Origin of the sequence: Streptomyces sp. NPDC001796 (assembly GCF_042892355.1) — a bacterium.
In the GTDB taxonomy this organism is placed as follows: Bacteria; Actinomycetota; Actinomycetes; order Streptomycetales; family Streptomycetaceae; genus Streptomyces.
In genome coordinates this window covers 1-57,671 of record NZ_JBIAUC010000028.1, presented here as the reverse complement: position 1 = coordinate 57,671, position 57,671 = coordinate 1, and the positions used below count along the sequence as shown (strand labels likewise).

Below are 57,671 nucleotides of genomic sequence, written 5' to 3'. Positions count from 1 at the left end.
AGTTCGTCCGCCGCGGCCTTCTTCCCGGCCGCCGCGTACGCGGGCGAGGCGTCCTTCGGCAGGTCCTTGGGCAGCACGCCGACCATCGGAAGCGCCACCGAGCTGCCGGGTGAGACGCCCGCACTCGTCGCGTACGACCCGTCACGGCCCTGCGTCAGGCCCTGCCCCTCGCGCGCCCGCGCCGTCGGATACGACGACGCGCCCTTGAACGCGTCGTGGATCGAGACCGCGGCCGCGTTCAGTACCCCCTTGTTGGGGTCCTCGTCGTAGGCGAGCCGGAAGATGATGCCGGCGGCGAGGAAGGACACCGCCATCGGCATGAACAGCAGCAGCTTGAACGCCGTCGCCCAGCGGACCTTCTCCACCAGCACGGCAAGGATCAGGCCGAGCCCCGTCAGGAGCGCCGGAGCCACGACCACCCAGATCGTCGTGTTCCGGATGGCCTTCAGCGTCGCCGGGTCGCGGAACATCTCGGCGTAGTTGTCCCCGCCCACGAACCGGGTGCCGGAGGCGTCGAAGAAGCTGCGGCCGATCGAGAACAGCACGGGGTACACGACGAGCGCACCGAGCAGCAGCAGCGCGGGGAACACGAACAGCAGGGCGATGATCCGCCCCCGCCGCCGGGTGCGGCGCCTCACGGCGGCACCGGCGGCGGTCGGCGGGCTCGCCTCATTCACGAGCGTTGCGGTCATGACCCGTCAGCCCTGGTAGGCCTTGGCCGCCGCGTCCTCCAGCTGGGCCGCGGTCGCCTTCGGGTTCGACGGGTCGCGCAGGAAGTCCTGCAGCAGCTTCCACTCGCCCGCGCCCTTGGTGCCGCCGAAGGCCGCCGGCGCCTGGTCGGACATGTCGAAGCGGACCGAGTCGCCCGCCGCGATGAGGGACTTGGCCGTCGCCCGCGTCACGTCGTCGCCGTAGGTGGAGAGGTCCAGCTTCTTGTTCGGGGACAGGAAGCCGCCCGCCTTCGCCCACACGGCCGCGGCCTCGGGGGTCGCCAGGTACTCCAGCAGCTTCATGCCGGCCTTGGCGTTCTTGCCGTCCTTGAGGACGACCGCCGCGTCACCGCCGCTGACGACCGGTGCCGTGCCGCCGTCGACCGAGGGGAACGGGAAGAAGTCCGCGTCCTTGCCGATGGTCTTTCCGAACTGGTCGTGCGCGACCCCGGCCACGAAGTCGCCCTCGTAGACCATGCCCGCCTGCGGCTTGGGTCCGAAGACCTTCTCCACAGAGCCCGGGAAGTCGGTGTTCAGGGCTTCCTTCTGCCCGCCCGCGATCAGCTGCTTGTCCTTGAACAGCTTGCCCAGCGTGGTGAGCGCCTCGACCACGCTCGGGTCGGTCCACTTGAGCTTGTGCGCGGCGAGCGCGTCGTACTTCTCGGGACCGGCCTGGGACAGGTAGATGTTCTCGAACCAGTCGGTGAGGGTCCAGCCGTCCTCCCCCGCGACCGCGAAGGCGGCGAGGCCCGAGTCGGAGACGGTGTGCCCGGCCTTCAGCATCTCGTCGTACGTCTTCGGCGGCTTGACCCCGGCCTGGTTGAGCGCGTCGGGGCTGTACCAGACGGTCGACTTGTGGGCGGCCTTGAAGTACAGGCCGTACAGGGTGCCGTCGACGCTGCCGTACTTCTTCCACACCGGTGCGTAGTTGCTGTCGACCGACTGCTCGGTGGTCGCGGACAGCTTCTGGAGCCAGCCCTTCTTGGCGAACTGCTGGAGCACGCCGACCTGCGGGACCATCACGACGTCCGGCGCGTTGCCGCCCTCGATCTTGCTGCCGACGACGGTGGAGACGTTGTCGCCGGTGGAGATGAACTGCGTCTTGGCGCCGGTCTTCTCGCTGAACGCGTCCAGGACCTTCTGGAAGTTCTTCTGCTCGCTGCCGGTCCAGACACCGGCCACGGTGACCGTCTGGCCGCTGAGCGCCTTGTCACCGCCGCCCGCGGTGACGGGGCCGCCGCCGCAGGCGGTCGCGCCGAGTGCGAGGGCGAGTGCGGTGCAGCCGGTGAGCAGGGTGGTACGTCGTCGCATCATCGTTGATGTCCCTTCGGGGATGGGGGAATGGACGGGGTCAGAGGTCGGTGCCGTCGCTGATCCACCAGGCGGCCGTCGAGCCGGGGAGCACCCCGGGCGGGCAGGGGCCGCTGGCCAGCAGGGGGGTACCGGAGATCGGCGCCGGCGTGGGAGCGGTACCGAAGTTGACGGCGCAGACGAGGTCGTCGCCGCGTACGAAGGCGAGGACGCCGGGCGGGGTGTCCAGCCAGCGCAACGTGCCCTCGCCCAACTGCGGTAGGGAAGAACGCAGTTGGAGGCCGTCGCGGTACAGGTGCCAGAAGGAGCGGGTGTCGGCGAGGGCACGGTCGGTGGCGTGCTCGGCGAACCACTCGGGCTGCGGCAGCCAGGGCCTCGCCCCCTCGGCGCCGGAAGTGAAGCCGAACGGGGAGGCCTGCCCGGACCAGGGCAGCGGCACCCGGCAGCCGTCGCGGATCCGGGCGCGGCTTCCGGTGCGGCGGAAGATCGGGTCGGTGAGCACGTCGTCTGGCAGGTCGACGACCTCGGGCAGGCCCAGCTCCTCGCCCTGGTAGATGTACGCGGCTCCGGGCAGCGCCAGCATCAGCAGCGCGGCGGCGCGGGCACGGGCGGCACCGAGGCCGCTGCCCTGCGGGGTGGGTTCTCCGTAGCGGGTGACGGTGCGGACCTGGTCGTGGTTGTTGAGGACCCAGGTGACCGTGGAGCCGGTGCCCGCGATGTCCTGCATGGCCTCGAAGATCACCTTGCGGAAGGCGTCGGGGTCCCAGGGGGCGCTGAGCAGGTCGAAGAAGAAGGCCTGGTGCAGTTCGTCCGGGCGGACGTACTTCGCGTGCTCGCGGGCGGTCGGCACCGAGACCTCGCCCACCAGGAGGCGCTCACGGCCGTCGCGTGCCGTGTACTCCTCGCACACCGATCGCCAGTGGCGCCAGACGTCGTGCACCTCGGGCTGGTTCCAGGCGAGGGGGTTGACCGAGTCGCGGGTGCGGGCGTCGGCCTCCGGGTCCGGGGAGTCGGGCAGCTCCGGGTGCTTGAACAGGCCGGCGGCGACGTCGATGCGGAAGCCGTCGACGCCCCGGTCCAGCCAGAAGCGCAGCACCCGGTCGAACTCGGCGGGAACCTCTGGGTTGCGCCAGTTCCAGTCGGGCTGCTCTGGCGTGAACATGTGCAGGTACCACTGGCCGGGGCGGCCGTCCGCCTCCGTGACACGGGTCCACGCCGGGCCGCCGAACATGGCGTGCCAGTTGTTGGGCGGCTCGGAGCCGTCGGGCCCGCGGCCGTCGGCGAAGTGGAAGCGGGCGCGGGCCGGGCTGCCGGGCGGCGAGGCCAGGGCTTCGCGGAACCACGGGTGCTCGCTGGAGCAGTGGTTGGGGACGATGTCCAGGAGCACCTTGATGCCGAGCCGCCGGGCGGCGGCCGTGAGCAGGTCGAACTCGGCGAGGTCGCCGAAGAGCGGGTCGACGTCGCAGTAGTCGGAGACGTCGTAGCCGTGGTCGTGCTGCGGGGAGGGGTAGAAGGGGCTCAGCCAGATCCCGTCGACGCCGAGCTTCTTCAGGTACGGCAGGCCGGCCCTGACGCCGGCCAGATCGCCGATGCCGTCGCCGGTGCTGTCCAGGAAGCTACGGACGTACACCTGGTAGATCACTGCGTCGCGCCACCAGCGGCGGGTGTCGATGTGCTTGGGACTCACCCCGTTGACCTGTCTGTGCGTGCTGACGGTTATGCATGCATGTTAAGTAGCGGTTTCACGAGGGTGTCAACGAACAGTACGAAAGCTACTGGGAAGTTGGGGGACGAAATCCGGACTTATCGGGGCATCGCGAGACCGGTTGAGACGTCCGCGTTACCTAACAAGTAACTAGCGATGCGAAATGGCGGCCAGCTCGCGAGCCAGGCGTCGCACTGCCGACTCGGGCGTCTCCTGCCCTGCCAGCGCGTCGTGCACCACCGCCTGCACCGCCAGGCTGACCTGGTCGTAGCGCGGGCTCTTGGGGCGCGGTGCGGCCGCGAGCACGGCGGCGCGCAGGGTCGGCAGATACGGGAACTGCCGCACGAGTTCGGGGTCGTCGTAGAGCGCGGCACGCACGGGCGGCAGCGCGCCACGGGTGAGCACCTGGCGCTGGACGCCCTCGCTGGTGAGGTACGCGATCAGACGCGCGGCCGACTCGGGGTGGCGCGCATGGGTGTTGACGGCCAGGTTGGAGCCGCCCAGAACACTCGTCCCCGGCCCGTCAGGCCCCGGCAGCGGGACGGCGCCGATCCTCCCGGCCACCTTCGACCCCGGGGCGGAGGCGGCGACGTACGCGTACGGCCAGTTGCGCAGAAAGAGCAGCCGACCGTCCTGGAAGGCCTGCTTGGACTCCTCCTCCTTGTACGTCAGCGCCTCCTTGGGAATCCACCCCTCGCGGATCCCGCGGACGAGGAACCCGATCCCCTGGCGGGCCGCGTCGGAATTGACGGTGACACGGGCGCCCTCGTCGCCGAGGATGGTGCCGCCCGCCGAGTACACGGCCTCGGCCGCGTTGACGGTGAGGCCCTCGTAGGGCAGGAACTGGCCCGCATAGCCACCGAGCCCGTACTTGGGCGCGACGGTCTTCGCGTCGCGCTCCAGCTCGGCCCAGGTGCGCGGCGGCGGCACGCCCTCCTTGGCGAGGATGTCCTTGCGGTACAGGAGAAGTCCGGCATTCGTGACATACGGGACTGCGTACAGCTGTCCGTCGTAGGTGGCCGTGTCGACGACCGGCGGCAGGAAGGTCCTCAGCGGGAACCGGTCGCGCGGCAGCGGACGGATCCAGCCGGCCGCCGCGAACTCGGAGGTCCAGGCGACGTCGATGTTCAGGACGTCGAACCGGCTCCGGTCGCCGCCGCGCAGGTCGGTGGTCATCTGCGCATGCGTCTCGTCGGCGGAGTCCGGCAGCTCGACGAGGGTGACCTTCTCGCCGGGATGGGTGCGGTTCCAGCCCTGAAGGAGCGGGCCGAGATAGCCGGTGAGGTCTCCCGCGGTGGCCAGGGTGAGCGGGCCACGGCCCCCGGCACTCCCCTCTTCGGCGTGGGCTCCGGAGGCCACGTAACCGGTCATGACCACGGCAAGGACGAGGAGGCACCTACCGGCGGCGCGTATCCACCGCATAGGTTCCTCCCTGTACACATGCACATGGCTCCGGGCACCTTCGCCCAGGAGTCAGAGGCCATGTATACCTGTTAGGTATGGGCGATACTAGGGCCTGGAGCACATTGTGAGCAGACAGGAGGACAGCACGAGTGCGCCTGCCCCTCCTGGCACTCCTCGCGCGCGGCCCCGCCCACGGCTATGAGCTCAAGCAGGACCTTGAGCAACTGCTGGGCTCCGCGTACCCTCAGCCGAACGTCGGCCAGATCTACGTCACCCTCGGCCGCCTCGAGAAGTCGGGACTGATCGAGGGCGAGGACGTCGAGCAGTCCAGCCGGCCCAACAAAAAGGTCTACCACCTCACAGACGCCGGGCGGGAGGCGCTGCACGCCTGGTTCGAGGAGACCGAGGACGAGCCGCGGGTACGGGACGAGTTCTTCATGAAGCTGGCGCTCGCTCCGCGGACCGGTCTCGCCGACCAGATCGCCCTGATCAACAAGCAGCGGCGCCAGTACCTCAACACCATGCGCGACCTGTCGAGACTGGCAGCCGCCGAAGACCGCGACAACCGTATCGCCCATCTGCTGATCGAGGGCGCGATGCTGCATCTGCAGGCCGACCTCGACTGGCTGGAGCGGTGCCAGGAGGAACTGGAGGAGCTGGAATGAGCGAGCGCCCCACTCCTCTGCTGCGCGCCGAGGGCCTGGTCAAGACCCACTACGGCGAGGGAGCCCCGGCACACGCCGTACGCGGGGTCGATCTCAACCTGTCGCACGGTGAGTTCGTGGCGGTCACCGGCCCGTCCGGCGCCGGGAAGTCGACGCTGCTGCACCTGCTCGGCGGGTTGCAGCGACCCGACGGCGGCAGCATCTGGCTGGACGGCGAGCGCACCGACTCCTACAGCGAGGCCCGCTGGGCCGTGGAGCGCAGGAAGCGCATCGGGATCGTCTTCCAGTTCTTCAACCTGGTCTCCGACCTGTCGGTCGCGGACAACGTGGAGCTGCCCGCCCTGCTCGCAGGTGTGCCGCCGAAGCAGGCGCGGGCCGAGCGGGAGGCGCTGCTGGCCGAGCTGGGCCTGACCGGCAAGGAGCGCAGCATGCCGGGCGAGCTGTCCGGCGGCGAGCAGCAGCGGGTCGCGCTCGCCCGCGCCCTGGTCAACCATCCGCCGCTGCTGCTCGCCGACGAGCCCGCGGGCAGCCTCGACAGCAAGGGCACCCGCGAGGTGATGCGACTGCTGTCCCGCTTCCACCAGCGCGGCCAGACCATCCTGCTGGTCACCCATGACGCCCGGCTGGCGAGCGCCGCCGACCGCGTCATCAGCTTCTTCGACGGGCGCATCGTCGACGACGCGGAGCTGGACGCCACACCGCCGCGCCGGGCCGGGACATCCGGTGTGGCCGGCGTGCTGGAGTTGAAGGACTGAGTGCGGTGTACGACCACCTGACGTGCTCGGGTGCCCTCCCAGGGACCAGGGGCTGAAGCCTGTGCGAGCCACCCTGCGCTGGGCGCACTCCGATCTGCGCACACACCGCGGCGAGGCACTGTTCATGGTGCTCGCCACCGCCGGCATCGTCGCCTCCCTGCTGCTGGCCACGGCCCTGTTCGGATACGCCACCAACCCCTGGCAGCGGATCTTCACGCAGGCGCGCGGCGCGCACGTGTGGATCCACACCGCCCGTTCCGCCGACGCGGCCGTCCTCGCCCGCCTGGACGGCGTCGAATCCGTCGCCGGGCCCTATGCGACCGAGTCCGCGACCCTCGCCTCCCGTGGCACCCGCGCCTCCGTCGAGCTGCGTGCCACCCCGGGGCAGCCCTCCGTCGGCCGGCCGCTGCTCACCTCGGGCCACTGGCTGGATCCCGCTGACCCGGGCGGCGTGGTGCTGGAGAGCCGGCTCGCCCGGGCGCTGCTGGCCGAGCCCGGGGACACGCTGACGGTGGCCGGTACGGTCCGGACGCTGACCGTGGTCGGCATCGCGGACAGCGCCGAACCCCGCTACCGCCCCGGTGAACAGCCCGGGCTCGTCTGGGCCCTGCCGTCCGCCGTACGCGATGCCGGCGGAGAGGTGACCGGGCTGCGCCTGTCCAACCCCGACGACACGGACTACGCCGTCCAGCGCGCCGTCACCGTGCTGGGAGCCGGCGCGGTCACCGAGGTCTCGACCTGGCAGCAGGCGCGGGCCGAGGCGCAGGGCGACAACCGGCTGCTGGGGCAGGTCCTCGGCCTGTTCGGTCTGGGTGCGCTGGTGGCCGCCGGGTTCGCCGTGCACGGGGCGATCGGCACCCGGGTGCGGGGGCATCTGCGGGACATCTCTGTACTGAAGGCGATCGGCTTCACCCCCGGCCAGGTCGTCCGCGTCTTCCTGCTCCAGCACGTGGCCTACGCCCTGCTCGGCGCCGTGGCCGCGGCCGCGTTCACCCAGGGGCTGGGCCGCCGGATCCCCGGGCGCTTCGGGGACGCGGTCGGCGTGTGGCAGGGGCTGCCGGGACACACCGTGGCGCTGTTCGCGGTCCCGGCCGCAGCGGTGCTGTTCATCGCCGCCACCACCGGGCTCGCGGCCTGGCGGGCGGGACGGGTGCCTCCGGTGCCGGTGCCACGGCCCGCGGCCCCGGCCGGTGGACGTCTGACGGCCCTGGCACGCGGCGCCCTCGGTCTGCGGCTGCCGCCCGCGCTGGTCCTGGGCTGGCACCGGGCGTTCGCACGCCGCCCCCGGTCGCTGGCCACGGTCGCCCGGCTCGCCCTGCCGCTGCTGCTGATCGTGGTGGCGATGAGCGCGTGGACCACCATCGACCGCTTCCACTCGAGGCCCGACGAGGTCGGCCTCGCCGCCGGCCTCACCGTGCGCCCCGACAGCGGTCTCGGCGAGGCGGCCACGCGCACCCTGCTCGAACGCGACCGGCAGGTCGCCGACGCCTACCCGGGCGTCGAGGTGGCCGCCCTGGTGCCGGGCCAGACGGCCACCATCGCCCTGCGCGGCCTGGGCACCCGCGGGAATCCCTACCCCTACGCTCTCGCCGAGGGCCGTCCCGCGCGGGGCCCCGACGAGGCCGTGGCCGGGCAGGGGCTGCTGGACCTGCTGGATGTGCGGGTCGGCGACTGGGTCCGGATGACGGTGGGCGACCAGCCACAGATCCTGCACATCGTGGGCCGCAGCATCGAACCGGAGAACGCCGGCCGGGTCATCTCCACCTCGCTCGACACCCTCCGCGAGAACGACCCGGGCCTGCGTCCCACCCTCTACGAGCTCCGGCTGCGCCCGGGCGCCGATCCGCACCAGGTCGCCGGCGACCTGGCCAGGGCAGCCCACGGACACCTGGACGTGCACCCCGTGGCGAACCCGGCGGACGGTCTGTCACCGCTGCGTGGAGTCGTCGCCGGACTGATCGCCGTGCTCGCGCTCATCGGGATCGTCGAACTGCTGACCGCGATCGGCGGCACCGTCCGCGAGGGCGAACGGGACCTCCTGGCTCTCAAGGCGATCGGCCTGTCCCCACGGCAGATCACCGCGATCACGGTCACGGCCACCGCCTGCACGGCCCTGGCAGCGGTGGTCGTCGGTACGGCGCTGGGACTGCCCCTCGCCCACTGGCTGATCGACGCCCAGGGCCGCTCCAGCGGTATCGGCGCCGGGCTGGCCCGGGGGCCCTCCCCCGTCCTCCTGCTGCTGTTCGGTGCCGCGGCCGTGGCGGGAGCCGCCGCGCTCGCCGCCCTGCCCGCGGCCCGCGCGGCCCGCCGCCGGCTCGCGGACACGTTGAGCGCGGTGGCCTGAGCATGATGGCCTGAGCGGGGAGCCGGGGGCGGACGGTCGTGCCGCCCGCCTCCCGGCCGTGGCTCTAACGACCGCGCCACTCCCGGTACTTGGCGACCAGGGCCTTGCTGGACTCGTCCAGGCCCGGTACTTCGGCGCCCTCGGTCAGCGCGGGCTCGACACGCTTGGCGAGGACCTTGCCCAGCTCCACACCCCACTGGTCGAAGGAGTCGATGTTCCAGATCGCGCCCTGGACGAACACCTTGTGCTCGTAGAGGGCGATGAGCTGGCCGAGGACCGACGGGGTCAGCTCCTTGGCGAGGATGGTGGTGGTCGGGTGGTTGCCCTTGAACGTCTTGTGGGGCACCAGCTCCTCCGGCACTCCCTCCGAGCGCACCTCGTCCGGGGTCTTGCCGAAGGCCAGCGCCTGGGTCTGGGCGAAGAAGTTCGCCATCAGCAGGTCGTGCTGGGCCTTCAGCTCGTCGGCGAGCTCGGCGACCGGCTCGGCGAAGCCGATGAAGTCGGCCGGGATCAGCTTGGTGCCCTGGTGAATGAGCTGGTAGTAGGCGTGCTGCCCGTTGGTGCCCGGGGTGCCCCAGACGATGGGACCGGTCTGCCATTCGACCTCGCGCCCGTCCCGGCCGACGTACTTGCCGTTGGACTCCATGTCCAGCTGCTGGAGGTACGCGGTGAACTTGGACAGGTAGTGCGAGTAGGGCAGCACGGCGTGCGACTGGGCGTCGTGGAAGTTGCCGTACCAGATGCCCAGCAGGCCGAGCAGCAGCGGCACGTTGGACTCGGCCGGCGCGGTCCTGAAGTGCTCGTCGACGGTGCGGAAGCCGTCGAGCATCTCCCGGAAGCGGTCCGGACCGATGGCGATCATCAGGGACAGGCCGATCGCCGAGTCGTAGGAGTACCGGCCGCCGACCCAGTCCCAGAACTCGAACATGTTGGCCGTGTCGATGCCGAACTCCTCGACCTTCCCGGCATTCGTCGACAGCGCCACGAAGTGCTTCGCGACCGCCTCCTGGCCGGCCTTCAGCTCGCCGAGCAGCCACTTGCGGGCCGAGATCGCGTTGGTGATCGTCTCGATCGTGGTGAACGTCTTGGAGGCGATGATGAACAGCGTCTCCGCCGCGTCCAGGTCGCGGGTCGCCTCGTGCAGGTCGGCGCCGTCCACGTTGGACACGAAGCGGACCGTCAGGTCGCGGTCGGTGTAGGCGCGCAGCGCCTCGTACGCCATCGCGGGGCCCAGGTCCGAGCCGCCGATGCCGATGTTGACGACGTTCTTGATGCGCTTGCCGGTGTGGCCGGTCCACTCGCCCGACCGGACCCGGTTCGCGAAATCGGTCATCCTGTCGAGTACCGCGTGCACCTTGGGCACCACGTTCTCGCCGTCGACCTCGATCACCGCGTCCCGGGGCGCGCGCAGTGCGGTGTGCAGGACCGCGCGGTTCTCGGTGGTGTTGATCTTCTCGCCGCGGAACATGGCGTCCCTGAGGCCGAAGACGTCCCGCGCGGCGGCCAGCTCGCGCAGCAGCCGCAGCGTCTCCTCGGTGACCAGGTGCTTGGAGTAGTCGACGTGCAGATCGCCGACCTGGAGGGCGTACCCGCTGCCGCGGCCCGGGTCCGCCGCGAACAGCTCGCGCAGCCGCACCTCGCCGAGCTCCTCGCGGTGCTTGGCCAGAGCGGTCCACTCGGGCGTCTGGTTGAGCCTGGTACGGCTGTCTGCGTTCATCTGAGAGTTCAGCCTTCTTCCTTGCCTGTGCTGCTGCGTAGCTCGCCCCGCTGCCGGTCCCAACCTAATTGATGCCGATGCGGCCTGACCTCTTGTCACGCCGTCGTCCGGGGCAACAACAGGTACGTCCGCCTTGCGCGCGTGTGTCAATGAGGTGACGGCCAGCGCGAAGAGCGCAGCGGCGAGCAGCGCGGGCCCGTTCAGCCCGTATACCCGTGCCACGGCTCCGCCGAGCAGGGCGCCGAGCGGTGCACCCGACGTGGAGGCGGTGCGGAAGGCGGCGGCTATACGGCCCACCATGGTCTCGGGGCTGCGGTGCTGCATCAGGGTGACCTGGTTGACGTTCCACACCATGCCCATGGCGCCGAACAGCAGCATGCCCGCGAGCAGCGCTCCTGTGTGGCGGACGGTCCCGATGAGCAGCAGGCACGCCGTCTGGACGCCGCCCGCGACGAGCAGGGCGCGCAGGCGTCCCGTGCGGCGCGCGACCCGCTGGGCGGTGAATCCGCCGATGAGGCTGCCGGCCGAGTACGCCGTCATCGCGGCCGCGTATCCGGCGTCGCCCGCGTCCAGCCAGCGCGTCACGTGCAGCACCAGGGTGGCGATCAGGGCGCCCATGCCGATGTTGCACAGCAGCGTGGCCAGGCAGGCCGCGCGCAGAACCCGGTCCTGCCACAGGGCGCGCAGCCCTTCGCCGATCTCGGCACGCAGGGTGCTGCCGGACGGGCGCGGCTCCCGATCGGCCGACTCCGTCCGCAGGGAGGCGACGAGGGCGGCGGCCAGCAGGAAGGTGCCCGCGTCGGCCGTGAAGGGCATGAACGCTCCGGCCGCCAGGAGCAGCGGCACGAACGGCCCCGCCAGCAGACCGCCCGCGAGCTGCTGTCCGGTCATCAGCCGGGCGTTGGCGCTGCCCAGGGCCTCACGGTCGACCAGGGAGGGCAGCAGGGCCGTGGAGGCATTGTCGAAGAGGGTCTGGAGGGTGGTGAGCGTGAAGGCGAGGAGCAGCAGCAGCGGGATCGAGGCGTGCCCGAGCCCCACCGTGAGCGCGAAGGCCGCGACGAGCAGTCCGCGCACGGTGTCGACGGCCCACATCGCCCGCCGCTGGTCCACCCGGTCGGCCACAGCCCCGCCGAGCAGCCCGAACAGCAGCCACGGGACATAGCCGCAGGCCGTGACCGAGGCGACGACGAGCGGCTCGTCCGTGAGCCGCACGGCGAGCAGGGGCAGCGTGGCCGTCCGCAGCGCGTCCCCGAACCGGGAGACCACGGCAGCGGTCCACAGCCGCCCGAACCCTCCACGCCACGCGGGCCGCCGTAGGGTGCCCGCCACCTCGACCGTCGCCATCGTCCCCCCTCACGATTCGCCGATGGACAAACCGTAGAGGGCACCACTGACAATCGGGCTGAGCTGCGGAAACAGGCCGCTCGGGAGGCTGAGGAGCGCACCCCGCTGCGGGGCTGCCCCGGCCGTACGAGGCGCCGGCCACGGCCCGTGAGGGGCCGCTCCGACGGCACGCGCAACCGCGGTACCGAACGCGCACCGACCGGGTGCCCGCAGACACCCGGCCGGTTCAACTCCTAGATCTCGCCCCGCAGTTTGGCGAGCGCCTCGGCGAGGATCGCCTCGCCGTCCGCGTCGCTGCGCCGCTCCCGTACGTACGCGAGGTGCGTCTTGTACGGCTCGGTGCGCGGCGGGTCCGGCGGATTGTCCCGGTCCTGTCCGGCCGGAAAGCCGCAGCGGGGGCAGTCCCAGGTGTCGGGAACCTGCGCGTCGCTGGCGAAGCTGGGCTGTGTCTCGTGCCCGTTGGAGCACCAGAAGGAGACGCGCAGACGCGGAGCGGACTCGCCGCGCTCGGCCTCGCCCATCGGCCCCGCCCCGACCCGGCTTCCTCGGATCGCGTTGCCACTTGCCACGGTCGTAACTCCCTGCGTGATGGTGCCGCGAAGCGAGTCGGCGTTTCGCTTCGCTGCGAGCGCCTCAGTCTACGTAAGGCCCAACGCGCGTCCAGTGATGGGAGTTACCCCCGCCCCCAGACGCAAGCCCCATGATAGGCCGCGTCCGAAGACCCGTACCGAACATGGGGCGTTACGTGCTTTATATGCGTTTTGTCCGACCTGCCGATGCCGACCGCCGCTAGTGGTTGGTCTTCATCAGGATGCCGAGCACCACGATGCAGGCGAGCCAGAGCAGACCGATCACGACAGTGATCCGGTCGAGGTTGCGCTCGGCGACCGACGAGCCGCCGACGGAGGACTGCATGCCGCCACCGAACATGTCGGAGAGGCCGCCGCCCTTCCCCTTGTGCATCAGCACCAGCAGCATCAGCAGCAGGCTGAAGACGATCAGGGCGATCGAGAACCCCAAAACCACGGCTGGACCAACTTCCTCGGATTCGGATGGACGACGGGGGCAGGGTGGTGGACCACCTTGCCCCCGCAAGAGTACGACGGATCGCCCCCGGGAAGCACTTACTGGTCGCGGAAGCGGACGATCTTGACGAACTCGTCGGCGTCGAGGGAGGCGCCACCGACCAGCGCGCCGTCGATGTCCGGCTTCGCCATGATCTCGGCGACGTTGCCGGACTTCACCGAGCCGCCGTACTGGATGCGCACCTGGTCGGCCACCTCCTGGGAGTACAGCTCGGCGATCTTGCCACGGATCGCCGCACAGACCTCCTGGGCGTCGTCGGAGCCGCAGACCTTGCCGGTCCCGATGGCCCAGACGGGCTCGTAGGCGATCACGATGGTCTCGGCCTGCTCCGCCGGGAGGTCCTTCAGACCGCCCTCGACCTGGGCCAGCGTGTGGGTGACGTGCTCACCCGCCTCGCGGACCTCCAGCTCCTCACCGACGCACAGGATCGGGGTCAGGCCGTGCTTGTAGGCGGCCTTGACCTTGGCGTTCACGAGCTCGTCGGTCTCGTTGTGGTACTGGCGGCGCTCGGAGTGCCCGATCACCACATAGGTGCACTTCAGCTTGGCCAGCATCGAGCCCGAGATCTCGCCGGTGTAGGCACCGGAGTCGTGCGCCGAGAGGTCCTGGGCGCCGTACTTGATCTTGAGCTTGTCCCCGTCGACCAGGGTCTGCACGGAGCGCAGGTCGGTGAAGGGCGGCAGGACGGCGACCTCGACGGCCTCGTAGTCCTTGTCCGCGAGGGCGAAGGCGAGCTTCTGGACGTGGGCGATGGCCTCGAGGTGGTTGAGGTTCATCTTCCAGTTGCCCGCCATCAGCGGCGTGCGCCCAGAAGAAATCGATGCTGCCAAGGTTCAGTCCTCCAGTGCGGCGAGGCCGGGGAGCGTCTTGCCCTCGAGGTACTCGAGGGAGGCGCCGCCGCCGGTCGAGATGTGACCGAATGCCGATTCGTCGAATCCCAGGATGCGGACGGCCGCGGCGGAGTCGCCGCCGCCGACCACGGTGAAGCCCTGGGAGTCGACGAGGGCCTGGGCGACCGCCTTGGTGCCCTCGGCGAAGTCGGGGTGCTCGAAGACACCCATCGGGCCGTTCCAGAAGACGGTGGCCGCGTCGGCGAGCTTCGAGGCGTACAGCTTGCGGGTCTCCGGACCGATGTCCAGGCCCTCCTGGTCGGCCGGGATCGCGTCCGCGGCGACGGCGGTGGGGTTGGCCGGGGCCTTGGTCTTCAGGTCCGGGAAGTCGGGCGAGACGAGGGCGTCGACGGGCAGGACCAGCTCGACGCCGGTCTTCTCGGCACGCTCGATGTATTCCTGGACGGCCGGGACCTGGTCCTCCTGCAACAGCGACTTCCCGACCTCGTAGCCCTTGGCCTTGAGGAAGGTGTAGGCCATGCCGCCGCCGACGAGAAGACGGTCGGCCTTGCCGAGCAGCTGGTCGATGACGGCCAGCTTGTCGGAGACCTTGGCGCCGCCGAGAGCGACGACATAGGGCCGCTGGACGTCCTCGGTGAGCTTCTTCAGTACGCCGACCTCGGTGGCGATGAGGTAGCCGGCGTAGTGCGGCAGCCGGGCCGGGAGGTCGTAGACGGAGGCGTGCTTGCGGTGGACCGCACCGAAGCCGTCACTCACGTACACATCGGCGAGGGCGGCGAGCCGGTCCGCGAACTCGCCGCGCTCGGTGTCGTCCTTGGACGTCTCGCCGGGGTTGAAGCGCAGGTTCTCGATGACCGCGACCTGACCCGGCTGCAGGCCGTCGACCGCGTCGTGGGCGGCGGGGCCGACGGTGTCCTGGGCGAACGCCACGGGGGCGCCGAGGAGTTCACCGAGGCGCTCGGCGGCGGGCAGCAGCGAGAAGGCCGGGTCCGGGGCGCCCTTGGGGCGGCCCAGGTGGGAGGCGACGACCACCTTGGCACCCGCCTCGGCGAGGGCCTTGACGGTGGGCAGGACGGCACGGATGCGGCCGTCGTCGGTGATGAGGCCGTCGGCGAGCGGCACGTTGAGGTCGGCGCGGACGAAGACCCGCTTGTTGTCCACGCCTTCGGAGAGAAGTTCGTCGATCGTCTTCATGGGTCGGACTCCTGGGGAAAGCTCTTGATCGTACGAGGGCTGATCGATCCGGACGGCCGGTCCGGGCCGATCGGTCCGTGGGCGCGCCGGGGCCCGCCGCACGTGCGTCAGGGCTCGGGCAGCGCGACCGTGTGCTGCCCGAGCCCTGCTACCGCATGGGATGCCTGCTTGGAGCGATCAGAGCTGGTTGCCGACGAAGACCGTGAGGTCGACGAGGCGGTTGGAGTAGCCCCACTCGTTGTCGTACCAACCGATGACCTTCACGTTCTTGCCCTCCTGGACCATGGTCAGGGAGGAGTCGAAGGTGCAGGACGCCGGGGCGTTGACGATGTCGGAGGAGACGATCGGGTCCTCGGTGTACTCGAGGAGGCCCTTGAGCTCGCCCTCGGCGGCCTTCTGGAAGGCGGCGTTGACCTCTTCCTTGGTGACCTCGCGGGAGAGCTCGACGACCAGGTCGGTGACCGAGCCGGTCGGGACCGGGACGCGCATGGCGATGCCGTCCAGCTTGCCCTTGAGCTGCGGCAGGACCAGGGCGGTGGCCTTGGCCGCACCGGTGGTGGTCGGGATGATGTTCTCGGCGGCGGCACGGGCGCGGCGCAGGTCCTTGTGCGGGAAGTCCAGGATGCGCTGGTCGTTCGTGTACGCGTGCACCGTGGTCATCAGACCCTTGACGATGCCGAAGTTCTCGTCGAGGACCTTCGCCATCGGCGCCACACAGTTGGTGGTGCAGGAGGCGTTGGAGATGACGTGGTGGTTCGCCGGGTCGTAGACGTCCTGGTTGACGCCCATCACGATGGTGACGTCCTCGTTCTTGGCCGGAGCCGAGATGATGACCTTCTTGGCGCCACCGGCGATGTGCTTCTCGGCGTCTTCCTTCTTGGTGAAGATGCCGGTCGACTCGATGACGATGTCGACGCCCAGCTCACCCCACGGGATGTCGGCGGGGTTGCGCTCGGACAGGACCTTGATGGTCTTGCCGCCGACGGTGATGGTGTCCTCGGTGTGGGACACCTCCTCCTTGAGGCGGCCGAGGATGGTGTCGTACTTCAGCAGGTGAGCGGTGGTCGCGGTGTCACCCAGGTCGTTGACAGCCACGATCTCGATGTCTGCACCCTGCTCCAGCAGCGCGCGGAAGTAGTTACGACCGATGCGGCCAAAGCCGTTGATGCCTACGCGGATCGTCACGAACCGATCTCCTCGTTGGTACGCCGGGTTCGACGCCGGCGAGCTGTATGGGATGTCCCCGACCGCCTACGACCCTACCTCCCTGAGGCAGCCGTGGTGACATCGAGATGCCTCATACACGGCAGGGCGGTCCGTACCCGCCAGTAGGGGTACGGACCGCCCGGGCACGAAGGCCCCGCCACTCGTTCCGGCGACATGGGACCAACTGCCGTTGACTACCGGCCGTCAGAGGCCGAGCGCGTTGAGTGCCTTGCCGATCAGGGCCGTCCGGCCGGTCGCGGAGGTCAGGTGCTCCAGGCCGAAGCCGAGCAGCACCGTGCGGTCCGTGGTGACCGCTCCGTAGGTGCTGAACAGGGTTCCGGTGCGCGCCCAGTCCTTGAGGACGGCCGGGCTGCCGGCGGGCGGTCCCGCCACGTGCCAGGCTCCGAGGGACGTCTCGAAGCCCTCGGTCTCGACCGCGGTGCCGCCGACGACGAGCGAGGACTCGTCGGCGAGGACGCCGTGGCCGCCGGTGCCCGGGTCGGTGATGTAGCTCAGCGAGACCTCGACCGTCTTCCCCGCGTACGCGCTCAGGTCGAAGTTCACCTGTTGCCAGCCGTTGGAGGCGCCGGTCAGGCTGTGCCACGTGCCGGTGGTGCCCTTCGCTCCGCAGCCGCCCGACGCCACGGTCAGATAGTGCTTGAGCCAGGGGTGCTCGCCCACCAGGAACCCGGCGTCGCAGTCCGCCGGCACGGCGTCGCTCGTGGCGCCGCCGGCCTCCGGCAGCGTGGTCCAGTCGTCGGCCCCGACGGTGTGGACCTCGACCACCGCGTGGTCGTAGCCCCGTTCGGTGTCCCACAGCAGGCGGGTGCGCAGGGCGGGTGTGTCGGCCGCGCTCACCTTGGTGAGGTCGACGGTGCGGGTGAGCCGCTTGTAGGCGTTGTCGGTGTGGGCGGCCGCGGCCATGTACGAGCCCGCGTAGGGCTGGTACGGGTTGGCCGCCCCTGTGAACAGGCCCGCACCCGCGCCGGCGAACTGGGGGTACTTGTCCGCGGGCAGTTCCTCGGAGGTGACGCCGTACGCCCCCGCCTTGTCCAGCGGGTTGCCGGGGGCGTCGCCGAGGCCTGCGGTGATGCCGCCGAGCTTGCCGGAGCCGGCGAATCCGGTGACCCCCGGGGCCGGCGTGCGGGAGTAGGCGCCGAGGTAGTACTGGCTGAAGTCGTCCGAGAGGCTGCCGTCGCCGAGGTCGACGGCGCCGCCTGCCTGCTCCCCCGCCTCGATCAGCTTGCCGCCCTCGTTGAGGTAGGCGCGCAGCTGGAGCTGGGTGGCGTTGCCCGGAACACTCGCGCCCGTGTAGTGGACGACCGCCTTGAAGCGGTCGAGCACCCCGAGCGCGTCGGGCACGCCCTGGGTGGCGACGTCCCAGACGATCGCCTTGCGGCCCGCTGCCTTCAGGGCGTCGACGTAGGTCTGGGCCTGGGCGGCCTTGGCGCCCTCCTCGGCGACGACGAGGACGTCCGCTTGGGGCCGCTCGGCCACGGTGTAGGTGAAGTGCTTGCCGGCCGTCTTCCGCCCGCCGCGGGTCTCGCCGGTGAACCAGACCTCGACCTTGTCACCCGGGTCGCCGCCTCGGACCTCGGCCCGGTACTCGTCGAAGTAGAGGTTGTCGTCGCCGCCGTAGGTCTCCCCGCCCTTCCACGGCCTGAGCGCCCGGCTCTGGACGCGGCCGCCGTTGACGCGGTACTTCAGCTCCTTGTCACGTACGGACTTGCGTACGACGACGGAGACTTGCTGGTCGGCGCCGCGTGCGTAGGAGGTGGAGAACGCCGCCGGGGTGAAGTCGGGTGCGTCGATGCCGACCGAGGAGGACGGCCGGTCCGGGTGGGAGGCGGTCTCTGCGACGGAGAGCGCGAACGGGATGTTCTTCCGGAACTCCTGCTGGATCAGTTTCTCGTCGTCGGGGAAGTTGAAGACCGACTGGCAGTCGGACGCGTTCCAGGCGTCGTTCGGGTCGAGGTTCGACGCGGTCTGGCAGGTCGACATCTCGGGGGTGAACATCGCCATGCCGTTGACGTTCGACGCGTGGCCGTCCGCCTCGCCGTTGGTGGTGTACAGCTCCGAGGACACCTGCGAGCGGTAGCCGGGGATCGCGGGCTTGTCCGGGGTGCCGGCGAGCGCCTTGTAGAGGACGTCGTCGGGGGTCGGGGTCGCCACCTGCCAGCCGACGCCGTAGAGAAGCAGTTCGGCGGCGGAGTGGTAGTTGATGCCGTACCTGAATCCGATGCGCTTCTCGAAGCTGTCGAGTGCCCGGGTCTCGGGCTCGGACTGGGGGCTCGCGCCGCGGTAGGTCTCGCTGGTGGGCAGGGGGGACGAACCCTCGTCGTCGTAACCCCACTTGTAGGCGAAGTTGCGGTTGAGGTCGACTCCGTCGCCGACTCCGATCACGCCGTCGCCGTTGACGTCCCGCAGGTTCTTGCGCCACAGACGGGTGTCCGGGTCCTTGAACGTGTAGTCGTAGCCGTCCGGGTTGGCCGACAGGACGAACCACAGTTCGGTGGAGTCGACGATCTTCTTGATGCGCTTGTCCGTGGCGTAGTGGTCCAGGTAGTAGTGCATCAGCCGGCGCGTCATCTCCGGAGTGATCCACTCGCGTGCGTGCTGGTTGGACATGTACAGCACGGAGGGCTTGGAGCCGTCCCTGGACTTCCTGGCGTTCCTGGTCAGTTTGAGCGCGAGGATGTCCTGGCCGTTGATCGTCCTGCCGAGGGAGACGACCTTCGTGAGACCGGGGTGGGCCTGGCCCGTTCTGACGATCTCCTCCTTCAGACCGCCGCTTCCGCTGTACGGGCGGAACACGCCCTGGGCCGCCTTCTCGACGCGCGTTTCCGCCTTCGCCGACAGCGCGTGTTCGGTGAGGTGGACGCCCTGCTTCCTGAGCTTTCCGGCCTGCCGGTCGGTGAGGTAGACCTCGACGGCGCTCCTGCCGCTGCCGGTGGCCTGCTCGCCGAGTTCATGACCGTCCTGACCTGCCTCGAGCAGCAGGGGTATCTGCTTCTGGGTCACCTCGGCGCGGAAGACCCCGACCTCCTCCGGGTCGGGCAGGGAGGACGTCCCGCTCTGTGCCTGGGCGATGGGTGCGAGGCCCGCTCCACCGAGCAGGAGTGTGCCGACAGCGAGGATCGATCTCGCTCTGTGTCTCATGGATCCCCCTAGCGATGGTTCGCCACGGCGGCGAATCAGATGCCAGGCTCATGACAATCGGTGATCGAGTCAAGGGCGCCTCAAGGACGCACAAAAGCCGGTGCCGACGGCTCAACTGAGCGTCGGCACCGGCCTGTTGGGGTTACGGGGTCACCCCACCATGTTGTCCGCCATCTCCTCCGTCAGATTGGACTCGGTGCCCGGGATGCCGAGGTCCGCGGCGCGCTTGTCGGCCATCGCCAGCAGTCGGCGGATACGGCCCGCGACCGCGTCCTTGGTCAGCGGCGGGTCGGCGAGGGCGCCCAGTTCCTCCAGCGATGCCTGCTTGTGCTCCATGCGCAGCCGGCCCGCGGCCGCGAGGTGCTCGGGGACCTCGTCGCCGAGGATCTCGAGGGCACGCGCCACCCGTGCGCCGGCGGCGACCGCGGCGCGGGCCGAGCGGCGCAGGTTTGCGTCGTCGAAGTTGGCGAGGCGGTTCGCCGTGGCGCGGACCTCGCGGCGCATCCGCCGCTCCTCCCAGGCCAGCACGGACTCGTGCGCGCCGAGGCGGGTGAGCAGGGCGCCGATCGCGTCGCCGTCCCGTACGACCACCCGGTCCACGCCGCGCACCTCGCGGGCCTTCGCGGCGATCGACAACCGCCGGGCGGCACCCACCAGGGCGAGCGCGGCCTCGGGGCCGGGGCAGGTGACCTCCAGCGACGACGAGCGGCCGGGCTCCGTCAGCGAGCCGTGCGCCAGGAACGCACCGCGCCAGGCCGCCTCCGCGTCACACGTGGCCCCGGAGACCACCTGCGGGGGCAGGCCGCGGATCGGGCGGCCCCGGCCGTCGACGAGGCCGGTCTGGCGGGCCAGCTGGTCACCGCCCGCGACCACCCGGACCACGTAGCGGGAGCCACGGCGCAGACCGCCGGGCGCCATCACGATCAGTTCGGAGCTGTGGCCGAAGATCTCCAGGATGTCCCGCTTGAGCCGCCGCGCCGCCATCGCGGTGTCCAGCTCCGCCTCGATCACGATGCGGCCGCTGACCAGGTGGAGTCCGCCCGCGAACCGCAGGATCGCCGAGACCTCCGCTTTCCTGCAGCAGGTCCGGGTGACGGGAAGCCGGGAGATCTCGTCCTTCACCGCTGCCGTCATCGCCATGGGCCGATCCTTCCATGCATCCGAAAAATACGGTCGTACGCGGCGGCCAACAGCTCCGGGTCGTGCCGCGGGGTTCCGTCGGTCCGGGCCACCGGGGCCAGCTCGACCGCGGCACCGAACCGCTGGGCGGCCTCGGTCAGCAAGGCGCGGTCGAGCACGGCGGCCTGGTCGGCCAACACCACATCCAGGGCGAGTTTAGGGGCGTGTCGTCCCAAAACCTCCAAATGACGCTGCGGGGAGAAGCCCTCGGTCTCTCCGGGCTGCGGGGCGAGGTTCAGGGAGAGGACCCGGCGCGCCTTCGTCTCGACGAGGGCGTCCAGGAGCTCGGGCACGAGCAGATGCGGGATCACCGAGGAGAACCAGGACCCGGGCCCGAGTACCACCCAGTCGGCGTCCAGGACCGCTTCGACGGCCTCCGGGACCGCGGGCGGGTCGTTCGGCACCAGGTGCACGGACTGCACCTCGCCCGTGGTGAGCGCGACGGTCGCCTGTCCCCGTACGGTGTCGATCTCGTCCGGGCGCTCCGGGTCGTGGCCCTTGACCAGCGCCTGGAGTTCCAGCGGCACGGCGGACATGGGCAGCACCCGGCCGTGGGCGCCCAGCAGCCTGCCGACCAGGTCCAGGGCCTGGACGTGGTCGCCGAGCTGCTCCCACAGGGCCACGATCAGCAGGTTGCCGACCGCGTGGTCGTGCAGGTCGCCCTTGGACTGGAAGCGGTGCTGGATGACGCGGGCCCAGGTCTGGCCCCAGTCGTCGTCGCCGCACAGCGCGGCCAGCGCCTTGCGCAGGTCGCCGGGCGGGAGCACACCCAGTTCGTCGCGCAGGCGCCCGCTGGAGCCGCCGTCGTCCGCGACGGTGACGACGGCGGTGAGGTCGCCGGTGATCCGGCGCAGCGCGGCGAGCGAGGCGGACAGGCCCCTGCCGCCGCCGAGGGCGACCACCTTGGGCTGGGTGCCCCGACGGCGCGTCCGACCGCCACGGCCCTCGGGCACCACCCGGCGCAGCCTGCTCAGCCGCGGAGTACGTCCGGTCACTCGCGCCCCATGTCCCGGTGCACGACCACGGTCTCCACTCCCTCGGCGGCCAGTCGGGCGGCCAGCTTCTCCGACATGGCGACGGAGCGGTGCTTGCCGCCGGTGCAGCCGATGGCGATGGTCACGTAACGCTTGCCCTCACGGCGGTACCCGGCCGCGACGAGTCGCAGCAGCTCTGCGTAGCGGTCGAGGAACTCCTTGGCGCCGGGCTGGTTGAAGACGTACGCGGCCACCTCGTCGTTGAGGCCGGTGTAGGGGCGCAGCTCCGGGACCCAGTGCGGGTTGGGGAGGAAGCGCATGTCGGCGACGAGGTCGGCGTCGACCGGGAGGCCGTACTTGAAGCCGAAGGACATGACCGTGGCCCTCAGCTCGGGCTCCTCCTCGCCGGCGAACTGGGCGTCCATCTTGGCGCGCAGCTCGTGCACGTTCAGGCTGGAGGTGTCTATCACCAGGTCGGCGTCGCCGCGCAGCTCGCGCAGCAGCTCCCGCTCGGCGGCGATGCCGTCGACGATGCGGCCGTCGCCCTGGAGGGGGTGCGGGCGGCGCACGGACTCGAAACGGCGCACCAGGGCCTCGTCGGAGGACTCCAGGAAGACGATCCTCCGGGTGACGTTCTTCGCCTCGAGGTCGGCCAGGGACTCGCGGAGGTTGTCGAAGAATCGGCGGCCTCGGACGTCGACGACGACCGCGATCCGGGCGACGTTGCCCTGGGAGCGCGCGCCCAGCTCGACCATGGTGGGGATCAGAGCGGGCGGCAGGTTGTCGACGACGAACCAGCCGAGGTCCTCCAGACACTTGGCGGCCGTCGAACGGCCGGCGCCGGACATGCCGGAGATGATCACCAGCTCGGGGATGGCCGCCTCGGGGATCCCGGCCGTTTCACTGCCCGTACTCACCTGTGCTCCGTTGTCCTGGGCGGCCTGCTGCCGCCCCTGGTCCTCGCCCGACTCCCTGCGGTCCGGGCGATCCGTGCGATCCGGCTGGTTCAGCGCCGGTCGTTCCTCTGTGTGCTGGTCGTGCTCGGTCATGTCTCCTGCCCCCGTCGCTCGTGCGGGGCTCCCGTGGACACGGGTTCCCCGGAGGAACCCGCCGTCGTAACGGGTTCCTCCTCATCCATGATCTCTCCAGTCGCCGTGTTGACGGCGGGTGCGGCCGGGGCCGCCTGGGCGAGGGCCACGGCGATGGTCTCGGCCGTCTTGCGGCCGATGCCGGGAACCTCCTGAATCTGGTCGACTGTCGCGGAACGCAGTCTCTTCACCGAGCCGAAATGCTTGATCAGCGCCTGCTTTCGGGTCTCACCGAGACCCGGCACGTCGTCCAGGGGGCTCGACCTGAGGCGCTTGGTCCGCTTGCTGCGCTGGTAGGTGATCGCGAAGCGGTGGGCCTCGTCCCGCACCCGCTGGAGCAGGTAGAGACCCTCGCTGGTGCGGGGCAGGACCACCGGGTCCTCCTCGTCCGGCAGCCACACCTCCTCCAGTCGCTTGGCAAGGCCGCACACGGCGATGTCGTCGATGCCGAGCTCGTCCAAAGCCCGCCGGGCCGCGGCGACCTGCGGCTGCCCGCCGTCGACGACGACGAGCTGCGGCGGGTAGGCGAACCGCTTGGGCCGCCCGTCGTCCTCGGTGAGCGCCTCGCCGTCCGCCCACTCCCCCGTCTTCTCCTTCTCGGACAGGTAGCGCCGGAAGCGGCGGGTGATCACCTCGTGCATGGACCGGACGTCGTCCTGGCCCGCGAAGCCCTTGATCTGGAAGCGGCGGTACTCGCTCTTGCGCTGCAGCCCGTCCTCGAAGACGACCATGGAGGCCACGACGTCCTCACCCTGCAGGTGCGAGATGTCGTAGCACTCGATCCTCAGGGGGGCGCTGTCCAGGTCGAGGGCGCCGGCGATCTCCTCCAGCGCGCGCGAGCGGGTGGTCAGGTCGGAGGCGCGCTTGGTCTTGTGCAGTGCGAGCGCCTGCTGGGCGTTGCGCTGCACGGTCTCCATCAGAGCCTTCTTGTCGCCGCGCTGCGGGATGCGCAGCGACACGTTCGACCCGCGCCGGCCGGTGAGCCAGTCCTGGACGGGCTCTATCGGGTCGGGCAGCGCGGGCACGAGGACCTCCTTGGGCACCGAGTCGCCCGTCTCGTCGCCGTAGAGCTGCTGGAGGGCGTGCTCGACGAGGGCGCCGGTGGTGATCTCCTCCACCTTGTCGGTGACCCAGCCGCGCTGGCCGCGCACGCGTCCGCCGCGCACGTGGAAGATCTGCACAGCTGCTTCGAGTTCGTCCTCGGCGACCGCGATGAGGTCGGCGTCGGTCGCGTCCGTGAGCACGACCGCGTTCTTCTCCATGGCCTTCTTCAGCGCCTCTATGTCGTCGCGCAGTCGGGCGGCCCGCTCGTACTCCATCTCCTCGGCCGCCTCCATCATCTGCTTCTCCAGGCGACGGAGGTACGTCCCCGTGCGGCCCGCCATGAAGTCGCAGAACTCCTCGGCCAGTTCAGCGTGGTCCTCGGAGGAGATCCGGCCCACACAGGGCGCGGAGCACTTGCCGATGTAGCCGAGCAGGCAGGGGCGGCCGGTGCGGGCCGCGTTCTTGAAGACGCCGGCCGAGCAGGTGCGCACGGGGAAGACGCGCAGCAGCAGGTCCACGGTGTCGCGGATCGCCCAGGCGTGCGAGTACGGTCCGAAGTACCGCACGCCCTTGCGCTTCTGGCCGCGCATCACCTGCACCCGCGGGAACTCCTCGTTCATCGTCACCGCGAGGTACGGGTAGCTCTTGTCGTCGCGGTACTTGACGTTGAACCGGGGATCGAACTCCTTGATCCAGGTGTACTCCAGCTGCAGGGCCTCGACCTCCGTGGACACCACGGTCCACTCCACGGACGCGGCCGTGGTGACCATGGTGCGGGTGCGCGGGTGGAGGTTCGCCAGGTCCTGGAAGTAGTTCGCCAGGCGCTGACGCAGGCTTTTCGCCTTTCCGACGTAGATCACCCGGCGGTGCTCGTCACGGAACCTGTAGACCCCGGGAGAGTCCGGGATCTCTCCTGGCTTGGGGCGGTAGCTGGAGGGGTCGGCCATGTCTCACACCCTACTGGCGGGGGCCGACAGCGCGGCGCCCCTGTGGACAGCGGCCGGGGTGCCACGGACCGGCTCGAGCGGGACGTCCCGGCTGACGGCCACCCCACCGGCGGCGGTCCCGCCCCGCAGCCCGCCGGGGCTGCCCGCGGCCGTCGGCGGGCTGCGCCCGGACCGCCGGGAACGCCGGTCGCACGTCGGGCACCCTCCGCTGCCGCGCGGCCACCCACGGTCCCACGAGCCGGGGTTCGTGCCCGTCCCACCGAACGCGTTCCGGACACCGCCCGGCTAGGAGCCGGCATCAGGTGTTGTCGGGGCTTGGTCAACACGCTTCAATGCGGGGAAACTTCGGGCGCGAACGGAGAGGTTCGCTTGTGAACGGGCCTCGCACGCCCCGGGCGCCCCGGCACCACCCTGCGCACGGTCTGACCAGCCGTCGCGCACGTTCACAGAAAGGCCCCCTGTATGCGGCACGGCACACAGCACGCGGACGTCGTCCCGGTGGAGTTGGAGGCGGCTCTGCGCGGCGGCCCCTTCCACGTCGCACTGCGCGCCGCGATCGCTGCCCGAGGACTGCCGCTGCAGCGCGTGCAGCACCATCTGTCGCGACACGGGGTCAGGGTCGGGGTGACGAGCCTGAGCTACTGGCAGCAGGGTGCGCGCCGCCCCCAGCGGCCCGAGTCGCTGCGCGCGGTGCGTGCCCTGGAGGAGATCCTGCGGCTGCCGGACGAGTCCCTGATCCGGCTGCTCGCCACCTCCGACGAGCAGCCCGGTCCCGATCGTCCCGCGGGCCGTTCGTACCGAGCCCTGGTGGAGGCCTCCGGCGTCCTGGAACAGCTCCTCGCCGAGCTGGAGGCGCCGCTCGACGACGGACTGCTCACCATCGGCCACCACGACCGCGTGCGCATAGGATCACGCCGGGAGCTGCTGGCACGGGAGTCGCACCACATCGTGCGCGCCCACCGGGACGGCGTGGACCGCTACGTCGCCGTTCACCACGGTGATCCGGGGTGCGCCCCCGAGCGGATCGCGGTGCACGCCCTCGAGAACTGCCGCACGGGACGTGTGCGCCGGCACCATGACACGGGCCTGATGGTCACGGAGCTGCTCTTCGACACGCGGCTCCACTCCGGCGATACGTTTCTGTTCCGCTACGCCTTCGAGGACGGGACCGCAGGCACCTCCTGGGAACACGTCCGAGGGTTCCGCGTGCCGGGCGGGCAGTACGCCCTCCAGGTGCGCTTCGACGAGACGGCGCTGCCGGTGCGCTGCCACCGGTTCACCCAGCAGTCCGCAGCCGCCCCGCGCAGCGGCCGCCAGGAGCTGCGGCTGAGCGGGCTGCACCACTCGGTGCACCTGGTGGAGCCGCGCGTGCGGTCAGGGATCGTGGGGATCTGCTGGGAATGGGACTGACCGGGGCGGGGTGAGCGTTTCAGGCCGCCGGGCCCGCCACGATCCTGCCGTTCCTCAGCTGGACGGGCAGCTCGTGCAGCGGCTCGGTGGCCGGGGCCTGCACCACCTTGCCGGTGAGGGCGTCGAACTCGCTGCCGTGGCAGGGGCAGACGAGCGTCGTCCCGGAGAGCTTGTTGATGGGGCACCCGGCGTGCGTGCAGATCGTGCTGTACGCCTTCAGGGAGCCGTCCGCCGCGCGGCTCACCACCACGTTCTCGTCCCGGTACAGCTTCGCGCCGCCCTCGGGGACCTCGCTCTCGGGGCCCAGCGCGACCGGTGCGGTCGGGGTCGCATCCGGTGCCGTTCCGCCCTCGCCGGCCGCCGAACAGGCCGCGAGGCCGAGTCCGGCGACCGGGGTGAGCGCCGCCCCGCGCAGGACGGTGCGACGGGTCGCGGAGGGACGGGCGGGCATGGCGTCTCCACTGGTTGCGATTGGCCCCGCCGGGGCGGCGTGGGCACACCGACGATAGCGGCACCGACCATTCCGCTTTCGGCCGGGGCGCAGGGCCGGCGCACGGAGACCCGCTGCGCCAGCACGGCAGCCCGGCCACGGGGTCGGGGCGACGAGGTCGAGGGCGACGAGCCCTCAGCCGGACCGGCCCCGAGGCAACGAAGTGACGTAAACGCTTGCGCAAGCGTTTACGTCGGCCGCCGAATGGGATACGTTCGCCGCCGGACGGCCCGAGAAGGGAAGACGGCCGAGGAGGGGACCCGATGGCAACCATGGCCGATGTCGCACGGAGTGCGGGCGTGTCCGTCGCGACGGTCTCGCACGTCCTGAACGGCACCCGTCCGGTACTGCCCCGCACCCGCCAGGCCGTGCTGGACGCCATCGACGAGCTGGCCTACACACCGAACACCCTCGCCCGTTCCCTGGTGACCTCGCGCACCCGGTCGATCGGGCTCGCCGTGTCGGCGATCAGCAACCCGTACTTCACGGAGATCCTCCAAGGCGTGGAGGCAGCCGCCCTGGAACACGGCTACAGCCTGCTCATCGCCGATCCGCACGACGACCCGGAGCACGAGCGCAAGGTGGTCGAGCTGCTGCACGGGCGCCGCGTCGACGGCCTGATCGTCGCGCCCTCGGCGGACCCGCGGAAACTCCTCGCGCTTCTGGGACGGCACAGCATGCCGACCGTGTTCCTGGACCGCCTGGTCGACGGCATCCCCGGCCCGACGGTCACGCAGCGGCCGGACTCGACCACCGGGGATCTCGTCCGCGAGGAGGCGGCTGCCGGGCGCGTCCCCGAGGCCGGGGACGGCACTGAGGCGAGCGACGGCACTGAGGCGGGAGACGCCACAGAGGCGGGGGACGCCACAGAGGCCGGAAAGGCGGCCCAGCCGGGCGAGCCCTCCGTCGCCGCCTTCCGCTTCGACCAGGTCTGTGCCGAGAACGCCGAGCCCATGGCCCACCTCGTCACCCACCTCGTCCAGCTCGGCCACCGGCGCATCGGTCTTGTCGCGGGCCTGCCCGGCCTCAGCACCACCTCCGAGCGGATCAGCGGTTACCGGCACGCCCTCGCGGCCGCCGGGCTGCCGTACGACGAACGGCTGGTGGTCCACGGCGACTCCGCGGCCGAGGGCGCCGAGCGCGCCACCGGCGCCCTGCTGACGCTCGCGGCACCGCCCACCGCCCTGGTCACCGCCAACAACGCGATGACCATCGGAGCGCTGCGCACCCTGCGCACGCTGGGCCTGTCCGTACCGGACGACGTGGCGCTCGCCTGCTTCGACGACTTCCCCTGGGCGGATCTGTTCTCACCCCGGCTGACCGCGGTCTCCCAGCCGAGCCGGGAGATCGGTGCCCGGGCCGTACGACTCCTCCTGGACCGGCTCGAGGCGCCGGACCGTCCCTCCCGCACCCTGCGGCTCCCCTGTGCGTTCGTCCACCGCACGTCGTGCGGCTGTCCCGACACCCCGTCCCAGAAGGGAACCCTCTCGTGATCGTCGTCGCCGGTGAGGCCCTGATCGACCTGGTCCCGCAGGGCCGGGGCGCGCTCGCACCGCTGCAGCCGGCGCTGGGCGGCGGCCCGTACAACACCGCCGTCGCGCTCGGCCGGCTGGGCTCCCCCACCGCCTTCTGCTCCCGTACCTCATACGACGCCTTCGGTGAGGCCCTGCTGGGCGGGCTGCGCCAGGCGGGCGTGGACGTGTCGGCCGTACAACGCGGAACCGAGCCGACCACGCTGGCGGCCGCCACGATCGACGAGCACGGCTCGGCCAGCTACTCCTTCTACGTCGAGGGCACCGCCGACCGGCTCTTCACCGCACCGGCGCGCCTTCCCGAGGGCACGCGGGCCGTGTCGTTCGGTACCTGCTCGCTGGTCCTGGAACCAGGGGCGAGCGCGTACGAGGAGCTGATGCGCAGCGCCGCGGCTCAGGGTGTTTTCACGGCCCTCGACCCGAACATCCGCGCAGGCCTGATCCCGGACCCCGACGCCTATCGGGCCCGTTTCAAGAGCTGGCTGCCTTCGGTTTCGCTGCTCAAGCTCTCCGCGGAGGACGCCGCGTGGCTGGGCGGCAGCCCGCGGGAATGGCTCGCCTCCGGCCCCGCCGCCGTGGTGGTCACCCATGGCGGCGACGGGATCACGGCGTACACCGGGGACGGGGCGGAGCACTCCGTGCCGGGGGTGCGGGTCGACGTCGTGGACACGATCGGCGCCGGCGACACCGTCAACGCGGCCCTGCTGCACGGCCTGGCCACCCGTGAGGCCCTCTCCCCCGCCGCCATGGCGAGCCTGGGCGCCGACGGCTGGACGGAACTACTGCGCTACGCGGCCCGCGCCGCGGCGATCACCTGCTCCCGGGCCGGCGCGGAACCGCCCTACGCGTCCGAACTCCCGGGCGCTTAGCTCTTGGCAACGATTCGGCCGCCCTGCCGATGCGGTTCGTGATTCCGCAGGGGCAGGGCGGCCGACTGTGCGACGTGCGGTGCTCTGCGGGGAGTTCCCGGGCTTCCCGGTTCCCGGGAGTTCCCGCAGAGCACCGCACGTTCCGGATGTCTCAGGCCTTGCGTGCCCGCGTGGTCTTCTTCGCCGGTGCCGCCTTCTTCGTGGTGGCGGCGGCCTTCTCGGTCGCCGTGTTGTTGGCGGTCGTCACGGCCCTGGCCGTCGCCGTCTTCTTCGCGGTCGAGCCGGCCGCGACCGCCTTCTTGGCCGCGGTCCTGCGCGGTGCCTTCACCGAGGCGGCGTCGCTGATGCGCTCGGCGCCGAGGATCTCGCGCAGGAACTTGCCGGTGTGGCTGGCCGGGACGCCGGCGACCTCCTCCGGCGTGCCCTCGGCGACCACCAGGCCGCCGCCCGCGCCGCCCTCGGGACCCATGTCGACGACCCAGTCGGCGGTCTTGATGACGTCGAGGTTGTGCTCGATGACGATGACCGTGTTGCCCTTGTCGACCAGGCCGCCGAGCACCTTGAGCAGCTTGCCGATGTCCTCGAAGTGCAGGCCGGTGGTCGGCTCGTCCAGAACGTAGACGGTGCGTCCGGTGGACCGCTTCTGCAGCTCGCTGGCCAGCTTCACGCGCTGGGCCTCACCGCCGGACAGGGTCGTCGCGGACTGCCCGAGCCGGACGTAACCGAGACCGACGTCGTTCAGCGTCCTGAGGTGACGGGAGATCGCCGGGACCGCCTCGAAGAAGTTCATGGCCTCCTCGATCGGCATGTTCAGGACGTCGGCGATGGACTTGCCCTTGTAGTGGACCTCCAGGGTCTCCCGGTTGTAACGGGCTCCGTGGCAGACCTCGCACGGGACGTAGACGTCCGGGAGGAAGTTCATCTCGATCTTGATGGTGCCGTCGCCCGCGCAGTTCTCGCAGCGGCCGCCCTTGACGTTGAAGGAGAAGCGACCGGGCTGGTAGCCGCGGACCTTCGCCTCGGTGGTCTCGGCGAACAGCTTGCGGATGTGGTCGAACACGCCCGTGTACGTCGCCGGGTTCGAGCGCGGGGTGCGGCCGATGGGCGACTGGTCGACGTGCACGACCTTGTCGACGAGATCGTCGCCGTCCACCCGCGTGTGCCGCCCGGGGACGTTCCGCGCGCCGTTCAGCTCACGGGCCAGGTGCGTGTACAGGATGTCGTTGACCAGCGTCGACTTGCCGGAACCGGACACGCCCGTGACCGCCGTGAACACGCCCAGCGGGAAGGACACGTCGATGTCCTGGAGGTTGTTCTCCCGGGCGCCGTGCACCGTCAGCTGCCGGGAGGGGTCGCGGGGACGCCGGATGTCCGGCAGCGGGATCGCCTTCTTGCCCGACAGGTACTGGCCGGTCTGCGACTCCTCGTTGGCGAGCAGCTCCTTCAGGGAGCCGCTGTGCACCACCTTGCCGCCGTGCTCGCCCGCGCCGGGGCCGATGTCGACGACCCAGTCGGCGGTCTTGATGGTGTCCTCGTCGTGCTCCACGACGATGAGCGTGTTGCCCATGTCGCGCAGCCGGACCAGGGTCTCGATCAGCCGGTGGTTGTCGCGCTGGTGCAGACCGATGGACGGCTCGTCGAGCACATATAGCACGCCGACGAGGCCGGAGCCGATCTGGGTGGCCAGACGGATGCGCTGGGCCTCGCCGCCGGAGAGGGTGCCGGCCGCGCGGTTCAGCGAGAGGTAGTCCAGGCCGACGTCGACCAGGAACCGCAGCCGCTCGTTGACCTCCTTCAGGACCCGCTCGGCGATCTTCTTGTCCCGGGCGTCGAGCTTCAGCTCGCGCAGGAAGTCCGCGCAGTCGCTGATCGACATCGCGGAGACCTCGGCGATCGACTTGCCCATGATCGTGACCGCGAGGACGACCGGCTTCAGGCGGGTGCCCTGACAGCCGGGGCAGGGCACCTCGCGCATGTAACCCTCGAAGCGCTCACGGCTCGCGTCGCTCTCGGCCTCGCCGTGCCTGCGTCGCACGAAGGGCACCGCGCCCTCGAAGGGCGTGGTGTACACGCGCTCGCGCCCGTACCGGTTGCGGTAGCGCACCTCGATCTGCGTCTTGTGGCCGTAGAGCAGGGCCTTCTTGGCGCGCTGCGGCAGGCCCGCGAAGGGGATGTCCGTCCGGAAGCCCAGCGCGTCCGCGAGGGCACCGATGAGGCGGCCGAAGTAGTCCTTGGTGTGCCCGTGCGACCAGGGATGGATGGCTCCCTCGTCGAGCGTCTTCTCCTCGTCGGGAACGATCAGCTCGGGGTCGACCTCCATGCGCGTGCCGATGCCGGTGCACTCGGGGCAGGCGCCGAAGGGCGAGTTGAAGGAGAAGGAGCGGGGCTCCAGCTCCTCGAAGGACAGGTCGTCGTACGGGCAGTAGAGGTGCTCCGAGTACATGCGCTCGCGCTCGGGGTCGTCCTCCGGGAGGTCGACGAAGTCGAGCACGACCATGCCGCCGGACAGGCCGAGCGCGGTCTCCACGGAGTCGGTGAGGCGGCGCTTGGCGGAGTCCTTCACCGTGAGGCGGTCGACGACCACCTCGATGGTGTGCTTCTCCTGCTTCTTCAGCGTGGGCGGGCTGGACAGCTGGATCGTCTCGCCGTCCACCCGGGCGCGGCTGTAGCCCTTGGTCTGGAGGTCGGCGAAGAGGTCGACGAACTCGCCCTTTCGCTCGCGAACCAGCGGCGAGAGCACCTGGAAGCGGCTCCCCTCCGGCAGCTCCAGGACCTTGTCGACGATGGCCTGCGGGGACTGGCGCGAGATCGGGCGGCCGCACTCGGGGCAGTGCGGCTTGCCGATGCGCGCGAAGAGCAGACGCAGGTAGTCGTAGACCTCGGTGATCGTGCCGACCGTGGAGCGGGGATTGCGCGAGGTCGACTTCTGGTCGATCGAGACGGCCGGCGACAGACCCTCGATGAAGTCGACGTCCGGCTTGTCCATCTGCCCGAGGAACTGCCGGGCGTAGGAGGACAGCGACTCCACGTAACGGCGCTGCCCCTCGGCGAAGATCGTGTCGAAGGCCAGCGAGGACTTGCCCGACCCCGACAGGCCCGTGAAGACGATGAGCGCGTCGCGTGGCAGGTCGAGCGAGACATTCTTCAGGTTGTGCTCGCGCGCTCCACGGACGATGAGACGGTCGGCCACGCCGGTCCGCACCTTTCTTGAGAGAAGCGACAGGGGCGAGGCCCCCGCTTTCCCAGACTAGGGGGAGCCACTGACAACGCCGGTCGGATTCCAGGGTTCACAACAATCCCCGGCCATCCAGCATGCCCGACGCCGGACTCGACCATATAGCACGTGCATTCGATTTGAGGGTCGGGTCCGCCTCCTTCACCCGAAGGAGTGGCGGGGCTAGGGTCGGCGTCATGATGGATCACGCGCGCGACCTGGCATCTGTACGCGATGCGACCGAGCGACTGCTCAACGCAGCCACCAAACTGGACAACGCCGCTGTGGCCGAACCGTCACGCCTGCCCGGCTGGAGCCGCGGCCATGTCCTCGCCCACCTCGCCCGCAACGCGGACGCCCTCGTGAACGCGCTGCAGGGGCGTCCCATGTACGCCTCGGCCGAAGCCCGGGACGCCGACATCGAACGGGACGCTGCACGGCCTGTGGAGGTCCAGCTCGCCGACCTGCGCGAGAGCGGGGCCCGCTTCCAGGAGGCGGGAGCCGCGCCGGCGGACTGGTCGCGCACGGTGGAACTGCGCAACGGGGTCACCGACAAGGCGGCCCGGGTGCCGTTCAGGCGCTGGGTCGAGGTGGAACTGCACCATGTCGACCTCGGGATCGGCTACGAGCTGGAGGACCTGCCGGCGGAGTTCGTCGAGCGGGAGATCGACTTCCTCGGGGAGCGGTTCACCGGACACCCCGATGTGCCGCCGACGCGCGTCACCGACGGCACGCGCGCGTGGAGCACGGGCCGCGAGGCGGCCGAGCCCGAGGTCACCGTCCGGGGCCCCGCACCCGACCTGCTCGGCTGGCTCTCCGGCCGCCGCGACGGAGCCTCCCTCACAGCCGAGGGAGGACCACTGCCGACGCTTCCGCCGCTGTAGGTCTCGGACGGCCACCGCGGCCCCTCGCCGCTATAGGCTGCCGACATGACGTACAGCGGAGAGGTGACGGTCGGCGGCCCGGCGGATGTGCACGAGCTGAAGGACCTGATGATCACCAAGATCGCGGTCGGCCCGATGGACAACAACGCCTATCTGCTGCGCTGCCGGGCCACCGACGAGCAGCTGCTGATCGACGCGGCCAACGACGCCAGGACGCTCCTCGGCATGATCGGTGACGACGGCATCGCCTCAGTCGTCACCACCCACCGGCACGGCGACCACTGGCAGGCGCTCGCCGAGGTCGTGGCGGCCACGGGTGCACGCACGTACGCGGGCCGGGACGACGCCGAGGGCATTCCCGTGCCGACGGACGTCCTGGTCGACGACGGCGACACGATCCGGGTGGGGCGCGTGGAACTCACCGCGCGCCACCTGGTGGGCCACACGCCCGGCTCGATCGTCCTCGTCTACGACGACCCGCACGGCCACCCGCATGTGTTCACCGGGGACTGCCTCTTCCCGGGCGGTGTGGGGAACACGCACAAGGACCCGAAGGCCTTCGCCAGCCTGATCCACGATGTCGAGACGAAGATCTTCGACGTGCTGCCGGACGAGACCTGGGTGTACCCCGGGCACGGCAACGACACCACGCTGGGCGACGAGCGACCGCACCTGCCGGAGTGGCACGCCCGCGGATGGTGAACGGCCGTGGCACGCGCGCGGCTGGTGAACGGCCCAGCTGGTGTGCGCCCGGCGTGACAGCCGGGCGCACGCGCCCCGTGTGAACCGTTCGCACGCGCTGGCCTCGTGCGCGCGCTCCCGGCGCGCCCGGTGGTGCAGTCCACTGGAGGCAGCCCCGCACAGGATGACGGCTCCTGCGCGGTGACGGGCCGCCGGTCCCCCGATCCCCGCCCTCGACCGGCGGCCCCGGCCCGCGTTCCGCCCCGGCGTTCACAGGAATGCAACACTCGTTCCCACCATGCGGACAGTTGCTGACCTGACCTCGACAAACAGGGCGTCGCGCTGCCAATCTCCCGCCATGCATCTCGCCCAACGCGCCCTGCGCCGCGCCGCGTCCAGCGCCACCGTCGCCCTGCTAGCCCTCGCCGTGGGCTGCGCCCCGCAGCCGGAGGAGAACGCTTCCTCCAAGGCCTCCGGGACGGGCGCCCAGACGTGCGCAAAGGGCAAGCTGGCCACGAAGACGTCCGGAAAGCTGACGATCGCGACCGACGAGCCCGCCTACGAGCCCTGGTTCAAGGACGACAAGCCGGCCAACGGCAAGGGCTTCGAGTCGGCCGTCGCCTACGCCGTGGCGCAGCAGCTCGGTTACGGACAGAGCGCCGTCGTGTGGCAGACCGTCCCCTTCAACAAGGCCTTCGCGCCTGGGGAGAAGACCTTCGACTTCGACATCAACCAGGTGTCGATCAGTGCCGAGCGCAAGAAAGCCGTGGACTTCTCCTCCGGCTACTACGACGTCCGCCAGGCCGTCATCGCCCTGAAGGGTTCCAAGGCCGCGAAGGCGAAGAGCATCGCGGAGCTGAAGGACGTCAAGCTGGGTGCGCAGGTCGGCACCACGAGCCTCGACTACATCACCGACGTGGTGAAGCCGAAGCAGCAGCCGGCCGCGTACGCCAAGAACGACCAGGCGAAGTCGGCCCTGAAGAACGGTCAGGTGGACGCCATCGTCACCGACCTGCCCACCGCCTTCTACATCACCGCGGCCGAGGTGACCGACGCGAAGATCGTCGGCCAGTTCGAGAACCAGGGCGGGACGCCCGAGCAGTTCGGGCTCGTCCTCGACAAGGGCAGCGCGCTCACCCCGTGCGTGAGCTCCGCCGTGGACGCCCTGCGCAAGGACGGCACCCTGGCGAAGCTGGAGAAGCAGTGGCTGTCCGACGCCGTCGACGCTCCGGTGCTCAAGTGACCGTCGTCGAGGAGGAATCCGGAGAGGACTCCGGCGAAGCCGGTATGCCGAGCAGGGGGGTCGTGCCCGGCGGGGACGACACGTACGTCCCCTCGCAGCGGCGGATCGAGCGCGAGCGCCACAAGCGCGCACGCGCCCGGCGCGCCACCGCGATCGCGGCACTGTCGACGCTCGTCACCGCGGCCGTCGTCTACTTGATCGTCGTCAACGCGCCCGGCTGGCCGCGCACCAAGGAGACGTTCTTCAACGCGCACTACGCGCGCGAGGCGCTCCCGAAGGTCCTCGACGGGCTGTGGCTCAACGTGCGTCTGCTGCTGGTGTGCGGTGTCGCGGTCCTCGTCCTCGGCATGCTGATCGCCGTCGCCCGCACTCTGCGCGGGCCGGTGTTCTTCCCGCTGCGTGTCCTGGCCGCCGCCTACACGGACTTCTTCCGCGGGCTGCCCCTGATCATCAATCTGATGATCGTGGTCCTCGGCGTGCCCGCGCTACGGCTGCAGGGCGTCACCGTCGACCCCGTGCTGCTCGGCGGGACGGCGCTCACACTCACGTACTCGGCTTACGTGGCCGAGGTGTTCCGAGCCGGCATCGAGTCCGTCCACCCCTCGCAGCGCGCCGCGGCCCGCTCCCTCGGCCTGACGAACCGCCAGGCGCTGCGTCATGTGGTGCTCCCCCAGGCAGTACGCCGCCAGGTGCCGCCCCTGCTCAACGATCTGGTGTCGCTCCAGAAGGACACGGGACTGGTCTCGATCGGCGGCGCGGTGGACGCCGTCCGGGCCTCGGACATCATCGTGGGCCGGAGCCTCAACTACACGCCGTACATCGTCGCGGGGCTCGTCTTCGTGGCGCTGACCATCCCGATGACCCGCTTCACGGACTGGGTGACCGCCCGGATGGACCGGCGGCGGGCGCAGGGAGGGAACCTGTGAGCGACATCCCCGAGAAGTCCAATGCCGCATCCGGGGCGCCGGGCGGCACCCCCGTGCTGCGTATGGAGTCCGTCCGCAAGACCTTCGGCGACTCGGTCGTTCTGCGGAACGTCGATCTGGAGGTCGCCCCGCACACGGTGACGGCCCTGATCGGCGCTTCCGGCTCCGGCAAGTCGACGCTGCTGCGCTGCGCGAACCTTCTGGAGGCGATCGACGACGGCGCCATCTGGCTGGACGGCGAGGAGATCACCGACCCGCGTGTCGACCAGGACGCCGTACGACGCCGGATCGGCGTCGTCTTCCAGGCGTACAACCTCTTTCCGCACATGACCGTCCTGGAGAACATCACGCTCGCCCCCCGCCGGGTGCACGGCGTCGCCCGGGCGACGGCCGAGGAGCACGCCCGCGATCTGCTGGAGCGGCTCGGACTCGCCGCCAAGGCGACCGAGTACCCGGACCGGCTCAGCGGGGGCCAGCAGCAGCGCGTCGCGATCGTGCGGGCGCTTGCCGTACGCCCCCGGCTGCTGCTCCTGGACGAGATCACCGCGGCCCTCGACCCGGAACTCGTGGGCGAGGTCCTCAGCGTGGTCCGGGACCTGAAGAACGACGGCATGACCATGGTGCTCGCCACCCACGAGATGGGCTTCGCCCGCGAGGTCGCGGACCAGGTCTGCTTCCTGGAGGGCGGCGTGGTACTGGAGCGCGGTACTGCCGAGCAGGTCTTCGGCGATCCGCAGCAGGAGCGCACACGGCGCTTCCTGCACCGGATCGTGGAGGCGCGGCGGCTCTGAGGCGGGGGCTGCTCCCCCGCGGTCACGCCTCCGTCCGCCCCGCCCCCGCGAGCGTCGCGACCCGCTCCACCGCGAACGCGTAGCCCTGCACCCCGCACCCGGCGATGACCCCGTCGGCCCTCAGGGATACGTAGGAGTGGTGCCGGAACTGCTCACGCTGGTGGATGTTGGAGATGTGGACCTCCACCACCGGCAGCCCGTCACAGGTGTTGAGGGCATCGAGGATCGCGACGGAGGTGTGCGAGTAGGCGGCCGGGTTGATCACGATCCCGGCGTGGTTCAGGCGCGCCTCGTGGATCCACTCCACCAGCTCGCCCTCGTGGTTGGACTGCCGGAAGTCCACGGAGCCGCCGTAGGCGGCCGCCGCCTTCACGCACAGCGCCTCGACGTCCGCCAGCGTGTCGGAGCCGTAGATCTCCGGCTGGCGCTGCCCTAGAAGGTTCAGGTTGGGGCCGTTGAGGATCATGATCGGGGCGTCGGCGAGGGTGCGGGGCACATTTCCTCCGGTCCGTTTCAGGTCTTCCGGTCCTTGGCGGACCGCTGATCAGCCCCCGGTCTATCACGATGCGCCGAGCGCGTGACCGGGCCCGGTGCGGGCTGGGGCAGGCGCCGTGCGCGCGGAGGGTCCCGCCTGGCGCATCACCGTCACCCACTGACCGCGCCGTTCGCTCGGGCGCACGCCCGCCTCATCGGTCCCGGCACCGAGCCCCCGTGCGCCCCCGTAGCGGGTTGTTACGGTGGGTAGTTGATCCGGCATGCACGATGCACGCTCGGTAAGGGCTCCTTCCATGCTCCGGCTCGCGGCCGCCTCGCTCGCCGGAACCGCCGTCGAGTTCTACGACTTCTTCGTCTACGGGACCGCGGCCGCCCTGGTCCTTGGCCCGCTGTTCTTCCCGACGTTCTCCCCGGCGGCGGGCACACTGGCGGCGTTCGGGACCTTCGGGGTCGGTTTCGTGGCGCGGCCGCTCGGCTCGGTGCTGTTCGGGCACATCGGGGACCGGCGTGGGAGACGGCCGGTTCTCATCGCCTCCCTGCTGCTGACCGGCACGGCGACGGTGGCGGTCGGCTGTCTTCCGACGTACGAGGCGATCGGCACGGCCGCTCCCGTGCTCCTTCTGGTTCTGCGCTTTCTCCAGGGTCTGGGGCTCGGCGGGGAGTGGGGCGGTGCGGTGCTGCTGACCGTGGAGCACGCGCCCGCCGGGCGGCGCGTGTTGTGGTCCAGCTTTCCGCAGATCGGCCCGTCGCTGGGTTTCCTGCTGGCCAATGGCGTGATGCTGGGGCTGTCGGCGACGCTGTCGGACGCGCAGTTCGCCTCCTGGGGGTGGCGGATCCCCTTCTGGGCCGCGGGGGTGCTCGCGACGGCAGGCCTGTGGCTGCGCAGCGCGCTCGCCGAGAGCCCCCTCTTCCTGGACATCGACGACCACGCGCGCGTGCCACTCGTCGAGGTCGTGCGACGCCACTGGCGGCTCGTCCTGCTGACGGCCGGCGCACTCGCGATCGGGTACGCGGTCTTCTACACCACGACGACCTGGTCCCTGGCGTACGCCACGGAGCGGCTCGGCGTGAGCCGCACGGTCATGCTGGCCTGCGTCATGGCCACCGTCGTGGTGCAGGGGATCCTGACCCCGCTGTTCGCCCTCGTGGGTGACCGTTGCGGGCGGCGTCCACTGTGTCTGACGGGCTGTGCCTGCGCCGCTCTGTGGATGTTCCCCATGGTGGCGTTGCTCGCCACGGGCGAGCCCCTGCTGATGTTCCTGGGGTTTCTGGGGGCGGGGCTGGCCCTCATCATGATGTTCGCCGTGATCGCCGCCTATCTGCCGGAGCTGTTCGAGCCCCGGGTGCGCTGCACGGGTGCGGCCGTGGGGTACAACCTGGGCGGCGTACTCGGCGGCGCCCTCACCCCGATCGTGGCCACCACGCTGGCCGAGCGCGGGGGCCGGGTGCCCTGGGGTGTCGGCGCCTACCTGACGGCCATGGCCCTGCTCAGCCTCGGGTGCTTCGCACTGCTGCCGGAGACCCGCCCGGTGCACGTTCCTGTGTCGGAGCCGGCCCGCGGATGAGGCGCTGGGGCACGACGATGGTCGCCTGTTGTGCCTGGACTACGGGTTGACCGCCAGCTCCAGGTACGCCGCGAACACCACCAGATGAACCCCGCCTTGAAGCGGTGTGGCCCGCCCCGGCACCACCGTCAGAGAGCTCACCACCACGGTCAGCGCCAACAGCACCATGTGCACCGGGCCGAGGCCGAGGACAAGAGGTCCGGGCAGCCACAGGCTCGCCAGGGCGACCGCCGGGATGGTCAGACCGATACTGGCCAGCGCGGAGCCGAGACCCAGGTTGAGGCTGGTCTGCACCCGGTCGCGGCGCGCCGACCGCAACGCGGCGATGGTCTCGGGCAGCAGCACGAGCAGCGCGATGACGACCCCGACGACGGCCTGCGGCATCCCGGCCGCCGCCACCCCGGATTCGATGGTGGGCGACACTCCCTTGGCGAGCCCGACGACCCCGACGAGGGCGAGGCCGAGCAGACCCAGGCTCAGGGCCGCGGTACGCGCGGACGGCGCTTCGGCGTGGTCGTCCGCGTGGATCACCTCGCCGTGCCGGGTGATGGGGAGGAAGTAGTCGCGGTGGCGCACGGTCTGGGTCGCCACGAACAGGCCGTACAAGACCAGTGAGGAGAGCGCGGCGAAGGTGAGCTGGGCCGGGGAGAACTCCGGGCCGGGCTTGCTGGTGGTGAACGTCGGCAGGACCAGGCTGAGGGTGGCGAGCGTCGCGACGGTGGCCAGGGCCGCGCCGGTGCCCTCGGGGTTGAAGACCGCGATTCCGTGGCGCAGTGAGGCGACAAGCAGGCACAGCCCGACGACGCCGTTGCAGGTGATCATCACGGCCGCGAAGACGGTGTCCCGGGCCAGGGTCGCGCTCTTGGCTCCGCCGTCCGTCATCAGGGCGACGATGAGCCCGACCTCGATGATCGTGACGGCGACGGCGAGAACGAGCGAGCCGAACGGCTCGCCGACCCGATGCGCCACCACTTCGGCATGGTGGACCGCGGCCAGCACGGACCCGGCCAGGACGAATGTGATCACCGTGACGACCGCGCCGGGCACGGCACGGCCCCAGGTGAGGGCCAGCAGGACCACGGCGGCCACCGGCACGGCGGCCGCCCACCGCGCCGCGAGTGACCGAAGCCCCACGATCATGCGGCGATCGTCCCAGACGCGCCCGGAGCCCGCATTCCGGCTTCTGCCCATCGTGTGGCCCCGATGGCGGCTGCGGTCTGTATGAACGTCACCGAGTCGGTCATGGCACCTCCTGGGTTCGTCCCCGCGCCGGGCACGCCCGGCACGGTCGTCCGGAGGGGTGCCCGGCAAGGTGCTGGCCACCCCTGTCAGCCGTATCGGCCGCGGCTGTCAGGCCTCGACGCTGTCCTTGGCATTGCTCTGTTTGGCCTTGTGTGTCGCGTCAGCCGCTGCCTCCTGTTTCCGGGAGGCGATCAGGCTGGTGATCGTCGTGACGATCAGTACGCCACAGATCACGCCGAGGGAGACCGGGATGGAGATCTCGGGGACGTGGACCCCGGACTCGTGGAGCGCGTGCAGCACCAGCTTGACGCCGATGAAGCCCAGGATGATCGACAGGCCGTAGGACAGGTGGACCAGCTTCCTGAGCAGGCCGCCGATGAGGAAGTACAGCTGCCTCAGACCCATCAGCGCGAACGCGTTGGCCGTGAAGACGATGTACGGGTCCTGCGTCAGCCCGAAGATCGCCGGAATGGAGTCGAGCGCGAACAGTACGTCGGTGGTGCCGATCGCCAGCATCACCACCAGCATCGGCGTCATGACCCGCTTGCCGTTCTGCTGTATCCACAGCTTGGTGCCGTGGTAACGGTCGGCCACGCCGAAGCGGCGCTCGGCGGCCTTCAGCAGCTTGTTCTCCTCGTACTCCTCGTCCGCCTCATCGGCCCGCGCCTCCTGTATCAGCTTCCAGGCAGTCCAGATCAGGAACGCACCGAACAGGTAGAAGACCCAGGAGAAGGACGCGATGATCGCGGCGCCCGCAGCGATGAAGACCGCCCGCAGGACCAGGGCTATGAGCACCCCGACGAGGAGTACGCGCTGCTGGTACTGCGACGGCACCGCGAACTTCGCCATGATCAGGACGAAGACGAAGAGGTTGTCGACGCTGAGCGACTTCTCGGTGATGAAGCCGGCGAAGAACTCCCCGGCGGGCTGACCGCCGCCGAAGACGAGCAGGCCGAACCCGAACAGGGCCGCCAGGGCGATCCAGACGACCGTCCAGATCCCGGCTTCCTTGATCGATACGTCGTGCGGCTTGCGGCCTATGAAGAAGTCGACCGCGATCAGGGCGGCAAGGCCCACGATCGTCAGGACCCACAGGGTCATCGAAACATCCACTGCACCCTCCGGCAGTACGTACGTCACGGCAGATGTCGGCGTCGTCGCCACCGGAGGTCTCTTCCACCCACCGGCGCAGGCGCGGGGCGCCCGGTTCGGTGGGCCGACGCCCCGGGATCTGGCCTGATCCGTACTGACGGGTGCGCCGCAGCAGATAGGGAGTACTCCCCTCCGTGCCACCAACGGTACGCGAATCACCAAGAGAAGGTAAAGCGATTGGCAAAAGAAAGGTCAACGTTGCTGGTCAAGTGCCTTCCGTATCCCAGCAAACAGGGGGGACGCCTCAGCGGTTCCAGGAGCGTCGGGCCTGGGCGACCTGGGTGAGCACCCGGTCGAGCACCTGGCTGCCGCTCGGAAGCCGCGGCGGCTCGTAGGTCCAGGCGTGGCCCACCCAGGGGTCCGCGAGGTGGTCGTCGGGCACCGGGGTGAGCCGCAGCAGTGAACGCCAGAGCGGGTCGAGCAGCGGCCCGTAGGCGGCGGCGTCGTCCTGGTCGGCGACCATCATCAGATGGACACCCACGTCCGGGCCTTCGTCCGCGAGGTAGCGCAGCTGGTTCACGGCCCGGTCGTCGAAGCCGTGCGGGAAGTCGTTGACGATCAGCAGCTGCTGGGCCGTGTCGAGGCCGGGGGGCAGGGAGTCGGACGCGCCGCCCCGCACCGCCATGTGCACAAGGTCGACGCGCTGGGTGAGCCGGGTCAGCACGTCGGCCACCCCCGAGGCGCCGACGGCAGGCGGAGCGGCGAGCACCCCGGAGTGCACAAGGGGCGCGAGCGCGGAAGCGCCGGCGCCCGCCGGGTCGATGACGTGCACCGCGAACGCGCCGGGCGGGTACACGGCAAGAAGCCGGGACGCGTGGGTGACCGCGATATCCATCGCGAGGCGGCGCAGCTCGTCCGGGTCCACGAGCGGGTCAGGGGATCCGGAACGGCCGCTGTCGATCCACAGACCGCGCTGCAGGGGCAGCCTGACCAGCATGGGAATGCGGAGGCTCTCGCTCTCGGGCAAGTGCAGGTCCCCGAGGCGCACTGCCATGGGAAGGTCCCTCGGTACCCGGTGCCCCTGCCAGACGGGGCTGTCCCAGCGTGCGAACGCCTCGGGCAGCGCCGGTTCGAGGACATCGGACTCGGCGATGAGCTGAGTGAGGTCGCGGTCGAGCGCGGCTCTCGCCTGGTTGACGAGGTGGGCGTGCTTGGCCTCGGCAGCGTCGCGTGCGGCGTCGCCCTGCCCGCCGAGGCGCGCGCGCGGATCGGCCAGAGCCTTGTCCAGCTCCTGCTCCAGGCGCGAGTCGGCGAAGTCGACAGCGCTGCGGTAGGCGGCCACCGTACGCGCCAGGTCCTCGAACATGCCCCACACCTGGTTGTACAGGCGCTCCTCCATGGACCAGCCGGTCGCGTCGCCCGCGACCGGCTGCGCGGCCTGACCCGCCGGGGCGCAGGGCGGGGGCGGCGGCGTGGCGTGGCGACCGGGGTGGTGGTAGTCGACCGGCCCGCCGAGAGCGGGTTGTGCGACAGGGATCGGGGCGTCGGTGACGTCGTACGGCGATTCCTGCTGCGGTACGCCGGAGGGCCCCTGGTGCTGCGCCGGCGCCTCGGCGCCGGGCGGTCCCTGAGGAGGCGCAGGGGCGGTCGCCTGCCGTGTGCGGTCGCCCTTGGGCAGGCGCGGCGGAGGCGGGGCCACCGAGCGTGCCAGGCCCTGGGCCACTGCTTCGTTGATGCCGTCCGCGAGCTGCCGGGCTTCGGGCAGGCCCTGGTCCGTGAAGAGCGCGGCGAGCCCGCCCGCGTACCCCTGGCCGACCGCACGCACCTTCCAGCCACCCTGCCTGCGGTAGAGCTCCAGCGCGATGACGGCGGACTCGGAGTCCAGGCCGGTGATGCTGTAGCTGGCGACCTGTGAGCCGTCGAGGCCGGTGACCGCCACGGAGGGGGCGGCGAGGGCGCCGAACCGCACCGGACCGCCGATGCCGATCGGCAGGGCCAGCAGCACCGTCACCCGATGCACGCGCTCCGGCAGGGCGTCCAGGTCGAAGGCGAGGCGGTGGTCGGCTGCCGCCTGCCTGGAAACCTCCAGACCCGGCAGGATGGGCTTGCCCGGATGGGCCACCCACTCGGTGCCGGGCACCCTGCCCTGCTCGTCGCTGAGCGTGGCCCCGGCCACGATCGGCGTGCCGGCCGACACCCGGACCTCAAGTCGGACCTGGGGAAGCGCTTGGTTCTGTCCCCGGACCAGCTCGGCCGTCATCGCCTCGTCCCCCTGTGTCGCTTCTTGTGCCGGGCGCGTCCGGCCGCCTACAGGTGCGGCAGGATCGCCGGCATCAGGTCCTGGAAGGTGCGGCCGTTGGCCGGGGTGCCGAGAGCCGTCATCGTCCAGCCCCCGCCGGCACGGTGCACCTTCGCCATGATCTGCGCGGTGTAGGCGCCACCGCCCGCGAGCGTGTAGCGGGCCAGTTCCTGGCCGTTGGTCTCGTCGACGAGGCGGCAGAACGCGTTCTGCACCTCCTGGAACGTCTGGCCCGTGAACGAGTTCACGGTGAAGACGATCTGGTCGATGTGGACCGGGACGCGCTGCAGGTCGACGAGGATCGCCTCGTCGTCGCCGCCCTGCCCCACACCGCCGACGAGGTTGTCACCGGTGTGCCGGACGGAACCGTCGTCGCTCACGAGGTGGCGGAAGAAGACCACGTCCACGGGCTGCTTGTCCGCGAACAGGACTGCAGACGCGTCCAGGTCGATCTCCCGGGTGCGCGAACCGAACAGCCCGCGTCGGGGAGCGGCCTGCCAGCCGAGCCCCATGCGCACCGCGGTCAGCGTGCCTCCGTCGTTCTTCTGAAGACTGATGGCCTGACCCTTGGTCAAGTTGACGGTCACGCGCTGTTCCCCTCTCGAGCGTCCCCTGTTGGCCGCGGACTCCGCGGATGTCAAAACCCTACGCAGCGGCACTGACAGTGCCGAACCCCGGCTCGCGCTTTGTGTCGGTCTTGCAACACACCGCGCGTGTGCCGGGGTCCGGCACGGTGGCGGGGACGTCAGGCCAGGCCCGCCTCCCTCATCTGGCGCAGTTCCTTCTTCATCTCGGAGACTTCGTCGCGCAGCCGGGCCGCGATCTCGAACTGCAGGTCCGCGGCGGCGGCGCGCATCCGCTCGGTCAGCTCCTCGATCTGCTCGGCGAGTTCGGCGGCCGGGCGGTCGGTCGGGACCGTCTCCTTGGCCTTCGCCTTGCCCTTGGCCGACTTGGCCCCCTTGACGGCGTGATTGGCGAGCGCGGGCACCGGGCTCTTGACGCCCTTGCCGTCCTTCGTCTTGCGGTAGCCCGTGCCCAGCAGCTGTTCCGTGTCGACGTCCTCGCGGGCGATCTGCGCCACGATGTCGTTGATCTTCTTGCGGAGCGGCTGCGGATCGATGCCGTTCGCCGTGTTGTACGCGACCTGCTTCTCCCGGCGGCGGTTGGTCTCGTCGATGGCCTTCTCCATCGCCGGGGTGATCTTGTCGGCGTACATGTGGACCTGACCGGAGACGTTGCGCGCCGCGCGGCCGATGGTCTGGATCAGCGAGGTGCCCGAGCGCAGGAAGCCCTCCTTGTCGGCGTCGAGGATCGCCACCAGGGAGACCTCCGGAAGGTCGAGTCCCTCCCTGAGGAGGTTGATGCCGACCAGGACGTCGAACTCGCCCGACCGCAGCTCCCGCAGCAGCTCGACACGGCGCAGGGTGTCGACGTCGCTGTGCAGGTAGCGCACCTGGATGCCGAGTTCCAGGAAGTAGTCGGTCAGGTCCTCGGCCATCTTCTTGGTGAGGGTGGTGACGAGGACGCGCTCGTCCTTCTCGGTGCGCTTGCGGATCTCGTGCACCAGGTCGTCGATCTGACCCTCGGTGGGCTTGACCACCACCTCGGGATCGATGAGGCCGGTGGGGCGGATGATCTGCTCGACGACGCCGTCCGAGCGGGAGAGCTCGTACGTTCCCGGGGTCGCCGACAGGTACACGGTCTGGCCGATGCGCTCCTGGAACTCCTCCCACTTCAGCGGGCGGTTGTCCAGTGCGGAGGGCAGCCGGAAACCGTGCTCGACGAGGGTGCGCTTGCGGGAGGCGTCGCCCTCGTACATGGCACCGATCTGCGGCACGGTGACGTGCGACTCGTCGATGACGAGCAGGAAGTCCTCCGGGAAGTAGTCCAGCAGCGTGTTCGGCGCGGAGCCGGGCTCGCGGGCGTCGAAGTGCATCGAGTAGTTCTCCACGCCGGAGCAGGTGCCGATCTGGCGGAGCATCTCGATGTCGTACGTCGTGCGCATCCGCAGTCGCTGGGCCTCGAGGAGCTTGCCCTGCTTCTCCAGCTCGGCGAGGCGCTCCTCCAGCTCCTTCTCGATGCCCCTGATGGCCCGCTCCATGCGCTCGGGGCCGGCGATGTAGTGGGAGGCCGGGAAGACGTACAGCTGCTCGTCGTCGCTGATGACCTCGCCGGTGAGCGGGTGGAGGGTGGACAGGGCCTCGATCTCGTCGCCGAACATCTCGATCCGGACGGCCAGCTCCTCGTAGACCGGGAAGATCTCGATGGTGTCACCGCGCACCCGGAAGGTGCCGCGCGTGAACGCCATGTCGTTGCGCGTGTACTGGATGTCGACGAAGCGGCGCAGCAGCTCGTCGCGGTCGATCTCGTCGCCGACTCTCAGACTGACCATCCGGTCCACGTACTCCTGAGGAGTACCGAGGCCGTAGATGCAGGAGACGGAGGCGACCACGACCACGTCACGACGGGTGAGCAGCGAGTTGGTGGCGGAGTGGCGAAGGCGCTCCACCTCCTCGTTGATCGAGGAGTCCTTCTCGATGTACGTGTCCGACTGAGGGACGTATGCCTCGGGCTGGTAGTAGTCGTAGTACGAGACGAAGTACTCGACCGCGTTGTTCGGCAACAGCTCGCGGAACTCGTTGGCCAGCTGGGCGGCCAGCGTCTTGTTCGGCGCCATCACCAAGGTGGGGCGCTGGAGCCGCTCGATCATCCACGCGGTGGTCGCGGACTTGCCGGTTCCGGTCGCGCCCAGCAGGACGACATCCTTCTCACCTGCCCGGATGCGCTTTTCCAGCTCGGCGATGGCCGTGGGCTGGTCACCACTCGGCTGGTATGGGCTGACGACCTCGAAGGGCGCCACCGTGCGTTCGATGTGTGAAACGGGCCGCATGGAATCCACCGTACGACCCCGCACTGACAACGGGGGCCGGTCACCAGTCCTGGGAGGTGCGGGAGCCCCTGTGTCCGGCGCGCGGGCCGGAGCGGGACAGCGGACGGCGGCCCGTGCCCGTGGGGGCCAGCTCGGGGTGAGCCGGTACGCCGGGCTTGCGCTCAACGATCCGGTCGGGTTTGCCCATGACCATCATCGGGTCGAAGAGCACGACGGCACCGGCCAGGACCAGGAGGACGATCGGGCCGATCATCAAGGGGGCGAGCAGGGACGCGGGCGAGTCACCGCCCGGGCTTCCGGCGGCGCCGTGCAGGTGGACGCTGACGGCGGCCATGCCGGTGTAGTGCATGCCGCTGACGGCGAGTCCCATGACGAGGCTCGCGCCGATGCTCCAGAGGAATCCGCGGATCTGTCCGGCGGCCCACAGAGCGGCGGTCGCGGCGACGACCGCTATGACGACGGAGGCGGCGACGGTGAGGGTGTTGTACTCGAGCACGCCGTGCAGGCGCATCCCGGCCATCCCCAGATAGTGCATCGAGGCGATGCCCAGACCCGTGATGGTGCCGCCGGTGAAGAGCGCCACTCCGGTCGCGCCCCGGTAGCCCACGATGAAGACGCCGATCCCCACCATGACGATGGCGACGCCGAGGCTCGCGAAGGTGATCGCCTTGTCGTAGTGGATGGGGGTCCCCTTGACGGTGAACCCCATCATGGCGACGAAGTGCATGGTCCATATTCCGGATCCGATGGCGGCCGATCCCAGGGCGAGCCAGCCGGCCCTCCAGGACTGGGCGACGAGCATCGATCTGGTGGTGCAGCGCAGACCGAGCGCGCCGCCGAGGCTGGCCATGAGGTACGCCACCACCGGTGTGACGAGTCCGTAGCTGAAGCCGTCGACGGTGCCCTGCATGCGCGGCTGCCCTTCCCACCCTGACGTCTCTGAATTCCGGAAAATACCCCCCGTCCCCAGCCGTGACGACGGTCAGGGCTGAGGCAGAGAGTATGACCCTCACCGGGACGGTCGAACGATTTTCCGGCAAAGAATCACGGCGCTCCCGCACTTGTGCGGCGCATGTGCCCAGTGTCAGGCATTCCCGGTCCGTTTGCGTCCTTGCTGTGGCCGACCCACCGAGCTCCGTGCTGCCATTCTGTTGCTTTCCGTGTCCAATCCGGCACCAGGAGTGAGCATGTACGCGCGTGTCGCCGTCGCCACGATCATCGCCTTGTTCGGGTTCGGCGTCGCCATACTGCCCACCCGGCACGCCAGCGCCACAGGCGACCAGAGCCCGGTCGTCATCGCGCACCGCGGCGCTTCGGCGTACGCGCCGGAGAACACGCTGGCCGCCGTAGACAAGGCGGCCGCCATGGGCTTCAGCTGGGTCGAGAACGACGTGCAGCGCACCCGAGACGGCCGACTCGTCGTCCTCCACGACGCCACGCTGGAGCGCACGACCGACGTCAAGCAGCTGTTCCCCGGCCGGTCGCCCTGGCGGGTGAAAGACTTCACTGCCGCCGAGATCGCACTCCTGGATGCGGGAAGCTGGTTCGGCCCCCAGTACGCGGGCGCGCGCGTGCCGACGCTGCGGCAGTACATGGAGCGGGTGTCCCAGCATCACCAGAACCTGCTCCTGGAGATCAAGAACCCGGAGCTGTATCCGGGACTCGAGCGGCAGATCCTGAAGCTGCTCGGCAACGAGGGCTGGCTCGACGCGGACCATCTCCGGAACCGACTGATCGTCCAGAGTTTCAGCGCGGACAGCGTGCGGATGGTCCACGACCTGCGCCCAGGGATCACAACCGCGTACCTGGGCACGCCGCCCGCCACGGAGCTGCCGCTGTACTCGCGGTTCGCCGACCAGATCAACTCGACGCAGACCAAGCTCTCCACCCGCTACGTCGCCGCGGTCCACGCCCTCAAGGGGCCACACGACCGGCCGATGAAGGTGTTCGCCTGGAACGTCGACACTGCGGAGGCGGCCCGACGGGTGTCCGGCTTCGGCGTGGACGGCATCATCACGAACGCACCCGACGTGGTTCAGGCCGTGATCGGCGCTCACTGAACGGGGACGAGGTACGTCCGCCGGCGCACCGCGCCGCCCTGTCTCCGCCCAGGGCCGTTGTCAGTGCCGCGCCGTACGGTGGGCGTATGGACAGTCATGGGCAGTACGAGCAGCAGCTGGTGTGGACCGTCGTCCCCACCGACATCGGCCCTCTGCTGCTGGCCGCCACACGCGAGGGCCTGGTGAACGTGGTGTTCCACGCCTCGGACGCCGTGCGCGACAAGGCCCTGGAGCGACTCGCGTCCCGGCTCGGGACCGAGCCCGTGGAGGATCCCCGCTCACCGCTGCTCGCCGAGGCCGTACGCCAGGTGACGGCGTACTTCGCGGGCAGACTGCACGACTTCGCGCTGCCCCTGGACTGGTCTCTGATCACCGGCTTCAACCGCCAGGTACTGCGCGAGCTGGCTTCCGGTGTGCCGTACGGGACGGTGGTGGGGTACGGCGACCTGGCCGGCCGGGTCGGTCAGCCGGGCGCCGCCCAGGCTGTGGGTGTGGCGATGGGATCGAATCCGCTGCCGGTGGTGGTGCCGTGCCACCGCGTGGTCGAGAGCGGCGGCGGCATCGGTGGGTTCGGAGGGGGTCTGGAGACCAAGCGGAAGCTGCTGGCGCTCGAAGGGGTCCTGCCGGAACCGCTGTTCTGATCCGGCCCACCACCGTCATGCGCCCAGGTGGTGTTCCCTCTCTGACCTCGCAAGGGTTTGGCCGGGTGCGCCGCCCGCCAGAGATGAGAGAAGAGCCGGAGACAGGAGGCAGGCGCGTGCTGGTGGTGTCCGAAGAGGTACGGGAGGCACTCGCCGCCCGTCGGCCCGTGGTAGCTCTGGAGTCGACGATCATCGCGCATGGGCTGCCGCGCCCGCGCAATCTCCAGGTCGCGCTGGAGTTGGAGGACGTGGTCCGGCAGGAGGGCGCCGTACCGGCGACGATCGCGGTGCTGGACGGGCGGCCCCATGTCGGCCTCGGCAAGGATCAGGTGGAGCGGGTCGCGAACGAGGACGGGATCCGCAAACTGGGCCATCGCGATCTGCCCCTCGCGGTGGCGGCTGGCGTCAGCGGGGCTACGACCGTGTCCGCGACGGCGCTGCTGGCCTCCCTCGCGGGCGTACGGGTGTTCGCCACGGGCGGGCTGGGCGGAGTGCATCGGGAGTGGACGGTGACCCAGGACGAGTCTGCCGACCTTGGCCTGCTGGCGCGGACCAGGATCACCGTGGTCTGCGCCGGCGTGAAGTCGATCCTGGACGTGCCTGCGACGCTTCAGCGCCTGGAGACGCTGGGTGTGGCGGTCGCCGGATATCGCACGGATCGCTTCCCGGGCTTCTACCTGTCCGACTCCGGCCATCCGGTCGACTGGACGCTTCAGACGCCCGGGCAGGTGGCGGAGGTCATGCGGGCGCAGGACGTGCTCGGCGCCCCCCAGTCGGCGCTCATCGTCGCCAATCCGGTACCGGAGGCGGAGCAGCTCGATCCGGAGCTTCACGCGCGCGTGCTCGCCGACGCGCTGACCGCGTGTGGCGAGGAAGGGGTCACCGGTCAGGCGGTCACACCGTTCCTGCTGGACTATCTGGTGCGGCACACCGACGGCGCCTCGCTCAGCGCCAATCTGGCGGCGGTGCAGGGGAACGTGCGGCTCGCGGCGCGAATCGCGGTGGCCTGGGCGGGGGCGTGAACGGGGCTCTGCTGGTCGTCGGGGACGTCGTCACGGATGTCGTCGCACGGCACCTCGGCCCGCTCGCGTCGGGTACGGACACTGCGGCCGTCATCCGCACGCTGCCCGGTGGCGCGGGCGCGAACGTGGCGTGCTGGGCGGCTCGGTGGGGCTGTCCGGACGTGCGGCTGCTCGGACGCGTCGGGGCCGATTCCGCCGCCTGGCACGAGCGGGAGCTGACGGAGTCGGGCGTGCGGCCACATCTGGTCGTCGACCCCGAGGCCCCTACGGGGACTGTGATCTGTCTGGTGGACACAGCTGCCTCGGCGGAGCGGACGTTCCTCACGGACAGCGGGGCGTCGCTGCGGCTGGCCCCCGGTGACTGGTCGGACGAGTTGCTCGACGGTGTCGTACGGCTGCACCTGTCGGGCTACCTGCTGTTCTCCGAGCCCAGCCGGGCGCTGGCGACGGTCGCCCTTGAGGCGGCACGCGCGCGTGAAGTGCCGGTGAGCCTCGATCCGGCGTCGGCGGGGTTCCTCACCGAGCTGGGCGTCGACCGGTTCCTGGCGTTCGCCGAGGGCGTCGACGTCCTGCTGCCCAGCCGGGACGAGGCGTGTCTGCTGACCGGACTGCCCGACCCGGCGGACGCGGCGGTCAAGCTGAGCCGCCATGTGCCCCTGGTCGTCACCAAACAGGGTGCGCGGGGAGCACTGGTGGCCGCGTCGGGGGCGATCGTCGCCCGGATCCCGGCGGCCCCGGCCTCGCCCCGGGACACGACGGGCGCGGGGGACGCGTTCACCGGGGCGTTTCTGGCCGCGCTGCTCGCGGGGGCCGAGCCGGAGGAGGCGGCGACGGAAGGGTGTGAGGCGGGTGCGGTGGCGGTGGAGACAGTGGGAGGAAGACCCATGAGGAGCGTGCGGTAGCCAGGGCAGGCTCCGCCGTCTCCGGCGACGGCCCTTTCCCCTTACCTCCCGGCCCTTACTCCTTGCGGCCCCACGCCGAGATCATCGGAGCGGTCGCCAGGTCCATCGTGCCGGAGGCGACGTTGGCCAAGTGGCGGTCGATGTCCTCCTCCGTGGCGAGGCCCGCGGAAACCAGCTGGTCGCGGATCTGCCGGATCGTCGCGGATTCGAGCGCCGCACAGGCCGGAGAGGTGAGCGGGAAGTAGGCGTCGGCCTCGACCCGGCTGAGACCCGCCTCCCTCAGCAGACGCGGGAGTCTGCGGCCGTAGGAGAGGTCGGCGCCGCGTTCGGCGAGCAGGGTACGGAAGCCCTCGCGCAGGCGGTTGGCGAGCCGCTGCTCGGGGCCGTACTCGTCCGGGCAGCTCAGGGGCTGCAGCGCCGGGTCCGCGTCCTCGATCAGGAGGCGTCCGCCGGGGCGCAGGGCCTTGACCATGGAGGCCAAGGCCCTGTCCCTGTCGGGGACATGTACGAGGACAAGCCGGGCGTGCACGAGGTCGAAGTCCTCGCCGGGGGGCTCTTCCGTGCCCACGTCGTGAGTGCGGACCTCGATCGGAGGCTGCGCGGCCTGGGCCGCCCACGAGGTGTCGATGTCGGTCGCGACGACCTGCCCGGTCGGCCCGACCTTCTTGGCGAGCCAGGAGATCACGGAGGTGCCGCCGGCGCCGACCTCCCAGCACCGCCAGCCGAGTCCGATGCCGAACCCCTCGATGTGGCGGAAGGTCGCGGGGTCGAAAAGGGCGGACAACGCCTCGAACCGCCGGCCGGCCTCGGTCTGCCGGTTGTCGAGAAGGTACCCGTCGTTGTGCGTCATGCGGAGATCATCGCAGTCGGCGTGCCGGTGCGTGCGGGGCGACGCTCCGCAGGGCCTCCCCGCCCCGCCCAGAGCGGCGGACAGCACAGGCGGCAAAGCGGAATGTTCCGTTTCCACAGGCTTCTCCGGCGATCGCGGCGGACTGGCAGACTGGCTCGCGACGGCGCAGAGTGCGGCGCGAGGAGATCCACGCAAGGAGATCCAGATGTCCATGGCAGGGAATCTGCGGAAGGTCACGAGTCTCGGCAGGGTCGGCGGCCTCCGCAAGGTGGCACGGTTGGGGCGGCGCCGTGCGCGCGTCGATCTGAGCCACCCCGCCCGTTCGCCGCTGGGCTCTGCGGTGGTCAACTGCGTGATCTATCAGGACGGCGTGCGCGTTCCAGAAGCCGGCGATCTCGTCGAGGCCGTGGAGCGGGTGCGCAAGAGTGACGACGGTTTCGTCTGGCTGGGACTGCACGAGCCGACGGACCAGGAGTTCGCGGGCATCGCCGAACTCTTCGACCTGCACCCGCTGGCGGTCGAGGACGCTGTGGAGGCGCATCAACGTCCGAAGCTCGAGCGGTACGGGGACACGCTGTTCGCGGTGTTCAAGACCGTCTGCTACGTGGAGCACAAAGAGTTGACGGCGACGAGCGAGGTGGTGAACACCGGCGAGATCATGGTGTTCATCGGCCCCGCCTTCGTCATCACGGTGCGGCACGGCCGGCACGGTTCGCTCGGCCCGCTGCGGGAGGAACTGGAGGCCGATCCCAAACAGCTCGCGAAGGGGCCGGCCGCGGTGCTGCACGCGATCGCGGACCATGTGGTGGACGACTACCTCAGCGTCACGGACGCGGTCCAGGAGGACATCGACCAGGTCGAGACGGGCGTGTTCGCGGAGAACGGCGCGCGCCTGGATCCGGGACGCATCTACCAGCTCAAGCGTGAACTTCTGGAGCTGAAACGTGCGGTGGCACCTTTGGACCGTCCCATCCAGGAGCTGGCCACCCGGCCGATCCGGGTGATCGACCCGGAGATACAGGCGTACTTCCGGGACGTCTCCGACCATCTGCTGCGCGCCACCGAGCAGATTGCCGCGTTCGACGAGCTGCTCAACTCGATCCTGCAGGCGCATCTCGCCCAGGTGAGCGTCGCGCAGAACGAGGACATGCGGAAGATCACGGCCTGGGCCGCGCTGATCGCGGTGCCCACCATGGTCACCGGGGTCTACGGCATGAACTTCGCCTTCATGCCGGAGCTGCACTGGAAGTTCGGTTACCCGCTGGTCCTCGTCGTGATAGCCGTGGCCTGCCTGGTGCTGTACCGGGGGTTCAAGCGCAACGACTGGCTGTGACCCCGGCGCGGCTCGCGGCGAGTTGCCGGGTCAACGCGAGGCCGTCCTCGCGTAGACACTCTCCACCCAGGTGGCGAGCTGATCATCCGTCAGGTGCCCGGCGAGGTCGGACTCGCTGATCATGCCGACGAGGCGCTTGTTGTGGATGACGGGAAGCCGCCTGATCTGGTGCTCCTCCATCTCGTGCAGCACGTCGTCGACATCGGCGTCCGCGTCGATCCAGCGCGGGGTGCCCTTGGCCAGGTCGCCCGCGGTCACGCGCGAGGGGTCGTGGCCCATGGCCACGCAGCCGACGACGATGTCGCGATCGGTGAGGATGCCGCAGAGCCGCTCGTTCTCGTCGCTGATGGGCAGGGCGCCGACGTTGAGTTCGCGCATCAGCTGGGCGGCGCGGTCCAGCGTCTCATGGGCGGGGATCCACTGGGCACCACGGTGCATGATGTCTCCGGCGGTGGTCATGGGTACCTCCCGATGCGGACGCCGGCGCGGCACGGGACGCACCGCAGGTCCCGGCGCACTTCAATTCTCGCCGGGCGTTCGGCCAGACGCACCTGGAACCACCGGACGGCAGGAGCGCGCAGGAGGCGGCTCACGCCGTCGGGTGGGTGTGTGATCAGCCGTTCCAGGCCGGGTGGCGGGGATCGTCCGCGCGGATCAGCACGTCGGCGACGGCGCCCGGGTCCGTCTCCGCCTCGTAGCGCTCGAACGCGGGCAGGGTCCAGTGTTCCGGCTCGGGCGTACGGCGGCGCAGCGCGCCCGGTGAGAGGAGCACGTGGACGGTCAGGTCGAAGGGGAACCAGTGCCGAAGGAGGAGGGGGCCGTGGAGCAACAGCAGGCCACCGGGCGGAAGGTGGACGTAGGGGCTGCGCGTCGCGCGGTCGGTGACCGGGTCCCAGAGGTCGGGCAGGACACGGCCGTCACCACCGGGCTCGAGGGGGCCGAAGACCTCGCGCCACAGGGCGCCAGTGTCGAGCCAGCCGTCATAGTAGGAGTCCAGGTCCCGACGGCCGTGCTCGAGGCGGACCGACGCGGGCCGCAGAAAGCCCTCCGCGCCGACGACGAGCGCGGGCCGACCACGTGTGCGCAGGGCGTCGGACACGCGCTGGGCTAGGTCACCGGGGCGTGCGGCCGGGGCTCCGTCGAAGGCGATGCGGGGCCAGGGGCTGCCGTCGCCCGGCTTCAGGTCGAGCAGTCGGTCGGCGAGGGTGTCGCCGAGCCGTTCCCAGGTGATCGCTTCGAGTCGCACAGGGCCCATGATGCCGCGCCACGGCAAACCCACTTCATGGCTTGTCTCAGGTGGGCGGTACCGCGCTCGGCCGGGAGCGGGGCGCTGAAGCGGGGAAGGGGCTTCGACGTGACCCGCGGAACCCGGGCGGGAGAAGCCCAGAGGGCGAGCGGCGCCCGTTGCGGTCGGCGCCCGGAGGGACGGGGAAGGAGACGGATATGGCACCGACCCCAACTCCCCCGCCGAGCGGCGCACTTCTGGTCTTTCAGCCGGTCAAGCGGCGACACTGTGCCGAGTGCCGGAGGGGACCGTTGCCGTTGCTGGTGCTGGAGGAGGGGAAGCCGTGGTGCCTGGAGTGCGCGGATCTCGGGCATCTGGTGTTCCTGCCGCGGGGTGATACGGCGCTGACCCGGCGGGCGCGGGAGGCGAGCGGCCTGGCGGCAGTGGTGGTGCGGTTCAACCGGCGCCGCGGCCGGTACGAGCGCCAGGGTGTGCTCGTCGAGGAGGCTGCGCTCGCCCTGGCTGAGGAGCGGTGCCTGGCGGACGCGGAGGCGCGGCGCAGGCGGCGGGCGCGGGACGCGCGGCGGCGGGCGGAGGAGGACGCGCGGTTCGCGGAGGCGTTCGCAGCGGAGATCCGGCGACTGTTTCCCGGATGCCCGGCCGAGCGGGCGCGGGCGATCGCGGGGCATGCGTCGGTGCGGGGCAGCGGACGGGTCGGGCGCAGCGCGGCGGGACGGGCGCTGTCACCGGAAGCGGTCACGGCAGCGGTGCGGGCGTCCGTACGGCACCTGGAGACGCCGTACGACCAGATGCTGATGGACGGCGTGGCGCGGCCCGAGGCGCGACGGCGCATCGCGGGACGTGTGGAGGCGGTGTTGCGGGAGTGGAGTGTGCGGGAGGCGGCGTGATCCGGGGCCGTCCGGGTTCCGGGAGGAGCATGCGGGGAGTTGACATGATCGATGGGCCTTACTTCGTGCTGATCACGATCGGGGTGCTCGCGGCCGGGCTGGTGGCGGGGGTGTCCTGTGCGTTCTCCACCTTCGTGATGAGGGGGCTCGGCTCACTGCCTCCGGCGCAGGGGGTTGCCGCGATGAACGCGATCAACAGGGCCGCGATGACACCGGCGTTCATGATCATTTTCCTGGGGGCGTCGATGCTGTGCGCCGTGCTCGCCGTGGTGACGGTCGTGCTCTGGCCGGACGACGGGAAGGCGGCGCTGCTGGTGGGCAGTGCCTTGTATCTCATAGGTGTCCTCGGAGTGACCGCCATGGCGAACGTCCCCCGCAACGACGCGCTGCTGCGGATGGACCCCGGCTCTCCGGAGGCGGCCGTGTACTGGCGCGCGTACCTGAGGGAGTGGACGTTGTGGAACCACGTCCGGGCGCTCGCGCGGCCGGCGCCGCGGTGTCGTACGTCCTGGCCCTCACCTGAGGCATCAGCCGTCGCGGGGACCCAGGTGGTCAGGCGCGCACGGGACCCTGGCGTCGTATCGTGGCACGAGACGATCCCGTATGGACGCAAGGGAGACGGCGATGGCCGATCCCAAGGGTTTTATGACCACGCCCCGTGAGGAATGGCCGCGCAGGCCGGTCGAGGAGCGGGTGCGGGACTGGAACGAGGTGTACGTCCCCGGTGCGCTGCTGCCGATCATCAGTCGGCAGGCGAACCGGTGCATGGACTGCGGGGTCCCGTTCTGCCACGACGCCTGCCCGCTCGGAAACCTGATTCCCGAGTGGAACGACCTCGTCTCGCGCGAGGACTGGCGGGCGGCGAGCGACCGGCTGCATGCCACGAACAACTTCCCGGAGTTCACGGGGCGGTTGTGCCCTGCTCCCTGCGAAGCGGGCTGCGTGCTGGCCATCAACCAGCCCGCGGTCACCATCAAGAACGTGGAGGTGGCCATCGCCGACCGGGCCTGGGAGGAGGGGTTCGCACCACCGCGCCCGCCGGAGCGGCTGTCGGGGCGCACCGTCGCGGTCGTCGGATCGGGGCCCGCGGGCCTTGCCGCGGCCCAGCAGCTCACCCGGGCCGGGCACACCGTGGCCGTCTACGAGCGGGCGGACCGGATCGGGGGGCTGCTGCGATACGGGATACCGGCGTTCAAGATGGAGAAGCGGCATCTCGACCGCCGGCTGGAGCAGATGCGTGCGGAGGGGACGAAGTTCCGTACGTCCACGGTCATAGGGAAGGACATCGGGGCGGCGGAGTTGCGGTCGCGGTATGACGCCGTGGTGATCGCGACCGGCGCGACGGCATGGCGTGAACTGGATGTACCGGGACGCGAGCTGGCCGGGATCCATCAGGCCATGGAGTATCTGCCGCTGGCGGACCGGGTGTGCGAGGGAGATCTGGAGGTCTCGCCGCTGTCGGCGGCCGGGAAGCACGTGGTGATCGTGGGAGGTGGGGACACCGGGGCGGACTGTCTGGGGACGGCGGTGCGTGAACAGGCCGCGTCCGTGACCCAGCTCGACATCTATCCGCAGCCGGAGCGGGAGCGGAACCAGGACGCCGAGCCCTGGCCGACTTATCCGAAGATCTACCGGTTGTCCGCGGCGCACGAGGAGGCGCGCGATCTGCGTACGGCACCGGCGGCGGACGCGGACGCGCGGCTGTTCGCCGCGTCCACGCTCCGCTTCACGGGAGACGCGGCCGGGCACGTTCGGGAGCTGCATCTGGTCGAGGTCGACGAGCGGCGCCGGCCGCTGCCGGGCTCGGATCGGACGCTGCCCGCCGACCTCGTGCTGCTCGCGCTGGGTTTCTCCGGGCCCGACCGGAAGGACGGGATCATCGAGCAGCTCGGACTCGCACTCGACGCTCGCGGCACGATCGCGCGGAACGAGGACTTCGAGACGAGCGTCCCCGGCGTGTACGCCGCCGGGGACGCGTCGCGCGGGCAGTCACTGATCGTGTGGGCGATCGCGGAGGGGCGGGCCGTGGCGGCGGCGGTGGACCGGCGGCTGTCCGGCGGGACGTCACGCCTGCCGGCGCCGATCGGGCCGTACGACCGCCCGATGACGGCCTAAGGGGTCCTAACAGAAGTTGTTGATCATGTGACTTTCGGTGTGGAGGGTCGTTGGTCTGGTCGTGGGGAAACGACAGTCGCGGCCTTGGATCGTGTCGGACGAACTGTGGTCGCTGATCGAGCCGTTGCTGCCCGAGCCGGGGCCGAAGCTGGTGGAGGGCCGGCCTCGGGTGCCGGACCGGCAGGCGTTGTGCGGGATCCTGTTCGTGCTGCATACCGGCATCCAGTGGGAGTACCTGCCGCAGGAGCTGGGCTTCGGCTCGGGGATGACGTGCTGGCGGCGGCTGGCCGCGTGGAACGAGGCCGGCGT

Annotated in this window: 47 protein-coding genes and 2 pseudogenes (1 of these 49 running past the window's edge); 21 read left to right on the top strand and 28 right to left on the bottom strand. The window is 70.5% G+C overall.

Annotated elements, in window-relative coordinates; translation table 11 throughout:
* The 4 genes from ACFYZE_RS33820 to ACFYZE_RS33805 form a co-directional block, all read right to left on the bottom strand.
* Positions 1-692, bottom strand: partial view of an ABC transporter permease subunit gene (locus ACFYZE_RS33820; RefSeq protein WP_389002778.1) — the 5' portion only. Its footprint begins 667 nt before the window's first position; 692 of the gene's 1,359 nt are visible here — the first part of the coding sequence; its start codon is at positions 690-692; its stop codon lies off the left edge, out of view.
* Between the two features lie 6 nt (positions 693-698).
* Positions 699-2,024 carry an ABC transporter substrate-binding protein gene (locus ACFYZE_RS33815; protein WP_389002775.1) on the bottom strand — a complete coding sequence of 442 codons (1,326 nt, stop codon included), beginning with the start codon at positions 2,022-2,024 and terminating at the stop codon, positions 699-701.
* Positions 2,025-2,061: 37 nt separating this feature from the next.
* On the bottom strand, positions 2,062-3,708 hold the full coding sequence (locus ACFYZE_RS33810) for a glycoside hydrolase family 13 protein (RefSeq protein WP_389002772.1): 1,647 nt from the start codon (positions 3,706-3,708) through the stop codon (positions 2,062-2,064).
* A 168-nt stretch (positions 3,709-3,876) separates the two neighbouring features.
* Positions 3,877-5,148: an ABC transporter substrate-binding protein gene (locus ACFYZE_RS33805; RefSeq protein WP_389002769.1), complete on the bottom strand. Its 1,272-nt coding sequence runs from the start codon at positions 5,146-5,148 to the stop codon at positions 3,877-3,879.
* 131 nt (positions 5,149-5,279) lie between these two features.
* Between ACFYZE_RS33805 and ACFYZE_RS33800 the strand changes: the two genes are divergently transcribed.
* The 3 genes from ACFYZE_RS33800 to ACFYZE_RS33790 all read left to right on the top strand — a co-directional run bounded on the left by ACFYZE_RS33800 (position 5,280) and on the right by ACFYZE_RS33790 (position 8,894).
* Positions 5,280-5,795 carry a PadR family transcriptional regulator gene (locus ACFYZE_RS33800; protein WP_389002766.1) on the top strand — a complete coding sequence of 172 codons (516 nt, stop codon included), beginning with the start codon at positions 5,280-5,282 and terminating at the stop codon, positions 5,793-5,795.
* Positions 5,792-6,550: an ABC transporter ATP-binding protein gene (locus ACFYZE_RS33795; protein ID WP_389002763.1), complete on the top strand. Its 759-nt coding sequence runs from the start codon at positions 5,792-5,794 to the stop codon at positions 6,548-6,550. Before ACFYZE_RS33800 ends, ACFYZE_RS33795 begins: the two co-directional genes overlap by 4 nt.
* A 61-nt stretch (positions 6,551-6,611) precedes the next feature.
* Positions 6,612-8,894 (top strand): FtsX-like permease family protein, encoded by a 2,283-nt coding sequence (locus ACFYZE_RS33790; RefSeq protein WP_389002760.1) that lies wholly within the window; start codon positions 6,612-6,614, stop codon positions 8,892-8,894.
* Positions 8,895-8,958: 64 nt separating this feature from the next.
* Here ACFYZE_RS33790 and pgi read toward each other — a convergent pair whose 3' ends face one another.
* The 12 genes and pseudogenes from pgi to uvrC form a co-directional block, all read right to left on the bottom strand.
* On the bottom strand, positions 8,959-10,611 hold the full coding sequence (pgi, locus tag ACFYZE_RS33785) for a glucose-6-phosphate isomerase (protein ID WP_389002820.1): 1,653 nt from the start codon (positions 10,609-10,611) through the stop codon (positions 8,959-8,961).
* A 153-nt stretch (positions 10,612-10,764) separates the two neighbouring features.
* Positions 10,765-11,955 (bottom strand): annotated as a pseudogene (locus ACFYZE_RS33780) (MFS transporter); the annotation flags it as partial.
* Between the two features lie 233 nt (positions 11,956-12,188).
* Positions 12,189-12,524, bottom strand: a complete 336-nt coding sequence (locus ACFYZE_RS33775) for an RNA polymerase-binding protein RbpA (RefSeq protein ID WP_078066843.1) — start codon at positions 12,522-12,524, stop codon at positions 12,189-12,191.
* A gap of 220 nt (positions 12,525-12,744) precedes the next feature.
* Positions 12,745-12,981, bottom strand: coding sequence for a preprotein translocase subunit SecG (gene secG, locus ACFYZE_RS33770; RefSeq protein WP_200423294.1), 237 nt, complete (start codon positions 12,979-12,981; stop codon positions 12,745-12,747).
* Positions 12,982-13,079: 98 nt separating this feature from the next.
* A complete protein-coding gene (gene tpiA, locus ACFYZE_RS33765; protein WP_389002817.1) occupies positions 13,080-13,835 on the bottom strand; it encodes a triose-phosphate isomerase in 756 nt (251 codons plus the stop codon).
* Between the two features lie 39 nt (positions 13,836-13,874).
* On the bottom strand, positions 13,875-15,086 hold the full coding sequence (locus tag ACFYZE_RS33760; protein WP_389002757.1) for a phosphoglycerate kinase: 1,212 nt from the start codon (positions 15,084-15,086) through the stop codon (positions 13,875-13,877).
* Between the two features lie 177 nt (positions 15,087-15,263).
* A complete protein-coding gene (gap, locus tag ACFYZE_RS33755; protein ID WP_389002754.1) occupies positions 15,264-16,271 on the bottom strand; it encodes a type I glyceraldehyde-3-phosphate dehydrogenase in 1,008 nt (335 codons plus the stop codon).
* 225 nt (positions 16,272-16,496) lie between these two features.
* Complete coding sequence (locus tag ACFYZE_RS33750) at positions 16,497-19,451, bottom strand: M14 family zinc carboxypeptidase (protein ID WP_389002751.1); 2,955 nt, start codon at positions 19,449-19,451, stop codon at positions 16,497-16,499.
* Positions 19,452-19,601: 150 nt separating this feature from the next.
* Positions 19,602-20,591, bottom strand: coding sequence for a DNA-binding protein WhiA (gene whiA / locus ACFYZE_RS33745; protein WP_103844738.1), 990 nt, complete (start codon positions 20,589-20,591; stop codon positions 19,602-19,604).
* A complete protein-coding gene (gene yvcK / locus ACFYZE_RS33740) occupies positions 20,582-21,625 on the bottom strand; it encodes a uridine diphosphate-N-acetylglucosamine-binding protein YvcK (protein WP_389002748.1) in 1,044 nt (347 codons plus the stop codon). The genes whiA and yvcK overlap by 10 nt, the downstream gene beginning before the upstream one ends.
* Positions 21,622-22,653 (bottom strand): RNase adapter RapZ, encoded by a 1,032-nt coding sequence (rapZ, locus tag ACFYZE_RS33735; protein ID WP_389002746.1) that lies wholly within the window; start codon positions 22,651-22,653, stop codon positions 21,622-21,624. Before rapZ ends, yvcK begins: the two co-directional genes overlap by 4 nt.
* Positions 22,650-24,683 (bottom strand): excinuclease ABC subunit UvrC, encoded by a 2,034-nt coding sequence (uvrC, locus tag ACFYZE_RS33730; RefSeq protein WP_389002743.1) that lies wholly within the window; start codon positions 24,681-24,683, stop codon positions 22,650-22,652. Before uvrC ends, rapZ begins: the two co-directional genes overlap by 4 nt.
* 462 nt (positions 24,684-25,145) lie before the next feature.
* Between uvrC and ACFYZE_RS33725 the strand changes: the two genes are divergently transcribed.
* Positions 25,146-26,093, top strand: a complete 948-nt coding sequence (locus ACFYZE_RS33725) for a hypothetical protein (RefSeq protein ID WP_389002740.1) — start codon at positions 25,146-25,148, stop codon at positions 26,091-26,093.
* Between the two features lie 19 nt (positions 26,094-26,112).
* Here ACFYZE_RS33725 and ACFYZE_RS33720 read toward each other — a convergent pair whose 3' ends face one another.
* Complete coding sequence (locus ACFYZE_RS33720; RefSeq protein ID WP_389002737.1) at positions 26,113-26,544, bottom strand: Rieske (2Fe-2S) protein; 432 nt, start codon at positions 26,542-26,544, stop codon at positions 26,113-26,115.
* 302 nt (positions 26,545-26,846) lie between these two features.
* Here ACFYZE_RS33720 and ACFYZE_RS33715 point away from each other — a divergent pair, with 302 nt between their 5' ends.
* Together ACFYZE_RS33715 and ACFYZE_RS33710 are read left to right on the top strand one after the other, a co-directional pair.
* Positions 26,847-28,076 carry a LacI family DNA-binding transcriptional regulator gene (locus tag ACFYZE_RS33715; RefSeq protein WP_389002735.1) on the top strand — a complete coding sequence of 410 codons (1,230 nt, stop codon included), beginning with the start codon at positions 26,847-26,849 and terminating at the stop codon, positions 28,074-28,076.
* Entirely contained in the window at positions 28,073-28,984 is a 912-nt protein-coding gene (locus ACFYZE_RS33710) for a carbohydrate kinase (protein ID WP_389002732.1), read from the top strand. The genes ACFYZE_RS33715 and ACFYZE_RS33710 overlap by 4 nt, the downstream gene beginning before the upstream one ends.
* Positions 28,985-29,135: 151 nt before the next feature.
* On the opposite strand, the gene uvrA is transcribed toward ACFYZE_RS33710, so the two are convergent.
* Positions 29,136-32,174: an excinuclease ABC subunit UvrA gene (uvrA, locus tag ACFYZE_RS33705; protein ID WP_389002729.1), complete on the bottom strand. Its 3,039-nt coding sequence runs from the start codon at positions 32,172-32,174 to the stop codon at positions 29,136-29,138.
* A gap of 221 nt (positions 32,175-32,395) precedes the next feature.
* Between uvrA and ACFYZE_RS33700 the strand changes: the two genes are divergently transcribed.
* From ACFYZE_RS33700 to ACFYZE_RS33680, 5 genes are all read left to right on the top strand, one after another.
* Positions 32,396-33,082 carry a maleylpyruvate isomerase family mycothiol-dependent enzyme gene (locus tag ACFYZE_RS33700; RefSeq protein ID WP_389002726.1) on the top strand — a complete coding sequence of 229 codons (687 nt, stop codon included), beginning with the start codon at positions 32,396-32,398 and terminating at the stop codon, positions 33,080-33,082.
* Between the two features lie 45 nt (positions 33,083-33,127).
* Positions 33,128-33,784 (top strand): MBL fold metallo-hydrolase, encoded by a 657-nt coding sequence (locus tag ACFYZE_RS33695; protein WP_389002723.1) that lies wholly within the window; start codon positions 33,128-33,130, stop codon positions 33,782-33,784.
* Between the two features lie 337 nt (positions 33,785-34,121).
* On the top strand, positions 34,122-35,006 hold the full coding sequence (locus ACFYZE_RS33690; RefSeq protein ID WP_389002720.1) for an ABC transporter substrate-binding protein: 885 nt from the start codon (positions 34,122-34,124) through the stop codon (positions 35,004-35,006).
* Entirely contained in the window at positions 35,003-35,932 is a 930-nt protein-coding gene (locus ACFYZE_RS33685; protein ID WP_389002717.1) for an amino acid ABC transporter permease, read from the top strand. The genes ACFYZE_RS33690 and ACFYZE_RS33685 overlap by 4 nt, the downstream gene beginning before the upstream one ends.
* 62 nt (positions 35,933-35,994) lie before the next feature.
* Entirely contained in the window at positions 35,995-36,723 is a 729-nt protein-coding gene (locus ACFYZE_RS33680) for an amino acid ABC transporter ATP-binding protein (RefSeq protein ID WP_389002814.1), read from the top strand.
* Positions 36,724-36,745: 22 nt separating this feature from the next.
* On the opposite strand, the gene aroQ is transcribed toward ACFYZE_RS33680, so the two are convergent.
* Entirely contained in the window at positions 36,746-37,219 is a 474-nt protein-coding gene (aroQ, locus tag ACFYZE_RS33675; RefSeq protein ID WP_389002714.1) for a type II 3-dehydroquinate dehydratase, read from the bottom strand.
* 292 nt (positions 37,220-37,511) lie between these two features.
* Between aroQ and ACFYZE_RS33670 the strand changes: the two genes are divergently transcribed.
* Complete coding sequence (locus ACFYZE_RS33670; RefSeq protein WP_389002711.1) at positions 37,512-38,783, top strand: MFS transporter; 1,272 nt, start codon at positions 37,512-37,514, stop codon at positions 38,781-38,783.
* A 39-nt stretch (positions 38,784-38,822) separates the two neighbouring features.
* On the opposite strand, the gene ACFYZE_RS33665 is transcribed toward ACFYZE_RS33670, so the two are convergent.
* The 6 genes from ACFYZE_RS33665 to ACFYZE_RS33640 form a co-directional block, all read right to left on the bottom strand.
* Entirely contained in the window at positions 38,823-39,923 is a 1,101-nt protein-coding gene (locus ACFYZE_RS33665) for a calcium:proton antiporter (protein WP_389002708.1), read from the bottom strand.
* A gap of 210 nt (positions 39,924-40,133) precedes the next feature.
* Positions 40,134-41,138, bottom strand: coding sequence for a TerC family protein (locus ACFYZE_RS33660; RefSeq protein WP_389002705.1), 1,005 nt, complete (start codon positions 41,136-41,138; stop codon positions 40,134-40,136).
* Positions 41,139-41,421: 283 nt separating this feature from the next.
* Complete coding sequence (locus tag ACFYZE_RS33655) at positions 41,422-43,377, bottom strand: TerD family protein (RefSeq protein ID WP_389002702.1); 1,956 nt, start codon at positions 43,375-43,377, stop codon at positions 41,422-41,424.
* 47 nt (positions 43,378-43,424) lie between these two features.
* Positions 43,425-44,003 (bottom strand): TerD family protein, encoded by a 579-nt coding sequence (locus tag ACFYZE_RS33650; RefSeq protein ID WP_389002699.1) that lies wholly within the window; start codon positions 44,001-44,003, stop codon positions 43,425-43,427.
* A 158-nt stretch (positions 44,004-44,161) separates the two neighbouring features.
* On the bottom strand, positions 44,162-46,306 hold the full coding sequence (gene uvrB, locus ACFYZE_RS33645) for an excinuclease ABC subunit UvrB (RefSeq protein ID WP_389002696.1): 2,145 nt from the start codon (positions 46,304-46,306) through the stop codon (positions 44,162-44,164).
* A 40-nt stretch (positions 46,307-46,346) separates the two neighbouring features.
* The gene (locus tag ACFYZE_RS33640) at positions 46,347-47,216 is read right to left on the bottom strand and encodes an MHYT domain-containing protein (RefSeq protein ID WP_389002693.1); all 870 of its coding nucleotides are present in this window, start codon (positions 47,214-47,216) and stop codon (positions 46,347-46,349) included.
* Between the two features lie 277 nt (positions 47,217-47,493).
* On the opposite strand from ACFYZE_RS33640, the gene ACFYZE_RS33635 reads away from it, so the two are divergent.
* From ACFYZE_RS33635 to ACFYZE_RS33620, 4 genes are all read left to right on the top strand, one after another.
* Positions 47,494-48,366 (top strand): glycerophosphodiester phosphodiesterase, encoded by an 873-nt coding sequence (locus ACFYZE_RS33635; protein ID WP_389002690.1) that lies wholly within the window; start codon positions 47,494-47,496, stop codon positions 48,364-48,366.
* Between the two features lie 86 nt (positions 48,367-48,452).
* Complete coding sequence (locus tag ACFYZE_RS33630) at positions 48,453-49,007, top strand: methylated-DNA--[protein]-cysteine S-methyltransferase (RefSeq protein ID WP_389002687.1); 555 nt, start codon at positions 48,453-48,455, stop codon at positions 49,005-49,007.
* A gap of 116 nt (positions 49,008-49,123) precedes the next feature.
* Positions 49,124-50,029, top strand: a complete 906-nt coding sequence (locus ACFYZE_RS33625) for a pseudouridine-5'-phosphate glycosidase (RefSeq protein WP_389002684.1) — start codon at positions 49,124-49,126, stop codon at positions 50,027-50,029.
* On the top strand, positions 50,026-50,931 hold the full coding sequence (locus ACFYZE_RS33620; RefSeq protein ID WP_389002681.1) for a carbohydrate kinase family protein: 906 nt from the start codon (positions 50,026-50,028) through the stop codon (positions 50,929-50,931). Before ACFYZE_RS33625 ends, ACFYZE_RS33620 begins: the two co-directional genes overlap by 4 nt.
* Before the next feature lie 55 nt (positions 50,932-50,986).
* On the opposite strand, the gene ACFYZE_RS33615 is transcribed toward ACFYZE_RS33620, so the two are convergent.
* The gene (locus tag ACFYZE_RS33615; RefSeq protein WP_389002678.1) at positions 50,987-51,781 is read right to left on the bottom strand and encodes a methyltransferase domain-containing protein; all 795 of its coding nucleotides are present in this window, start codon (positions 51,779-51,781) and stop codon (positions 50,987-50,989) included.
* Positions 51,782-51,986: 205 nt separating this feature from the next.
* Between ACFYZE_RS33615 and corA the strand changes: the two genes are divergently transcribed.
* Positions 51,987-53,114, top strand: coding sequence for a magnesium/cobalt transporter CorA (gene corA, locus ACFYZE_RS33610; protein WP_389002675.1), 1,128 nt, complete (start codon positions 51,987-51,989; stop codon positions 53,112-53,114).
* A 30-nt stretch (positions 53,115-53,144) separates the two neighbouring features.
* Here the strand turns inward: corA and ACFYZE_RS33605 are convergent, their stop codons facing one another.
* Together ACFYZE_RS33605 and ACFYZE_RS33600 are read right to left on the bottom strand one after the other, a co-directional pair.
* Complete coding sequence (locus tag ACFYZE_RS33605; protein ID WP_389002672.1) at positions 53,145-53,573, bottom strand: CBS domain-containing protein; 429 nt, start codon at positions 53,571-53,573, stop codon at positions 53,145-53,147.
* Between the two features lie 154 nt (positions 53,574-53,727).
* On the bottom strand, positions 53,728-54,369 hold the full coding sequence (locus ACFYZE_RS33600) for a uridine kinase (protein ID WP_389002669.1): 642 nt from the start codon (positions 54,367-54,369) through the stop codon (positions 53,728-53,730).
* A gap of 188 nt (positions 54,370-54,557) precedes the next feature.
* Here ACFYZE_RS33600 and ACFYZE_RS33595 point away from each other — a divergent pair, with 188 nt between their 5' ends.
* From ACFYZE_RS33595 to ACFYZE_RS33580, 4 genes and pseudogenes are all read left to right on the top strand, one after another.
* Complete coding sequence (locus tag ACFYZE_RS33595) at positions 54,558-55,247, top strand: DUF2293 domain-containing protein (RefSeq protein WP_389002667.1); 690 nt, start codon at positions 54,558-54,560, stop codon at positions 55,245-55,247.
* A gap of 44 nt (positions 55,248-55,291) precedes the next feature.
* Positions 55,292-55,770: pseudogene (locus tag ACFYZE_RS33590) on the top strand (DUF1772 domain-containing protein).
* A gap of 101 nt (positions 55,771-55,871) precedes the next feature.
* A complete protein-coding gene (locus ACFYZE_RS33585) occupies positions 55,872-57,362 on the top strand; it encodes a glutamate synthase subunit beta (protein ID WP_389002664.1) in 1,491 nt (496 codons plus the stop codon).
* Positions 57,363-57,450: 88 nt separating this feature from the next.
* On the top strand, positions 57,451-57,671 hold a 221-nt coding region (locus ACFYZE_RS33580; protein WP_389002811.1), incomplete at its 3' end, for a transposase.

What these genes read in the sequence shown, in the direction of transcription:
- ACFYZE_RS33615 (WP_389002678.1), bottom strand. Translation starts at nt 51,781, where the DNA reads ATGACGCACAACGACGGGTACCTTCTCGACAACCGGCAGACCGAGGCC.
- uvrB (WP_389002696.1), bottom strand. Translation starts at nt 46,306, where the DNA reads ATGCGGCCCGTTTCACACATCGAACGCACGGTGGCGCCCTTCGAGGTC.
- ACFYZE_RS33585 (WP_389002664.1), top strand. Translation starts at nt 55,872, where the DNA reads ATGGCCGATCCCAAGGGTTTTATGACCACGCCCCGTGAGGAATGGCCG.
- tpiA (WP_389002817.1), bottom strand. Translation starts at nt 13,835, where the DNA reads ATGGCGGGCAACTGGAAGATGAACCTCAACCACCTCGAGGCCATCGCC.
- ACFYZE_RS33595 (WP_389002667.1), top strand. Translation starts at nt 54,558, where the DNA reads ATGGCACCGACCCCAACTCCCCCGCCGAGCGGCGCACTTCTGGTCTTT.
- corA (WP_389002675.1), top strand. Translation starts at nt 51,987, where the DNA reads ATGTCCATGGCAGGGAATCTGCGGAAGGTCACGAGTCTCGGCAGGGTC.
- ACFYZE_RS33670 (WP_389002711.1), top strand. Translation starts at nt 37,512, where the DNA reads ATGCTCCGGCTCGCGGCCGCCTCGCTCGCCGGAACCGCCGTCGAGTTC.
- ACFYZE_RS33720 (WP_389002737.1), bottom strand. Translation starts at nt 26,544, where the DNA reads ATGCCCGCCCGTCCCTCCGCGACCCGTCGCACCGTCCTGCGCGGGGCG.
- ACFYZE_RS33605 (WP_389002672.1), bottom strand. Translation starts at nt 53,573, where the DNA reads ATGACCACCGCCGGAGACATCATGCACCGTGGTGCCCAGTGGATCCCC.
- ACFYZE_RS33725 (WP_389002740.1), top strand. Translation starts at nt 25,146, where the DNA reads ATGCGGCACGGCACACAGCACGCGGACGTCGTCCCGGTGGAGTTGGAG.
- ACFYZE_RS33635 (WP_389002690.1), top strand. Translation starts at nt 47,494, where the DNA reads ATGTACGCGCGTGTCGCCGTCGCCACGATCATCGCCTTGTTCGGGTTC.
- ACFYZE_RS33715 (WP_389002735.1), top strand. Translation starts at nt 26,847, where the DNA reads ATGGCAACCATGGCCGATGTCGCACGGAGTGCGGGCGTGTCCGTCGCG.
- ACFYZE_RS33640 (WP_389002693.1), bottom strand. Translation starts at nt 47,216, where the DNA reads ATGCAGGGCACCGTCGACGGCTTCAGCTACGGACTCGTCACACCGGTG.
- ACFYZE_RS33760 (WP_389002757.1), bottom strand. Translation starts at nt 15,086, where the DNA reads ATGAAGACGATCGACGAACTTCTCTCCGAAGGCGTGGACAACAAGCGG.
- ACFYZE_RS33690 (WP_389002720.1), top strand. Translation starts at nt 34,122, where the DNA reads ATGCATCTCGCCCAACGCGCCCTGCGCCGCGCCGCGTCCAGCGCCACC.
- whiA (WP_103844738.1), bottom strand. Translation starts at nt 20,591, where the DNA reads ATGGCGATGACGGCAGCGGTGAAGGACGAGATCTCCCGGCTTCCCGTC.
- ACFYZE_RS33630 (WP_389002687.1), top strand. Translation starts at nt 48,453, where the DNA reads ATGGACAGTCATGGGCAGTACGAGCAGCAGCTGGTGTGGACCGTCGTC.
- ACFYZE_RS33750 (WP_389002751.1), bottom strand. Translation starts at nt 19,451, where the DNA reads ATGAGACACAGAGCGAGATCGATCCTCGCTGTCGGCACACTCCTGCTC.
- ACFYZE_RS33665 (WP_389002708.1), bottom strand. Translation starts at nt 39,923, where the DNA reads ATGATCGTGGGGCTTCGGTCACTCGCGGCGCGGTGGGCGGCCGCCGTG.
- uvrC (WP_389002743.1), bottom strand. Translation starts at nt 24,683, where the DNA reads ATGGCCGACCCCTCCAGCTACCGCCCCAAGCCAGGAGAGATCCCGGAC.
- ACFYZE_RS33695 (WP_389002723.1), top strand. Translation starts at nt 33,128, where the DNA reads ATGACGTACAGCGGAGAGGTGACGGTCGGCGGCCCGGCGGATGTGCAC.
- pgi (WP_389002820.1), bottom strand. Translation starts at nt 10,611, where the DNA reads ATGAACGCAGACAGCCGTACCAGGCTCAACCAGACGCCCGAGTGGACC.
- ACFYZE_RS33700 (WP_389002726.1), top strand. Translation starts at nt 32,396, where the DNA reads ATGATGGATCACGCGCGCGACCTGGCATCTGTACGCGATGCGACCGAG.
- ACFYZE_RS33815 (WP_389002775.1), bottom strand. Translation starts at nt 2,024, where the DNA reads ATGATGCGACGACGTACCACCCTGCTCACCGGCTGCACCGCACTCGCC.
- ACFYZE_RS33655 (WP_389002702.1), bottom strand. Translation starts at nt 43,377, where the DNA reads ATGACGGCCGAGCTGGTCCGGGGACAGAACCAAGCGCTTCCCCAGGTC.
- rapZ (WP_389002746.1), bottom strand. Translation starts at nt 22,653, where the DNA reads ATGACCGAGCACGACCAGCACACAGAGGAACGACCGGCGCTGAACCAG.
- ACFYZE_RS33805 (WP_389002769.1), bottom strand. Translation starts at nt 5,148, where the DNA reads ATGCGGTGGATACGCGCCGCCGGTAGGTGCCTCCTCGTCCTTGCCGTG.
- ACFYZE_RS33680 (WP_389002814.1), top strand. Translation starts at nt 35,995, where the DNA reads ATGGAGTCCGTCCGCAAGACCTTCGGCGACTCGGTCGTTCTGCGGAAC.
- ACFYZE_RS33600 (WP_389002669.1), bottom strand. Translation starts at nt 54,369, where the DNA reads ATGGGCCCTGTGCGACTCGAAGCGATCACCTGGGAACGGCTCGGCGAC.
- ACFYZE_RS33795 (WP_389002763.1), top strand. Translation starts at nt 5,792, where the DNA reads ATGAGCGAGCGCCCCACTCCTCTGCTGCGCGCCGAGGGCCTGGTCAAG.